This window comes from Paraclostridium sp. (assembly GCF_051656405.1).
GTDB lineage: Bacteria > Bacillota > Clostridia > Peptostreptococcales > Peptostreptococcaceae > Paraclostridium.
Genome location: NZ_JBOGBV010000069.1, coordinates 1 through 57,671 on the forward strand (window position 1 = coordinate 1; position 57,671 = coordinate 57,671).

Consider the following 57,671-nt stretch of genomic DNA (forward strand, 5'->3'; position numbering starts at 1 on the left):
CAATAAGGAAAATAATTAAATATAATACTGTTAAAATCTTGTATAGAGGAATATTATAAACAACTCTTGCTAATCCAAATGAAAGCATTATAGCTAATCCTATAGATACAGCTATAACAATAGTTGAACTAGATACCTGACCCGATGTGACTAAATCAACTTGATTTGAAAAAACTAATAAATCCGGCTCTGCAATACAGATAAAAAACCCAAGTATTAGTCCGGCGATAATTACTACCCATAATTTATTTACCTTTGCAATGCTTGATCCTATAAGATTTGATAAAGGAGTAATCCCTATTTCAACTCCAATTAAAAAAACTGCTAATCCTAAAATTATAAAGATTGATCCAATTCCAAACCTAAATAAAAGTGGAGTTTCCAAAGGAGTTAGGGTAAAATTTAATAACATTACTATAATGATAATTGGTGTAACTGAAAGTAAAACCTCTTTTAATTTTTCAGTGAATACATTCAAATACATCACTTCCTTTCGTTAAGTTTATTAAATTTAATGTACAAGATTATATATTCATAATAAGTAATTTTGTACGCTGCAATGTTAGGAATGAAACTTATTTTCATATAACCCTTATAAAAATATTAACACGAAAATTATTAAAATTCAATCAATTCAAACAATTTAACAATCACTTTACAAAGAAATATTATTCGAATTTTTTATTATGCAATGGTAAGTACACCTAAACTATATTGGTATTTTTTACAATATAAGTTGTTTTATTAACTAAATTTAAAGAAGCCCTTAGAATACAATTAATTGTATTCTAAGGGCTTCTTTAAATTTATGTTTAACCTAATTTTTCTATTTTCATCATCAAATATTAAGTTAGAACATTTAACAGTAAGATTGAAATAAGTTTAGACAGTATAATAATATCATTATATAAAACCTAAAACTTTTTAGCGTATTGATTTGCTAGAATTATTTCAAATATATATTTTAAAATAAAGATTGCTAGCAATGACATTGTTGTCCAAGATGGAGAGTTCATTACAATACATACATAAGCAATTATGATAACCATCCAATTGATTATTTCCCCTGATGTTGCTTTTGCTTTACATTTTATAAGCGTATTTCTTTCATCTTTTCTTTCAACTTGGAGTTGTTTAAATTTAACAGGATCTTTTCTCAATTTTCTAATACCGTATGATCCTCCTAATCCTCCACAAATTGCTCCAACCCCTAGGCCTATACATAAACTTGATGCTCTATCCCAAACATCACTAGATGGCCCTGCTACTAATATTATTAATCCAACTATTAATATAATTACCCCAAAGATAACCATAGCTTTATTTAATTTTTCATCTTGTTTAATCTTCATTCCCATTTTCCTCCTCATAAATAAAAATTTCTTCAATTGCCATATTAAAATATCTCGCAATTTTAAATGCTAAAATTATCGATGGATTATATCTTCCATTTTCTAAAGAACCTATAGTTTGTCTTGAAACTTCCAGTGCAGTTGCTAAGTCTTCTTGAGTTACTTTATTTTGCTTTCTTATTTCTTCCAATCTATTATTCAAAATATAAGCTCCTTCCTTCAGCTTAAAAGTAAAGCTCACTTTCCATAATTCATTATATTTCTCCAAATGGAAAGCTTACTTTACTTTTATTCTATATATATCAAACTCATATGTCAAGTTTACTTTCCATTATATTTTTTAATTTACTTAAATAGCTTTTAACCCTTTTTTTAAACCCCTTTTAACTTTATTATTAGAAAGTATGAAAAATTTTTTTATAAAAGTGCAAGGTTCTTATAATTTAAATTGTATATAAGAAGTGTAAAAGCTTTTACGGATGTATTGTAAGAAAAAAGGGGGTAAATAACTTGCAAGCTGAATTAATTATTAAATATATAAAAAAGAAAAAACAAAAGGGGTTAGAAATGCTCATAGATGAATATAGTGGCCTTGTTGCATCTGTTGTTAGAAGAAATCTAGGTAAATTAATAAACTATGAGGAAGAATGTATAAGTGATGTATTTCTAGCTATTTGGGATAACATAGATAGTTTTGATAAAGACAAAAACTCTTTTAAAAACTGGATCTGTGTAATATCAAAATATAAAGCAATTAACTATAAGAAAAAATATTTAGATAAAATAGAAACTTATGAGATTGATGACGGTATCTATTACATAGATAAAAACTTACTTGATATTGAGATTAAAGAGGGAATAGATGATATTGTTAAATACTTACCCTATAAGGATAGAGATATCTTTATAAGTTATTACTTAGATGGCGAGGATGCTCCTCAAATAGCCAAAGATAATAATTTAAGTATATCCAGTCTTTACAGTCGGTTATCCAGGGGAAGAAAAAAAATCAGAAAATCACTTACAAATAGGGAGGTTTAATGTTATGAATGAATATAAATCTTTTAATGATGTAGAGTTTGATATAGAAAATTATGAAGAAGTTAGTGTAAATAAAAAATTGATAAAATCCAGGGTAAAGTCTAAATTGAATAAAAGAAAAAATAAATCAAAGAAAATATTAGCTACTAGTGTTTCTGGATTAGTTTTAATTGGTGGGTTGTTTGTATTTCGTTATCCTGTTTATGCAAACATGTACAAAGTAATGTATGATATAAAAAATGCTTTAGGTTTAGAATCAAACTTAGAAGATTATAAAACTGTAGTTGGCCAATCTATAACGAAAAATGGGCTTACAATAACTTTAAATGAAGTTGTATTAGATAAAGACGTTTTAATTGTATCTACAACATACAAATATAAAAAGGAACTTGAAGATGGTAATATTATGGCATTTGAAAATATTTATATAAATGGTAAACCAATGAATTCAGGTGGTAGTGGTAGTGCTACTATAATTGACAAAAATACAGTTGAAGAAGTATTTATATATACATTAGACGAAGATGTAAAAAAAGATGATTTAGATATTAAAATAGCTTATTCTGATCCTGTTTACTTTGAAAATAAAAAAGAAAATACTATAAATGGAAAATGGGTATTTGAGTTTAAAACAAATAGAAAAGATCTTGAACTCGATACAAAATCAATTAAACTAAATCAATCTTTTGAGCTAGGAAAAGATGAAACAATTACATTAAAAGAATATAGAACTAACGCTTTAGGTCCTAATATAATCTATGATAGACATATTCATAATAAAGATTTGGTTTATTATGATATAAAGTTACTTGGAAAAGATAATTTAGGTAATGATGTTGAATTTTGCATAATAAGTGCCGATGAAAATAAAGGTAAACTGACATTATCTAATTTAGAAGAAAATCTAGATAAAAATGCAACAGAATTAAAACTTGTTCCTTATGCTGCAAAGCAATCTAATACAAGTGGTAAGATGAATGATGATTTTAAAAAGATCGGTGATGAATTTACAATAAATTTAAATGAATTAAAATAGATATGATTAAGTTAATACCCTTAGACTTCAACTTCGTTGATTCTAAGGGATATTTTTATTCTTTAATTTATAAACTAGTTTTTATAGAAGCAATTCCTCTCACTATCTTGCTTTACAACATAGTAAAAGAGTGCTATATTGTAAAGCAAGATAGATATATTAAAAGGTGAGTGATTATTTTGAACAATACAATATCCTCTCAAATGCTAAAAGGTATTCTAGAGGGGTGTATCTTAAAAATTATAAGTCAAAAAGAAATCTACGGATATGAGATGAATTTAAAATTAAAAGAATATGGAATTTCAACAGTTTCAGATGGAACAATATATCCACTATTACTAAAACTTCAAAAACAAGAATTAATAGTTGGAGAAATGAGAAGTTCAGGTGAGGGGCCTATGCGTAAATACTATAAACTTACTAATCAGGGTAAAGTCCAACTAGAGATATTTGAAGAACAATGGGGTATTCTATCAAATAGTGTAAATAAAATTTTAAAGATTAAGTAAAAAGGGAGGGGAATAATATGCAGAATGCTAAAAAACTTATAGAGTTAAATAATTCATACAGGGAGTTATTAAGTGAAGAAAACAAATTATTTTATGACGACATATTGGTTTATATCAGAGCAAAAAGTTTCTTAAAAGATGAAACTCAAATAGAAGAATCTTTACTTGAAATTTTAACAGATATTATAGAGGCCCAAAATCAAGAAATTAAAGCCGAAGATTATTTTGGAAGAAATACAAAAGAAATAAGTGACGAAATATTAAAAAATACAAATAAAAGTTCTTTTAAAGAGAGATTTACTTTGTTTTTGAGTTCTATGGGAATATACTCTTTAGTTACATTACTTCCAAAGTTAATAAATCCTAATGAAACCTTAGATGTGGGTAAATTCTTTGTATGCTTAGTATTTACACTATTATTTGTAAATCTTATTTTGAACATTTTAGGAAATGCAGTCTATTCAAATAAAGAAAAAAGGTTTACATTTATTGTATTTGTTTTATTCTGTACATATATAGGTTTAATGACCTTAATGGATCGAATTCTACCGACTACATTTGAATTTAAATTAACAGGGTATATTGGTATAACTATTATTTTAATGTTCGGAGGCCTAGGCGTAATATATAGCTTAAAAGAAAAATTATTTTATTCATTTTTGCCTATTATAGTAGTAGCTTGTACATTAGGAATATTAAGTAGATTAAAGTTTCTAAACTTTTCAATTATCGAAGGCCATGGTAAGACTATCTCTATGGTAGCTATGTTAATAGCTTTTATATTATTCTATTTAATATCTTATCTATATGTTAAGGAGTAGAGTTTTAAATTAACTATTAACTAATGTATTTAATTCAAAAAAATTTGATTTAGTACTTATTTTTTTAATAAATTAATTTTGATATAATATATATAAGTATAAATTACTGTATATATTATACAAATTTGAAAGGATGATAAAAAATGTTAGAATATAGATATGATACACAGTTGTTAATCGAAGGAACTAATCTTGATGAGGATGCAATAAATGAATACTTTAATACTAATTTTAAAGGTGATTGTTTACTTGCTGTAGGTGATGAAGAACTTATCAAGGTTCATTTCCACACAAATGAACCTTGGGAAGTATTAAAATACTGTTCAACTTTAGGAGAAATATACGATATTGTAATTGAAGACATGGAACGTCAATCAAGAGGATTACAAGGATAATGTTTTTCTAAATAAAAGGACTTAAACTCTAAATTAAAAGAGTTTAAGTCCTTTTGTGTTTATTGTATTAAATAGTTAAAAATATCATTTTTTACTTTTTTCTAATAAATTAAGTGATGCAAGTGAGGCTCCTGTTCCTTTTGCAACACATAACAAAGCATCTTCTGCTATGCTAACTTTTATATTAGTTTTCGCTTGTATTCTTTTATCTAAACCATTAAGAAGTGACCCTCCACCAGTCATGATTATTCCATTTTCATAAATATCTGATGATAATTCTGGTGGTGCTTTTTCTAATACTGAACATGCTGCTAATATTATTTGTTGTGTACATTTTTCAATTGCATCTTTTATTTCCGATGAATTAATTTGTATTTTGCCAGGAAGTCTTGTAACTAAATTTATTCCACTTATGTCCATATACTTTTCTTCATCAATACATGCTGTTCCAATTTTTATTTTTATCTTTTCAGCTGTTAGTTCCCCTACAAGAAAATTATGCTGCTTTTTAATATATTCTATTATAGAGTCATCAAACTTGTCTCCGCCTATCTTTATTGACTCACTAATTACAGTACCACCTAAAGATATAATAGCTATATCTGCAGTACCTCCTCCTATATCTATAACCATACTTCCATTTGGACTCGAAATATCTATGCCTGCTCCAATAGCAGCTGCTATTGGGCCTTCAATTGTATAAACCTCTTTTGCCCCAGTATGTCTAACAGCCTCTTCTACAGCTATTTTTTCAACTCCAGTCACTCCAGTTGGTACACATACCATTACTCTTGGCATAAACACCTTATTCATACCTTTTTTATTTAATACTTTACCTATGAAGTAATTTAGCATCTTTTCTGTAGTGTCATAATCAGATATTACACCATTTTGTAATGGTCTTATAGATACTATATTACTAGGAGTTTTTCCTATCATTTTATACGCTTCTGATCCCACTGCTAAAACAGATCCGGTATTTTTCTCTATAGCAACTACTGATGGTTCTGTTAATACTATTCCTTTGCCAGAAACGGATATCAATACATTCGCAGTTCCTAAATCTATGCCTATATCATTGCTAGCCATTTTACTCAACTCCTCTTAATACGTATATGTCTGGAATTTAATCTTATTTATTTAAATCTTTTATTGTTTTTGAATTTTTATTCCAAATTGTATTTTATTTTTATACATTTAATAAACATTTTGTTTTTTAAATGTATAAAAATAGTATATTATTAATCAATAAATATAACAATTATCAATATTTTCCAATTTTGATGATTACCTAAAGTAGTATAAATAATATCATGAAAATTTATGATGAGTAAGATAGTCTATATTTGTAAAAATGAAATTATAGACGAAAATACTTTGCCTAAACTTAGATAAAAGTATTAAATTTACATTAGCTATTTATAGAGCACATGGAATTACTATATTTTTAGATAATGCTATTAAGCTAGTTTTAGTATTTTCAAATGCTTATAAACAATAAAAATAGGAGCAATTGCTCCTATTTTTATTGTTTATAACAAATGTTATTAGGTACACCTATTATTTAAATAACCTATTATCCAAGGTTCATTTAAATAATAACGCCCATAAAACTAATTTTTGACTGAGATTAATATCCATCCCGTTTATACATTTTATATTTGTATTTTTACTATCTCACCATGATCTTCTATATCTACCAATCCCTTATGGTTTTTCTTTAAGTACTTTAATCCCTTTATTAAAACATCTATCATTTCTTTTATATCTTCACTGTCTTTTATGATTTCTTTACTATTAGTACCTTTGTTATATTTATTTATATGCTCTTTTTTTATAAATGGCTTTCCTAACCTTAACCCAGCAATAACTACAGCCATAGGTATATTTAAGTTTAAGTTGCTATTGCCCTCCTTACTTTTAACTATAATTTTCAATATGTTCACCTCTTAGCATATTTCAACTATTACTCGGTCATTACCATCTTCTACCTCAACGATTCTACCTACAAACCCTTTATCTATTGCATCCATTAATTTATCAAAGTCTATATTATGTTTTTCAAGCTCCCCAATATGCATTTTACCTATTCCACCCATTATTTTTATAAATTCTAATGGTATATTTACTTTTACTTTTGACCCATCTGAGCTTAACACCCTTACGTATAACATTTTTTCTCCATCTGGATTTGGAGTTATATTTAAAAACTCTTCAGCTGATATATCTTTTTTTTCATCCGCTTTTTCATTATTGCTATTTTCTAGTGCTTCTAATAATTTAATAGCCTCTTCTGAAGTTATTTTACCTTCTTCAACCATTTTTAATATTCTTTTCTTATCTTCCATTTTTACCACCCTTTACAATTTATGTGAATAACTTACTAACCCGAATCCTTGCTAGTACTATATATACGCTACAATTTGGTTTTTATAATTTTTTTAGAAGATTTATTGCTTCATCTGAACTTATTTCACCATTCTCTAACATATCCATAATATTTTGTTTTTCTTTAGATGTATCTTTTTTTACGGTTAAATTTAATGCATTATTTATTTCATCTAACTTACCTCTAACAGTTGGGTAAGATATTCCAAGGTGCTTTTCTACATCCTTTATATTTCCTCTACATGCTAGGAATACTTCTACAAAATTCAGTTGTTCTTTTGATAATTTATTGAATTTAGTAAACGAAAATTCATTTTCTATTATTGTGTTACAATGATTACATTTTAATTTCATTATTTTCATCTCTTTGTCACATACCGGACAATTCGTTATTACTTTATACACTTGATCACTTCCTTCTTGATATAAGTATATTCTATTTTTTTCAAAAAGTCAGCCTTAATATTCAATATTTCAATATATATTTTAATATATTTAATATTATAACTTTAATATATTAAATATATTAATTTAAACATTAATTTAATTTAATTCAATCTAATCTTTTATTTATAAAATTAACCCCTCTTAAAATCCACATTTCCTGATTTTAAGAGGGGTTAAACTAACTAAATTTTTCAATCAAATAATCCCTTTTGATTAGGATCTTTAGTAAGTTTTGATTTTATATAGTCTCTAAGTTTAAAAAACTTAAAGATTATAGGTAAAGATATAAATAAAATAATAAGTATCGATGAAATCTCTTTATATTTAAATTCTATAAATTCGAAAAATAAATTACTTATAATAAATGTAATTGTAAGAGATACCATCAAGCAAACCACCATAACTAGCATTAAAACAATATTATTTTTGTATCTAAAAAGATTGTCCCATCTTTGTTCATTCATATTAAAAACTACCTTCATAATAAGGAATATTCCCATTATAATAGCTAGCAAGATCAAAGTAAAAACTAAGCTCAGTATAGAATAAGAAATTAAAAATATAATTAGATTGAGAATTAAACTCATAAATCATCCCCCTTTCTTAGAACAATCTTACCTATTGTTGTTTTGAAAATCAATACTAGTAAAAAACATTCTTGATTTTCAAATCTTATTACTATTCGTCGTATTTTGTAGATTTAAGTATTCTTATTTTTGTTGTTATTCCAATATTTATACTGGTAATATATCTAGTAAAGAAAGGGGAGAGTTTAGTGAAAAATTATTCTTATAAGTCTCATATACTTTTATCAGTTATTTTTTCTTGCGTAATCGGAATTATATCATTTTTTATAATCGGGCCATCTCAAATGAGCACATCAATAGGCGTTATTCAATAAGTTGATGATCCTAGCCTAATTCATACTCAAATTTCTTATAGCTTTGATTCAATATTTAAAATAATTATCATCAGTTTAGTGCTTTTATTGGTTTTATATAAACCTATAAAGTCACTTGACTTACAAAAGTGAATTAGGAGGGTTTATTATGGATTTAGCTATGAATGGAATGATTGTTTTTAATTTATTTAATATGCTTCTAACGTTCATTATAAAAATTATTGCAATATACACAATGTACTTAGCTATAAAAGCTTTTAAAATATACATAAGTAAGAACTCTTAAAGCTTTTATTTAACAAGTACTTATGAATTTAAACAAATGAAAGCCTGTATATTAAAAATATATATTATACAGGCTTTTTTGTATTTAAATCTAAGTAATAATATTCTCCTTTGATATTTATCCTAAATCCAGCATTTTTATAAATATTAATGGCTTTACTATTCCAATTTGCAACTCTTAAGTAAATATCCTTAGATCCTTGTGAAATATAATAGTTTATTCCAAAGTTTAAAAGTTCCTTTCCATAACCTCTATTTTGATAATCCTTGTTTACAATAAGATCATCAATTTCATTATTTAAAAGTGTAACAGCTCCTATAATTTTATTTTTATCTAATAACATGAATATATAATCTTGATTTTTTATTAACTCATCTCTACTGGGATGTACTCTATGAGGTTGTATATTTAATGATTTTCGCATACCATAAAAACAATTTTCATATAACTCTTTATATTCATGATAGTATGTGTCTTTGTATCTAATTGGATTTAAATTTGAATCCTTCTTATCTCCTTTATAGTTCATATGACAGTATCCAAACCACCTGTTAAATCCCTTTTTTAAGAAAAAACTACTAGTATCATATTTCTCTATTCTAATCTCAATGTTAACTTTCTCAATTTCTTTAGACTTAATAAAATCTATAACGCTTGAGTATAGTTTATGACCTATTCCATTATTTCTATTTGATTCGGATACATACAACATCAATTTTGAATCTTTTTTTATATTATCAAAAGTTAAAATAGAAAAACCTAGAATAGAATTTCCTTCTGCATACACTTTACAATAGCTATTAGAGTTAATCATATTCTCTATTTCAATTTCGTTTATACTAGAAACTTCATTTTTTAAAAGTTCAATTATTTTTATATTATCTACTTTTTTTAAATCCCTTATCATTTAGATATCCCCCTTGAGTTAATACTAATTAATATATTACAATATATTTTATAAAATCATAATAATTAGATAAAAATTTTTATATATAGCCGTATATTTAGAATTAGAGCTTTTAAAAACTGTATTGATAGGTAATTACTCTAAATAATCTAAAAATCTCTTTAAAATCTATCTCATTAGCTTTTAGGGGTATCTTCTATCTTAATATAAACTAAAAATATACAATATTCTTAAATTTTATATGTTTAATCTATATATATTTCATTTAATCTACAAATTCATATACATTAAACTATTTTCAGTAAAAATATAATCTTTATATATTACAAATTTCCTAAGAGTTTTTATTTTTAATGTAAAGACTAGATCAGATTAGAACAAAAAATGACCTTTACTAGTCTTTACTTAGTATTTAAATAGTATTTATAGTATTTAATAGTATTTAGGCCTACCTGAAGATATTGGAATTACTAATAAAATTAAACCTAAATACGACACATGGGAACCCTAAGTGCGACAGGAGGGAACTCTAAATACGACACATGGGAACCCTAAGTGCGACAGGAGGGAACTCTAAATACGACACATGGGAACCTTAAGTGCGACAGGAGGGAACTCTAAATACGACATATGGGAACCTTAAATGTGACAGGAGAGAATTTTAAATATTATACTTTAAAAATTTAAATGCGACAGGAGGGAACTCTAAATACGACACATGGGAACCTTAAATGTGACGGGAGAAAAAGTTAATCAAATAATTGAAAATAGTCATGTTAGTATTTAATTTAGTTTAAATACGACATATGGAAAATATTAAAACGCATATTTTGAAAAATTGACGTAATTTATTTTTTGTATTAAATTATAAGAGGAATGATATGAATTATTGGGTGGAGGATAATGATGAATATAAATGAAAAAAATATAGTTATGAAAAATAACATAATTATAAAAGCTAAGTATAATATCTCTACGCTAGAGAATAGAATATTTTTAATGCTTTTATATAAATTACAAAGAAATAATGATGATGTAATTAAATGTGAAATATCTCATGAAGAATTTAAAACTATAATAAAGAAAAAACAGACTAGCTCTGTGGACTCAATTTCTAATTTGTTGGTTAACTTAAGAAAACAAAGTATTTATTTTAGAGATGAAGAGGGATGGGGGGAATATGGGTTTATAAATGGTTTTAAATATATAAAATCTAGAAAAACTTTTAAAATTGAAGCATCTAAAGAAATTCATAATTACATAAGAAACTATTTAGATACAGGATATACACCTATCAACTTAGCTATATTTTTTGGACTAATAAACCCAAATGCTCAAAGATTTTATGATTTATTAAGATTATGGAGTGGGACAAAATCAATTATAAATTATAAGGTGGACGAGCTTAAAGAGCTTTTAATGATTGAAGGAAAGTATGATAGATACAATGACTTTAAAAGAAGAATTATAGTTCCCGCTATAAAAGAGCTTAATAATACAGGGTGTTTTGAAATAGATTTTAAAGAAAATAAAGTAGGTAGAAGAGTTGATTCTATTGACTTTATAGTTAAAGATTTAGATAAAAGAAAGTATTTTGCTAAAGATATGATAAATGATGATAATCAAGAGCAAATTTTATTAGATGAATGTTCTGCTGATGTGGAAGTTTTAGATATGAAAGATTTAAAAGATATAGAAAAGAATACTAATAATGATGATTCAAAGGTGGTTGTAAGCAATACATATATCCCTGATGAAAGTTTATTTACAAAGGGAACTTTAAGAAGGGTTAAAATGGATTTTAAAGAGATTAACTTCAAAAATGAATATATGGAAAAGGCATTTGAGGATGCAGTTATGATAACTTTAGATAAAGATGATGTTGAAAAAATAAAAGCTGGATCTTATAAGTTTTTTAAAGGTACATTAGAAAATAAAATTACTGAATACAAGGTAGAAGAAGAAGGAGATATGATTCATCAGCAAGAAATGGATTTATTCTGGTAAAATGTAAAAACTAATAACTTTTAAATACGGCATATGGGAACTTTCTAAATTTAATTTATAAATTATATAAGTTAAAAAACTTTCAAATAGTTGGAAGTAAAAGATTATAAATTTTTTATTTAGTTATTATTAATTAAAATTTGAGTATTATGGAAAATGTATTGAGATTTAGCAATACAGCTAAAAAAAATAAATAAATAAGTTAAATATAGAAAACAACATAAAAATAACTGTATAAAAACCTAGTTTTTATACAGTTATTTTTATGTTGTTTTCTAGCGGAATATCTTATATTAAAATGAACAATTTAATATAAGACTTCTGATATAATAAATTGTATAAATAAAAAACGGAGGGATGTAAAATGCATCTGCAAGATTAAGCCCCTATTAGTTAAAATTTATATAACTAGGGGGCAATTCAATGAAACGAAATTTAAAATTAATGTATTTAATAGCATTCCTACAAGGACTAGTATTTTATGGTCCTGTAAGTTTAATATATAGAACACAAAGAGGCTTATCTATAAGTGAATTTTTCTTTTTAGAATTTATATTACTATTTATAATAGTGCTTACAGAAATCCCGTGGGGATATTTTGCAGATAAATATGGATATAAAAAGACATTAACAATATCATATATAGTATTCTTTTTAGCAAGATTTAGCTTATTATTTTGTAATACTTTTATTGGATTTTTATTACAGACAATATTAACTGCTATTGGAGTGTCAGGGACCTCTGGATGTGATATAGCATTTCTATACAGATCATGCAATTCAGATGAAAGTGAGAAGGTTTTTGGTAGATATAGAGCCTTTAATAGTCTAGCATTTTTTATTTCATCAACAACATCATTCTTTTTCATAAATATATCCATAGAATCAGCGATAATTGCAACAGTCGTTGCATGTGGTCTAAGTATTATTACTATTTGTTTTACAAAGGATGTAGAGATAGAGATTTCTAATCAAAAAAATGAATCCATAATTAAAGATAGTTTTAAAAATATAAAGAATGTAAAGCTAATGTTTATATTTGTTATATCTACAGCTATAATATCTGAAATATCCTATGGAATAAGTGTAAACTTAGGGCAATTACATTTTGAAAGTATAGGGGTGGATATAAGATTTCTGGGGTATATAACGGCACTTTCAGAACTTCTAGCAATGTTATCTTTTAAAACCCATGTAATTAGCAAAAAATTTGGGCAAGTGAAAACTTTAAAAACAATGGTAAGTATGATGCTTTTATGTGTGTTATTATTGGTATTTACCAAAAACATATTTATAAGTATTATTGCAGTATGCTCTTTAAGTGGATTAATATCAATGATTTCACCAATTGTATTAGATATTAAAAATAAATCTATAAGTAAGAATAGAGCTACTATTTTATCAGTTTACTCAATGATAGGCAGTTTATTTTCTGCTTTTATAAACATTGTTATAGGATTTTGTGCAGATATATATTTGAAATATGCATTTTTAGCGTGTTTTATAATAATGGCTATAGGAGTATTCGGAGTTTATTTATATATGAAGAAAGACAGAATCTATAAGAAAAACGTAGAGGATTTAGGAAAAATCTAAAATTGAAAAGATGTAAGGAGGGAACTAGTAGAACTAAATTTTCTACTAGTTTTTTCTTTTTAATAAAAGATTAGATATCTACAATAAAGTTAAGTTTAATTTTTAGACATAAAATGCAAGTTAAATTGATAGTAAAATTCAATTTGAAATACAACACATGGGAACCCTAAATACGACATGAGGGAACTTTAAGATATACAAAAACAACTATAAAAAAACTTAGTTTTAACATAGTTGTTTTTAGTTTTTAATTTAGAATAATTAAATTTGAACGATAAGATAAATAAGCAATAATATTTCAAATTTATTATTTTATTAAAAAATAATAAATAAATGGAACTATTTGGATAAAACACGAGTCTAATAATTGTGGCAAAACAAAGTAAAACTTAAGAAAGCGATATGTACGTACATAAGATTTTTAGGAGGAAGTAATGGAAAACTTAATAAAAAAAGCTAAAAAAGGTAATGAAGAATCCTTTTTTGAACTTATTGAAGCAAACAAAGTAGCTTTATATAAGGCTGCTAAATCTATTTTAAATAATGACGATGATGTAGCGGATGCAATGCAGGAAACAATGATAGCGGCATATAGAAATATAAAATCACTTAAAGATGATTCTTATTTTAAAACATGGTTAACTAAGATACTTATTAACAAATGTAAAGACATAATGGCTAAGAATAAAGAAGTATTAATTGTAGACAATTATAAAGAAGAAGGTTACACTCAAGAGTTCTTGAGTAAATTTGAAATAGAAGACATGTTAAACAGTTTATCAAAAGAGCAAAAATTAGTTATATCACTTTATTATATATCTCAATTTAATACAAGAGAAATAAGCGAAATATTAAAAGAATCAGAAGGAACTATTAAATCCAGGTTATCTAGAGCTAGAAATAAGTTAAGAAAGAATACTCAGATAATAAGGGAGGTATAAATAATGGATAAAATGAATAAAGTTGATAAAATAATAGGTGGTCGTGAAATTCCAAATTGTGTAGATGAAAGAATAGATGAAACAAAAGCATTTATAAAAAGAGAAAAACGAAGAAAAAAGATTATTAAAAATACAGTTGTATCATTTGGACTGGTTTGTGTTATTCTCTTAGGAATGAGTGTGACTCACCCAGCACTTGCAGAGAAAATACCTTTTTTAGGAAATGTAATGAACATATTAAAATCAGATAAAGCAGTATCTGAAAAAATGTCATTTGTCAAAGGTGTAAATAATAAAAATGTAAAACCAATAAATGAAAAATCAGTAAGTAATAATATAGGTATTACAGTACAAGAAGCATATTGTGACGGAAGTAATATCTTTATAAGTTATATAATAGAATCAGAAAATAGTAAGCTTAATAAATCAGATAGTGTATATTTGAACAAGTCTATTGGCGGTGGGGACATAAAAGCTAGTTTTAGCGATGAACAATTAAGTGAAGTTGATGCTGCGACTAAAAAGATTGATGAAAATACTTATGCAGTTTTACAGTATATTGATTTAGAACCACTTATACAGAAGGGAATAAATATAGAGGATACATTTGATTTAAAAATAAATATATCAGATCTTAGTATATGGGATGAAACGGGATTAAAATATATAAAAGGCCATTGGAAATATAAATTAGCTATGAAAAAAGATGATAGTAAAAATGTAAAATTTGAGCCTAATTTAGAAAACAACAAGGCTGTACTAAAAAAGGTTGTTTTAACTCCAGGAACTACTGAGGTAGAAGTAGATATCCCTAAGGAATTTGGAGAAAGTGCATACATACTAGCATATGATGATAAAGGCAATAAATTAGATGGACATACATTTAGTTATAATATAGAAAGTAAAATTGGTACATTAGAATATAAAAAATTTACTCCTATTTCTAAAGATGCAGACTATATTGTAGTAAAAGTTGTAGATAAAAATACTGATAACTTAGATGTATTCAGTGAATTTAAATTACCATTAAAATAATATGAAAATTAAGAATAATATTTTAATGGTAACTATTAACCGTATCACAAATGAGTGATACGGTTTTTTTATAAAAAATTATATGTAAGTAAAAAATTTAATATTAAATAAAGTTAAAAAAGCATTAAATGATATAATTAAGTATAGATATTATAAAGTGAATTCATATACAGGATTAAAAAAGAAGAACCTCTTGAAGTAAATACGTTTCTTCTTTTCCACGTAAAATATTTAATTTTATGCCTATTAAAGGTAGTAACTTTAAATATTTAATAGATGTATTTTTAGCTATTTAATAAAGGGGTACAGTATGAAAGAAATAGAATTTTTTAAACTTGGATTATATGAAGGTGAGATAGGAAGCGATGCTTTAGCTAGAAAAAAAGAGTTTGGACATATAATGACTCAAACAAGAAAAAGAGCTAAAGGAGATAGATGCTTACATTGCAATGAAAAGAAGTCTAGTTTCTGTAATTCACACTCAGTACCAGCATTTTGTTTAAGAAACATATCAACTAATGGATATTTGTACTATTCAAATACATTAATAAATATACCGTTATTAGATGAGGAGAAAGGTGTTAAAAATGCAGGAACATTTCAAATAATATGTAAAGAGTGTGATAGTACAATTTTTCAAGAGTATGAAAATCCAAATAACTATGAAAATGAGGCAACGCCTAAAATGTTAGCACAAATAGCTATGAAAAACTTTTTAAGGCATATAGGAAATAGAACTAATGATCATGCATTGTATGAAATAATAGGTGAGAAAAATCCTTTTGCATTAGATTTCATTAGAAATATGCACAGTATTCAGGATGTTGAAATAGATGAATACAAGCGAAATTATGATAAAGCAAAGAGGTTAAGTAAATTAAATTGTAAGCGAGAATACTATCAATTTTATCATCAGAAATTAGACTATGTTGTACCTCTGGCATTTCAAGGAAGCATAGCTATTGTAACAGACTTAGATGGAGAAATTGTAAATGATATATATTTTAAAGAACGAAAATATAGCATACAAAATTTACATATCTGTATTTTTCCACTAAAGGATACGAGTATAGTTATGATGTTCACAGATTCAAGTGATGATAGATATGAACATTTTTGTAGTAAATTTAATGAATTATCTAATGATGATAAGTTATCGTTAATCAATTATATAATTTTCTTATATTCGGAAGACGTATTTTTATCAAAGGAAATACCTGAAAATATATTAAAAGATAAAAAATTAGTTGAGGTTTCTCAGTTAAGTTCAATTGCATTTTTAAATTTCTCAAATTCAATTGAAGATGTAAAAAAAATATATGATTTAAGTAAGTATAGAGAAATACCGAATTTATTAAGTGAAAAACATAAGTTAAGATAAAATAAATTATATTTTTAATACTTATGATTAACCTAAGGTATTAACTTGAATTGAGCGTATTTTAAAGAGATGAGTAAATTAGATGTTAAAAAACTATATAAAAACTTAGTTTTTATATAGTTTTTTTATTGTTATAATAAAGTTTAAAATATAATGAAGTATATATAGATTTTATTTAGTTATACATATAAAATGTTATAATATAAAAAATTATAGTATTTATTCAGGAGGGGAAAATGGAGCTAAAAGAAATAATACATAGACAATATAATCAGAAATTGTATTACTGTAATGATGAAAAATTAGTACAAGAACAATTAAAATGCTTAGATTTACTATACGACTTTAATCAGACACGTCCAGTAGAACAAGAAAAGAGAAGTGAACTATTAAAAGAAATGTTTGCTGAAATAGGTGAAGATTGCTATATAGAACCTCCACTTAGAGCAAATTGGGGTGGTAAAAATGTTCACTTTGGGAATGGGGTTTATGCTAATTTTAATCTTACTTTAGTTGATGATGGAGACATATTTGTAGGGAACAATGTTATGTTTGCTCCTAATGTAGTTATCGCAAGTGCAACACATCCTATACATCCAGAGTTAAGAAGAAAACAAGCTCAATATAATTTACCTATACATATAGGAAATAATGTTTGGATTGGAGCAGGTGCAGTAGTGCTTCCAGGTGTAAAAATTGGAGATAATACAGTAATAGGTGCAGGTAGCGTAGTGACTAAGGATATTCCTTCAAATGTAGTGGCTATTGGTAATCCTTGCAGGGTTTTAAGAGAAATTAATGAAAATGATATGAAGTATTATTACAAAGATATGAAGATAGATATTGAGTAGTTTTATATGGTATGTATTCGTTAAATAGTATATAAAATCAAATAATCTTATAGATATTAGATAAGTATGTGTTTACGCAAACGTTGATACATACTTATCTAATAAAACAAAAGATTGACAATATATAGGAGCTAATTTACACTAAAAGGTAACTAGTTACTTATTTGAGGTGATAATAAAATGATGGAAAAAAAAGCATATATATTTGGATCAATATTTTTTCTTTCTAACAGAATTCAAAATGAAGGAGACAAGGTTTTTAGTGAAATTACAACTAAGCAATGGTTTTTATTAATATCCATAATAAGCAGTGGGGTCAATAGCCCTACTCTTACAGAAGTTTCAAAAATAATTGGTTATAGCAGACAAAATGTAAAAAAGCTTTCTGTTAATTTAGAAAAAGCTGGTCTTGTAGAGTTACAAAAAGACGTTAATGATAGCAGAGCTCTAAGAATATCGCTGACAGACAATTGCTATCAATATTTTAAAAATAGACAAGAGAAAGAAGAAGAATTTATAGAAAGGTTATATGATGGAATAACAGAAGAAGAATTGGATAGTATGTTGTTAGTTATGAAAAAGTTAGAAAAAAATATAGTAAGTTTGGATTAGGGAGATAAATTAATATGAAAAAGGGGAGAAAAATAGTGATTGGGGTAATTTTTAGTTTACTTGTATTTATTATTGTTTACTTAATGATTCCATATTCTCCGGTTAAAAAGGAATATAGAAGTATTGTCGGAGAACTTTCTGAGGAAAATAAAATGACTAAGAGTATAATCGTTGAGGGTGATTTAAAAACTCTTCCAGAAGTTATACAGAAATATTTTATTAAAAATGGATATGTAGGAATTGAAAGTGCGAGTATAATTAAATTTGATTTTAAGGATGTAGAATTTTCTATGGGGTTTAATAAGCCTAATGTAAAAATTGATTATACAGTATATGATTTTGTAAAAGAGCCTACGAGAGTAGCATTAATTGATTCAAAAATGTTTGGAATACCATTTCAAGGTATAGATATTTGCAAAGATGGAAAGGCAACAATGAAAGGTATACTTGCGAAGCACATAACACTTTTTAATACTAAGTTTGATATTATTGACTCTTCATATTTATCAGAATGTATGATGCATCCAAGTCTTGCTCTTCAAGAAAATATTACGTATAAACAAATTGATGATTATAGTGTTGAGGCAACAATAAGAAAAAATGGAAGAAAAACTACAGGGATTTTTTACTTCAATGAAAACTATGAAATGACTCACTTTATAGATGAGAAGAGGCTATCTTCAGATACTAACACTTATGAAAAATGGTCTGCTGTTACAAGTGATTATAAGGTAGTTAATGGAGTAAATAGGCCGACTAAATTTCAAGCTGTTTGGAACTTTAGTGAAGGAGATTTAGTTTACTTTGATAGTAAAAATATGAAAATTAGCTATGAGTAGTATAAGTATAAAATATAGATATTATGGGAATATAACGTAGAGCCGTGTTACAATAATGTGATGCGGTTTTTCTTATTAATAAGTGTGATAATATAATATGTACAAGATATATATTAACAAAAAATGGTAATGACCATAATAGATCATTTGGAGGGGGACATGAAAAAAAGTATCTTAATGATAACTCCTGAAAATAAGGAGATTAATAGATTTAGAAAAATGCAGATAAATAACTTTATACAAATAACAATGCCGTATTTAGCAGCATTTATTGATGAAAGTAAATATGAAATTACACTAATAGATGAGTACAATCAAAAGATACCTTTTGAAAAAAATTTTGATTTAGTTGTAATTACGGTTAATACTGCAAATGCACCTTATTGTTATAATATTTCAAAAAAGTTTAGAAACAAAGGGAGTGAGGTTGCTTTTGGAGGTCCTCATTCAACTTTATTACCAAATGAGGCAAAAGAACATTGTGATGTATTAATTATAGGGGAGGCTGAGGAAAGTTGGCCAGTATTTTTAGAAGAATTTTATAATGAAAATTACAAAAGTGAATATAAATGTTTAAATACTCCATCGTTAGAAGGAATTCCAATACCAAGAAGAGATTTAATAAAAAGAAGATGGGTTACTAAAGGTGCAGTTTTTGCAACAAGAGGATGTCCATATAGTTGTTCTTACTGTAATCTAAAACAAATATATAAAGATTCATTTAGAAAAAGGCCTATAAATGAGGTAATAGATGATATTAAAAATATAAAAAGTAAGTTTTTTGTTTTTTGGGATGATAATTTCTTTGGGAATGTTGAATATGCAAAAGGATTATTAAAAGAACTTAGTAAGTTAAATAAAAAGTGGGCAGCACAGGTTACATTAGAAAGATGCAATGATGAGGAGTTATTGAAGTTAGCTAAAAAAGCAGGATGTATTTACTTTTTTGTGGGATTAGAGTCTTTTTCAAAAGAAACTTTAAATAGTGTAAATAAAGGATTGAACAATGTAGATAAATATAAAGATTTAATAGACTCTGTTCATAGATATGGAATTTGTATACAAGCAGGAATAATATTTGGTTTTGATACTGATACAACTGAAGTATTTAAAACAACTTTAGATATGTGTAATTTTTTAGGTATTGACGGTGTTACAGTTAGTATATTAACACCACTTCAAAAGACTCCATTATATTATCGATTAAAAGAAGATGGCAGGTTGTTGACTGATGAGTGGTCATATTACAATGGAAAAACCAGAGTAGCATTTGAACCTAAGAATATGAGCAAAGAAGAATTGTTCGAGGGGTATATGTGGTTTAGAAGAAATTTCTATTCTTTAAAATCAATATCTATCAGATTAAGAAAATCAAAGGCTAATATTTTATACAACTTAATAGTCAACCTAGGATATAAGATTTCAATAAGAAAAACATCTTAATTAACAAAATTTGCGTAGGAGAACATAAATTATGAGCGAATTGAAAAAATACATAGTCAATAAATATGAAAATTTAAAATTATATCAGCCATTTTGTAGAGTCAATAAAAATGTGTTAGAATTAGATTTAAAAACTAAAATGGAAGAATCAATTTTTGAAGATAGTAAAGCCTTAGAAAGAGTATATATAAGAGCATTACATATTTTTAAGGATCTATTTAATGACAATGATGATATATTATTTATAATAAATAAGTATGATGAATATCAATGGGAGATTATACAAAATGAAGATGGTGAATATGAACGCAAAGACTTATACTCTGAACCTACATATACTCAATCAAATATAAGAATAAATTCATATATATTCAATAAAATTGTATTAAAAAATCTTAACTGCATAGTTACAGATTTAGGAGAATCAAATGAAGTAGGGATTCAAAAAGTGCACAATTTTTATACTAGTTGTAAGGTTAAAGATATAAGATACAAGAGATTAATAAGGGAGTTAATTGAGGAAGAAGTAGTTAATAGTTTAAAAGGAATGGCTGATTACTATATAGTACACAAGGAAAAAGGATATGTATACCATTTATGTAATGATGAGTGGGTGGATTTAGCATTTAAGAACGATGATGATTTTGAGTTTTTTAAAGAGAAGTACAGTAAGTATATGCTTAAAATAGAAAATTAGTTTAGTTTGAATAGTTAACTCTGAATCATAAAATAACAAACGGTAAAAATAATATATAATTGATAAATAAAATAAAAAATGCTAGTAAGCAATAAAATACAGAGAGCGAGGGAATATGAAAAAAACACTGTATGAATATGAAGAAGTTATAAAAAGACTTCCGATAAAAGATAAATATGGAAAATATGAATTATTGATAGATGATTTTCTTATAGAAAGAGAAGGTAATATAGAAATATATTATGCTCCACATAATGAGTATTTGAACCCAAAAGCCAGGGTATTTATTATTGGGATAACACCTGGATTTCAGCAAATGAGTACAGCTATTTCAACTGCTAGAAAAGAGTTAGAACTAGGAACAGATATTGAAGAAATACAATATAAATGTAAAGTGGCAGGTAGATTTAGTGGAGGATTGAGAAAAAATATAATTAGCATGTTAGATGATATAAAACTCAATGATGCGCTAAGCATAAAGAGTTGTTCAGCATTGTTTGAGGACAAAGATTATTTACTACACACTGTATCACTTATACCATATCCTGTGTTCGTAAAAAAACAGAATTACTCAGGTCATACACCTAAATTATTAAAAAGTGAGTTATTAATGAAATATGTGTATGATAATTTTATTAAAGAACTTAATAACATTGAAAATTTTAAAGATATATTGATAATACCTTTAGGAAGGGCAGTTGAAGAGGTACTGTATAAATTATTAGAAGAAGGAATTATTTGTGAAAAACAAATCCTTAAAGGATTTCCACATCCATCAGGAGCTAATGTAAATAGACTAGTTCAATTAGAAGAAAATAAGGGTAATTTAATAAGACAAATTAAAGAAAATACAACATTTATTGTTTAATATTATAAATAAATGTTGCCATATTAAGCAATAAACTAATAGAATTTAGTTATGGAAATCGTTCAAAAATAACTATTGAACTCATGAAGATTTGTCGTTCTTCAAAATAGGAAGAAAGATGAGTTAGTAGATATTATGAATGGTAGTAATATCGTCATTCTCATTATAAATTACTTCAGATGAAATATGTAATGTATCTCCATCAGTTGTTTCCTTTTTAAATAGGACTTTAATATTAAATAATTTATATTCATTTAAAATAGATCTTGGTAAAGTATCTATTGCCATTTCCACATACTTCACATTATTAACATGACCATTAGAATCTATATCACTATATCTAACTGGATAGTCTTTTATATAGTCCTCTTTTTGAATTTTAGGAATATCATCTAAAGTAGGTACTTCATCTAATTCTCCATTAAGTCCATATATTTCGCTTTGAGTAGATGATATCCTCATAGGACGTCTTTTTTCAAAATCTATTAATATAGCTGTTGAAAAAACTTTGCCTATAACTTTACCCTCAGAGTTTTTTATAGTATTTTGTCTATATCCATAGAATTTTTTGAACCTAACACTTTGGTATCAACAGTTATTGTATCTCTAAATTTAGGGTATTCATATATAGTTATATCATACTTTAAAAGTACCCAAATATATTGATTATGGACAAATCCTTCTTTAGTTTCCCCTAAATAATCAGACTGAGATATAATTACATCCCAAAAGAAATCTACTAAAGATGAAAATTTACATTTATAGAGGATATAATATTTATGCCAAAATGAATCAAGTTTTATTAATCAATAGAAAAACTAGCTTATTTAGAGATGTAATAGAAAATCGTATTACAAGTAAGTGGTACGGTTATTTACAATGATGAGATGTATATTCAATTATGCGCTGAGTGGTCCAATACATTCAATCCTTATAGTAATATTATATTATAATATTACTATAAGGATTGAGGAAATGAATATACTTAAAGATACGAGAAATGTTCGAAAGAATGAAAGCGCAAGGAATAGTTGATGAATTAGAGAAAATAGTTGGATGTAAAATCAATAATAAATCATGATGTATAAATACGAATTTTACAAGTTAAAAAAATGGAGGGGATACATATGTCTCAAATGACTAAAAAATCATTTGCTTCATCGCTTAAAAAAATGCTATCACAAAAACCATTGGAAAAAATAAAAGTCATAGATATAACAGAAGATTGCGAAGTAAATAGGCAGACATTCTACTATCATTTCAAGGACATTTATGATTTACTAGAGTGGATTTATACAAATGAAGCAACACGAGCTTTAGACGGAAAAAAGACATATAATACTTGGCAACAAGGATTTGCACAGATATTTGACTACATATTAGAGAATAAATCTTTTGTATTAAATACATTTAACTCTGTAAGTAGAGAATATCTAGAACGTTATTTATACAATGAAACACAATTACTTCTTATGGGAGTAGTAGAAGAAAAGGCAAAAGGCATGTCAGTTAGGGAAAAAGATAAGGAATTTATTGCAGATTTTTATAAGTATGCATTTATAGGTCTTCTGCTTGACTGGATTAAAAAGGGAATGAAAGAAAATCCTGTAGATATTATTAATAGATTGAATAAATTGGTTTGTGGTAATATTGAAGAGGCTTTAGAGCGATATAGGACAGATAAATAAGCAGTATAAAAGTAAATAGAAAATATAAACTAGACAAATATTATTATTTGTCTAGTTTTTTTACAAATTTATAGTTATGCTTAAAATCTTTACATAAATTCAATCTTGTATATATAAGAAAATCTTAAATCGGAATATGATATAATAAAGCTTTTAAAATAGCTAAGATTTAAAGTATAGGGGGATGATTTTATATGTATTATAGTAATGGGAATTATGAAGCATTTGCACATCCACAGAAACCTGAAGGTGTAGATAGAAAATCAGCATATATAGTTGGAGCTGGTTTAGCATCTTTAGCTGCTGCATGTTTTTTAGTTCGTGATGGACAAATGAAAGGTGAACATATTCATATCTTAGAAGAAATGGATATAGCAGGTGGCGCTTGTGATGGAATTAATGATCCTCAAAAGGGATTTATCATACGTGGTGGGCGTGAAATGGAAAATCATTTCGAATGCTTATGGGATTTATTTAGATCAATACCTTCAATAGAGACTGAAGGAGTTTCTGTATTAGATGAATATTATTGGTTAAATAAAAAAGATCCAAACTATTCTTTAATGAGGGCTACAGTTAACCGAGGAGAAGATGCTCATACAGATGGCAAGTTTGCATTAACAGATAAAGCATCTATGGAAATAATACGATTATTTATGTCAAAAGAAGAAGATTTATATGATAAAAAAATTGAAGATGTATTTACAGAAGAATTTTATGAATCAAACTTTTGGTTATATTGGAGAACTATGTTTGCTTTTGAAGAGTGGCATAGTGCCCTTGAGATGAAGCGTTATATTCAAAGATTTATTCATCATATTGGCGGACTTCCTGATTTTTCAACTTTAAAATTTACAAAATATAATCAATATGACTCATTAATTTTACCAATGATTAAATATCTAGAGTCTAATGGAGTTCATTTTCAATATAATACAACTGTTACCAATGTGATTTTTGAAATAACAGAAGATAAAAAAATAGCAAAACAAATTGTTTGTATTAAAGATGGAAAAGAAGAAAATATTGATTTAGTAGAAGAAGATTTAGTGTTTGTTACAAATGGTAGCTGCACAGAAAATGCAAGCTTAGGTGATGACGATAATGCACCAGTTTTAAGTACAACTGAAGGAGGTTGTTGGAGACTTTGGAGAAACATAGCAGTGCAAGATCCTTCTTTTGGTAGACCTGATAAATTCTGTACTAATATAGATAAAACTAATTGGGAATCTGCTACTATAACTACTTTAGATAACAAAATACCACCGTATATAGAAAAAGTATGTAAACGTAATCCATTTAGTGGGAAAGTTGTTACAGGTGGTATAATTACAGTTAAAGACTCACCTTGGCTAATGAGTTATACTTTAAATAGACAGCCACATTTTAAAGATCAACCAGATGATCAACTTGTTGTATGGGTTTATGGATTATTTACAAATGTAGATGGAGCTTTTATAAAAAAACCAATGAGAGAGTGCACAGGTTACGAGATTACTCAAGAATGGCTATATCATTTAGGAGTTCCAGTAGATCAAATTCCTGATATGGCAAAGAATTCTGCTCATTGTATTCCTTGCATGATGCCATATGTTACTTCATTCTTTATGCCAAGAACATCTGGAGATAGACCGAAAGTGGTACCAGAAAAATGTGTTAACTTTGCATTTATTGGTCAATTTGCAGATACTGTTCGTGATACTGTATTTACAACAGAGTATTCTGTAAGAACTGCTATGGAGGCTGTATATACATTACTTGATGTTGATCGTGGAGTTCCTGAGGTATTTGGTTCTTGTTATGATGTTAGAGTGTTGCTTGATTCAACTTCTAAGATGATGGATGGAAAAAAACTAACAGATATTAAATTACCATTAACATCTAGAGCTAAATTAAAACCAGTCATGAAAGAAATTTCAGGAACTATAATTGAGGAATTATTACAAAGATATAATTTAATATAATTTAAATAAAATTAAAAACAATAAAATAACTGTATAAAAACTAAGTTTTTATACAGTTATTTTATTGTTTTTATAAAGTTTTCTTATTGAGAAGTTATATTGAAATTTTAACTAACCATATTTAGAATATGTGGATTTTTACGTCTAATGAAATTACTAAGTAGTCTAAGCTAATATAGTTAGATTTGAATATTAATATTAGTTAAATTAACTTTAATTAGTATCTAGAGTTTTGTTCAGCTAATTCTGCATCTGATTTAGTTTGGTGAACTGTACCACTTGCATGTTCAGGAGGTGCATAGATAGCATATAATTTAAGCGGTTTATTTCCTGTGTTAATTATATTGTGCCATTTACCAGCAGGTACCATGATAGCATAATCTTCATAAATCATTTTTTGAAAATCTAATTTATCTTTGCTATCCCCCATTTTAACAAGGCCTTGACCTTCTTCAATACGTATGAATTGATCACCGGTTTCATGAACCTCTAACCCTATGTCATCTCCGATATCTATATTCATTAACGTAACTTGCAAATCAGTTCCTGTCCATAAAGCAGTACGGAAAGTATTGTTTTGCTCAGTTGCCTCATCAATATTAATTACAAATGGGTTAGGACCATAATCCTTCAATTGAGGAAGTGGTCTTTGAAATCCTTGGTTGTACATTGATGAATTTGCCCAAAAACTATAGGGGTTCATATTTTGCATTTGAGGGTAACCCCAGAAGGGATATGGGCACATGTTAAACATTTGCATATTAGGCCAGTAAGGCCATGGATATTGACCATTATACATAGATATCACTCCTTTTATAGATTTAATAACAGTATATGAGGAGTGTTTGTGTAAGGTGCATTTACAAAGATTAAGTAATAGTAGTTTAAATTTAAAATTGATATAATAATTGTTTTAATATAGTACTAATATAAAGAAATAAAGGATAAAAATTTGAATTTAAATAAAAAATTAAAAAAAGTGTCATAAAAAATGTGGATGTGGTTTCTATATATATGTAAGACTAAAAATAATAGTAGTAAAATTTTTCTATAGAAAATAGATTTAAAATATTGATATATATCAGCAACACTAGGAGGTGGTTACAGTAATTATGACATTTGAGGAAATTTTTAAATCTCAATATACATATGTAGTTAAATACGTTATGAAGATTGTTAAAAATCAAGAAGTTGCAGAATATATTGCTCAAGATGTATTTATACAACTATATAAAACGAACTGGAAAGAAATTGAAAATATTAAAGCGTGGCTTATTAAGACATCTATATACAGCTCATATAATCACATTAGGTCAGAAAAAAGGCACGAGTTAAGAATAGAGAAAGCAAGTTTAAATTTAGAAACTATAGATGTACAGACATTAGATGATAGATACATTAAAAAAGAAGAAATAGAGGATGTGCGAAGTACAATGAATGAGTTACGGGAACAAGATAAGAAAATTTTAATTTTAAGATACTCAGGCTTTAAATATAAAGAAATAGCTGAAATATTAGGAGTAGAAAAGTCTTCTATTGGAACAATGCTTGTACGGGCTCAAAATAAATTTAAGAAAGTACACACAGAAAGAAAAGGGAGGTAACTATATGAAATGTTATGAAAGCGGAGAATTGCAGACTTATATAGATGGAGAACTGTCTTTAGATATGATGGAAAAAGTTTCAAAGCATTTAGATGAATGTGAAGTTTGTCAACATAAATTTAATGAATTAGTAGAAGTTAATGACTATAGAACTAGCTTAGAAAATCAGAGTGATTTACAAAATAAAATAGATGTTGAAGTAGCGTGGTATACATTTAATTCAAAATTAGATAGAAAAAGTAAATCAAACGTAATAAAAGGGAGATTCAATAATATGAATAAAATGAAAAAGTTTAGTACAGTAGCAGCGGCATCATTATTGCTATTTATAGGATGTTCAGGAGTTGCAATAGCTACATATAATTTATTTTCACAGCATGTACTAGAAGATGATGTTGTTAATAAAGGATTAGTACGTGAAGATGGATCTGTAGTAGACTCTACAAAAGAAGGCAAATTTAAACCTTTAGATATTAAAATTAAAGACAAAGATATTATCGTACATTTAACAGGGCTATACACTGCTGAAAGTCGTGTATCTGTAAATTATAAAATAGAAACTGTAAATGGAAACTTAGCCCCTATCGAATATGATACAGAAGGATTAAAGTTAAAATCTGATGGTATAGTTGATGGAAAACAAGTAGAGGCTCCTGAAGTATATTTAGGAAAAGAAGTTGATAAAGCATCACAACTGCAGTTTTTAGAATCTACAGATGGATTACCTTTTGAATTGAAGAAAGGAAACAAATCTTTAGATATTGGGATAAGACAAGTTGGGGCTGAGAATGAAGGTACTATTACATTTGCAGGATTTAATCCTATAGATTATCCTGTGAATTTGGATATTAATATTAGTAAGATTGGGAAAATATCAGGATCTTGGACAGGACAAGTAGAAGTTAAATCGGAGTAAAAGACGATTATTAGGTTAAAAGTGGAATGTGGTGAACTTTATATAAAAATAGCTCTAGGTATTAATTTTATTTACCTAGAGCTATTTTTGTAATAACGAAGATTTATTTATTTTACATTAGAGCAAATAACATAACTGTACCTAATCCAAATGTTGTAAAGTCAAATACAACATGGACAATCCATGGAACAATAATACTATTTGACTTTAGTGCTGACAAGTTGAAAAATATCCTAGCTAAGCCTTGAACAAAAAGAATATGAATAAGTGTATGCATTACATTACCATTAAAGTAAGTAGAATAGTGCAATAATCCAAAGAATATAGAACTTAATACAATTCCAATTGTATTAGCTAACTTTAAGTTATCAGTTTTTTTATAAGTAAAATTTGAAATAACTAAAAGAACAAATATACTTATTACTTCTTCAAATAATAATACAAAAGGTAAAGATATAAGTGTTTGAACAACATGTTCAGACCCTGGATTTCCGTGTAAATTAAGTTTGAAAACTACTGTTAGTAAAATACCAGAAATCAAGCTAGCTATTAAAGACACTACATACCATACCGCTATATTCTTAAAAGGCTTTATAGGCTTTGAAAATACATCATTTAGTCCACTTTTTCCAAAAGCAATAACTAAACTAATAATAGATAATAAAGGAACTGATACAATTTTAAACATATATAGTCCCATAGTATCTGATTTAATTAAATCAATTTTAAATGTAACTAATAATAATAGCATTGATACTATAACTGGAAAAAGCTTAAGTTGATATTTTGTTATAATTTGATTCATAATATACACCTCTTTTTTTATTTGTTTAATAAAACAATATTTTAGTTAAGAGAGTTAAAATTTAATATATTCCATACATTCTTATTTTTTGATAATAATTAAAAAAGCAAAAAATAAATTGCATTGGATTTAACAGGTTAAATTATTTTTATATTTGTGTATCCAGTGAGTTTATTCTAAGCTTTTAATCTTTCCAAAACCTTTCTAAAGCATTTCCTAATTATTATTTTTCTATGATATAAAAAAATCGCATCATTTACTCAGATGCGACCTCAACTTCTTCAATCCTATCAATATATAAATTATAAGCAAGTCCTATAATAACTAAAATACCTCCAACAACTTGCAAAACAGATATTTTTCCAGACAATATGAAATCTAAAATTATACCAGTAAATAATTGACCCACAAATAATAATAAAGTTAAATAAAATGATGAAACTTTTGATGATAAAAATACCTGTAAAGATACTATTGCCACACCAACAAGCCCGCCGGTATAAGCAAACCAATTAGCCTCATAAGACGTAGATGCAAATAATTTAGAAGTTTCCCCGCTTATAAATAATATTAATATTGATCCAGCAAGACCAAATATGTAGTTAAATAGTGTGCTTTGATAAACTCCTAATTTTTCAGATAGAACAAAATTTACAGATCTTGAAATTACATTTGCAATTCCAGATAGTATAGCTATTAGTATATAAAACATAAATAATACCCCTCTTCCTACAATGTCATAATAAAAATACCTAATATTATTATTCCGAACCCTATTGTTTTTTTCTTTTCAAATTTATTAACTTCCAAACCAAAGTATCCAAAGTGATCGATAACAATAGATGTAACTAATTGACCTAATAAAGCTAATGAAACAGTAAGTGATACTCCGAGATTTGTAAAACTAATATTAGTAAACAGTACAGTTAATATACCTATAAGCCCTCCTGAGAACATGTAAAAAGGTATTCCCTTAAGAGTTTTTATCTTAGACTTAGTTACTACAAGTAATATTATAATCCCAATAAGACCTACAAAGTGTATGATGACGCTAGAAATATAGTTTCCAGTTGCATTACCAAGGTCCCCATTTAAGACAACCATTATAGATAAAACTACACCTGTTAAAATTGAAATTAAATAATTCATATATTTTACCTCCATGCTAGATTAATAAATAATATAACATAGAAAGAAAGTATTAATAATGACATATGTCATATATAGAGATATAATTTTTTATGTATATTTATGAAAGGGGGTGTTTATATGAAAAAAATAGATGACAAGTTTATTATAAAAACATTTTATAATAAATTGAAAATAAATGAATTGTTTGAAAAAGATATGAGTGATGATATGAAACTTCTTAGGTTTGAAAAAAACGAGTATTTATGTAGAGAAGGTGAGGAGCTAGAATATTTTCTTTTTTTAGTTGAAGGAAAAGCTAAAGTATTTAAAACATTGCCAAATGGAAAGTCTTCCCTTCTTAGTTTTTATAATTCACTTGGAGTTATAGGAGACTTGGAATTTATAAATGAAGAAGTAGCTTCAGGTACATTGCAAGCACTAAGTACATGTAATTGTTTAGCCATACCTATGGATACAGCGAGAGTTAAGCTTATAAATGACTGTAAGTTTTTAAGATTTTCTTGTTTACGCTTAGCAGGAAAGTTAGCGGATATAAGTACGAGTAGTTCTATAAACTTGCTGTATCCACTTGAAAACAGATTAGCAAGCTACATAAATGAGTTAATGATAGAACCTAATTCTGAAATAGAATATGTAGATTTTGATGAAAGTTTATCAGGTGTAGCAGAAAATCTAGGAAGTAGTTATAGGCATTTATTAAGAACTTTAAATTCATTGATTGGAAAGAATATTTTAGATAAAGATAAATTAGGATATAAAGTTATAGATAAAAATAAGCTAGCAGATTTAGCTGGAGATTTGTATAAGGATGTATATTTTGAGTAGGCTAAAAACTAGTTTTTACATATATTAATATATATTTTACAAAAATAATGATTGACATTTTAAAATAAAAGGCATACTATAATGTAAAATAATATTAAAAATTCAGTGAAGGGAAGAGTAAATATTTACTAAGTATCCAAAGCGAGTGGAGGGCGGTGAAAGCTCCATGAGAAAAGAAATATTGAAAGACATCCCAGAGAAACTTATCTGAAATAAAGTAGGATGAGTCGGGTTACACCGTTATATGTAATAAGAGATGACTTAGAGTTACTTAACTTTAGTCAAGTAGAATGGCACCGTGAATATAGCTTTCACTTCTATCATAGAAGTGAAAGCTTTTTTTATTATTATAGAATAGGGCCCATTCTATGGAACTATTTTGCTTGATAAAGTTATAATATAAGTCAAAAAGGGTGGTACCGCGAACCTTCGCCCCTTGAGATTAATATCTCAAGGGGCTTTTTTATACACAATTAAATTATAAGGAGGATTAATAATATGAAAAGAATTTTGATAAATAAATTAAATAACTATATAAATAATGAAGTTAAAATTGAAGGGTGGATACACCGTGTAAGAGTTTTGAAATCGATAACGTTTTTAATATTAAGAGATAGAACTGGATTAGTTCAATGCGTTATTGATAATAACTTAGTTAAGTTAGAAGATATTAAGTTAGAATCGGTTGTATCGATAACTGGTAGGGTAAAAGAGAGCAACAATAAACTAAATAACTTTGAAATTGAAGTTAGTAGATTTGATATAACAAGTAAATGTAAAAATGAACTTCCTATTGAAATAAATAAAGAAGATTTAAATATAAATCTAGTTACCATGCTAAATAACAGAGTTTTGAGCGTAAGGCATGAAAAAATAAATGCTATTTTTAAAGTACAAAATGTAATTGTTAATGGGTTTAGAGAATACTTGATTAGTGAAGGTTTTACTGAAATATTCACACCAAAACTTGTTTCAGAAGGAGCAGAAGGTGGAACTGAAGTTTTTGAAGTTAAGTACTTTGAGAATAAAGCATATCTAGCTCAAAGTCCACAATTTTATAAACAGATGATGGTTGCAGCTGGATTTGAAAAAGTATTTGAAATTGGGCATGTTTATAGAGCTGAACAACATGATACAAACAGACATTTAAATGAATATGTAAGTATGGATTTAGAGTTTGGATTTATTGAAAATGAAGAAGATATTATGAATTTAGAAGAAGAGTTATTAAAATTTATCATAAATAAATTAGAAAAAGAAACTAAACAATATTTAAATTTACTAAATGTAGAACTTCCTAATATAAATGTAAGTATTCCAAGGATAAAATTTAGTAAGGCTATAGAGATTTTAAAAGAAGAACACAATAAAACAAATTTAGAAAATGATTTAGACCCAGAGGCAGAAAAATTGCTATGTGAATATGCTAAAGAAAAATTAGGTAGTGATTTTATATTTGTAACTCACTATCCAAGGGTAAAAAGACCAATGTATACTATGCCATGTGGAGAAAATGAAACACATAGCTTTGACTTACTATTTAGAGGAATTGAGATTACTACGGGAGGTCAAAGAATTCATGATTATGATATGTTAATAAATAATATAAAATATAAAGATTTAAATCCTGAAAATTATTTAAGTTATACTGAGGTATTTAAATATGGAGTTCCTAAACATGGTGGATTAGCAATAGGGTTAGAACGAATCGTTAGTAAAATATTAGGACTTGAAAATGTAAGAGAAGCAACTCTTATAACAAGAGATAGACATAGACTTATACCATAGATTAAGTTTATAAAGGCGTTATCTATAAATAAGATAACGCCTTTCATTAAATACTTTATATTAAATACGACATGAGGGAACTCTTCTATATTATTTAATTTGATACTAGGTACTTCTTATTTTTAATAATAAATTTAATAAAGATTACTAGACCTATTAGAGTAACTAATCCACCAGATATTAAATAAAATGCAATCTCCAAGTTAGTAATATTAGTTACCTTTATGTTTAATGTACCAGTAAAATAACTTATAGCTGTAAAAATACCTGCGAATAAGTTATTTAGTGAATGTACTGAGATGGATACCACTAAATTAGTATACTTTTTATATAGAACACAGCATGCAATACCGAAAGCTATGGCGCCTAATATCCCTAAAGTTTCGTGACCAATACCAAATATTAAAGAAGATACAATTGATGAAAAAACAAAACTAAATCTCATGTTGAGCCTTTTAAAAAGAACTCTTCTAAAAACTATTTCTTCTAAAATTGGAGCTAATATTACTAATACAATAAGAAGAAGTATCAAATCCATAAAATTAGTTGGATTTCCCCAAGAATCATTTAGAAGTTCTAAAGCTTTATTTTGATTAGCAATTGCTAAAATTCCAATACTTAAATTAGCTAGACCAAAAGATAAAAATATCTGAGTACATACCACTTTTAATATTTCTTTTGTATTAGAGACTTTTTTGAAGTTATAAAATCGTTCTTTTACTAAGTTTGGATTTACCTTTCCTGATATTAATGTTATGACTAGTATTGATAAAAACATAATAAAAGCAAATTGTATATTACTTAAGGCCATGCCAAAACTTGATAACGAATATAGTATTTCTCCCAAAGAGACTAAAAAGGTTGTTCCAAACCATATTAAAGCCATTTTCCAAATTTTAATTTCTTTCATTATTTCCCCCTTAAAACTTTTACTATTTGATAATTACTTAATTACAAAAACTGGATATATTTAATTATACTATTATTTAATATGTAAGGTAGATTTTAAAAATAACTAATACAACTTTATATAAATACGACATGAGGGAACTTTTTTAAATTTAAAATATTATCTTTTTTATTAAATTTTTGGTAAAATATAACATCGAGGGAGGTATAAAATGAAAAAGATAATTAATAATTTATTTATTGCGGGGTTTGTATTTTATGTTTTAGTTGTAGTAGGGGAGATTTTATTTAAATATTCATCTCCATTACAGTTATTTGGAAATAGGGAATATTTTAGATCAGTTAATCTAATTCCATTTAATGATATAATTAATGGTAATTTTAATAAACTAGATATTATAGGAAATGTGATATTATTTATTCCACTAGGTATTTATTTAAATATAATTAATCCAACATCTAAAATATCTAATAATATTTGCATCATAATTGGGACAAGTTTAGGCTTTGAATGCATTCAGTATATATTAGGGCTAGGGGCTACGGATACAACTGATATAATTACAAATACTGTTGGAGGACTTATTGGAATAGGTATTTATAAAGTAATTGAAAAATTATTTAAAAACAAAGTTAAAGTTAAAAACTTCGTAACGATTTGCAGCACAGTTGTTATGGTTTTTGTTGGAGTTTTACTAACTGGAATAGTAATGTATAATTAGAATTCTTATATACAAATTTAAAAATCGAAGTGTTAAAATATATATTTTAACACTTCGATTTTTATTATAGAAAATTATAAATATTTTTCACTATTAAGTAGATACCACTTAGGTACAATTTCTTTGAAGTTACTGTAGTCATCAAAAGTATTAAAGCAGCGTTTTTTCATTCCATTGATATCATTCTGTCCAAATTTTTCAGCCCATATTATTGAACCTAATGAGTTATAAGCTACATATACAGCTAGAATGTTCCAAAAATCTATAGGCGGATTTCCATCAAAATATCCATGGATTTGGCCAATTGAAAATGGAATGCTAGCCTCAACATTAAAACTTTGTACTCTTTGAAATTCCTCATACCTATCTCCATATCCACACCTATTAAAATCAATAACTCCAATTGTATCTAATGGAGTTAAAACCAAATTCCCAACATGATAATCACCATGCTTACACACTGTATGTAATGAATTAATTTTTTCAATATTATTTTTAACAAAATTTATTGCAAATTGATCTCCTTTTACACGATTTATGCTATTTTCATATTTAATAAGATTATCTAAAATCTGATCTTTTTTACTATGAGAAATTAAATTATCTGACGGATTAAGTTCTAGCGAATGTATTTTATTTAGTATTTTGCCTGCCTGCAAGCCAAGTTTATATTGTTCATTTTTATTAAAATTACTAATTACATTATTTAGAGGAAATCCTTCTACCCATGTTAATATCATATATACATTGCTATTATTATTGCAAATACCAATTTCTAGAGCTTGTGACATTGAAAATTCTAATACATTACACTTTTTTATAAATTTAAACTCTTTTAGTTTGTTATCATAATTAGATATATCATTAACACGTAATAGTAGCTTATTTCCTTCATAATCTTCTATATAAAACTTTAAATCAGATGACCATCCTTCATTTACTTTTTTAATTACTCTCCAATTCTTGAAACTTGGAATATCATATAACTCTTTGTACATTAAATATCCACTCCTTTAAAAAATACAATTAATGAACTTGTAAATTGCTACTTATTTATAGTATATAAGAAATAATCTTGATAGAACTATTTATATGTGAATTAAACATATTTAAATTATAAAGAGATAGATAAATAATAATCCATTAATATTGTTATAGATATATTTTGAGTAATAAAAAGAGCAATTTAAATATTGCTCTTTTTACTTATAAACTTATATAATTAAAAAACTATTTTTTTAACACAGGAACATAAATATCCATAACTGTATCTTTTCTAAAGTGACATCTTTCATCGTAAAGTTCAAAATCTATCTTATCTTCATCAAATACATAATCACTTTCATTAAACCAATCTTCAAATATATATTTCCAAGTAGCTTTTATTGTTTTTGCAAAATCATTTTGAGATGAATCGTTACTTGTATCCACTGGTGGAGTTGTAAAAACTGCATATGTTGCTTCTGGAATTTCTATTGTAATCATATCTTCTGAAACAGATTCAAAGTCATTAACTATTATACCCATAAGGTATATGGCATCTCCATTTCTATCATTAGATGGTATAAACACACCAACCTCACCATGTTTATCTGGTTTTAAAATTTCATACATTTTGCTTTCTAAATTTTCACCACTGTAATTGCTCCAAAATGAAGCAATATCTTTAGTAAAATTGCAATTCGAAATATTTGTTTGTATACCATACCCTGCAACTTTAAATGCAGGTTTACTTACAATGACAGGATTCATAATATAACCTCCAATTTTATATACTGATTCTTTGTTAAAATAATAGTCCTCCATACGTTTTACATACTGTGTAGGAGTAAATCCATATTCTTTTTTGAATGCTTTTGAAAATCCATTATGTGTATCAAATCCATATTCTAACGCTACATCTATAATTCTATTTCCATCAAATAACTTTGTAGCTGCCAATGATAATCTTCTTTTTTTCACATAGTCCATCAAAGTAATACCTTGGCAAATATTAAATATTCTACAAAAATGAAAAGTTGAATATCCACATTGACTTGCAATTAAATCTGGTGTTAGTTCGCTATTTATATTTTCTTCTATGAATTCAATACACTGTGACATAACATCACTATAGTTCAATGCTAGCACCTACCTTCATCACGTGATAATTAAATTATATTAACTAAACTAATTGTATGTTGTTCCTAATTTGCTATATTCTAAACTTTTTAATTTTATTATAAAGCGTAAATAACTATATAACTGAAAATTGATTAAATATAAATACGAAATTAGGTATACTTTATATATTTAAAACAGTATGTAAACTTATAAAGGAAAAAACGCTTAAAATACTTTAAAGTATTTTAAGCGTTACTAACAAATTAATATCTAAATAATACTAATCTTATTTTATATCCAAATAATGTTCCTGCAAAATATATTTCTTTGCTATTAACATCTAAACCAAGTTCACCCTCTAGGAAATCTTTAAATCCTACATCTATTTTAGGGTTTTGTGGGCTTAACTCTACATTAACAATAGTTATACCCCATAAAGCTAAAGTTACTTTAAATCTTAACTCAGCTATGTTTACGTCTATATCCCAAGACAAAACACCCCATGATCCTTTATAAATCCCAACCATAGGTAATGCCATAAGTTCAGTACATGTTGGTGCAGTTAAAAATGTTTGTTGATCACAAGTTGTTTCTAATTTTATTTCCATAATAAAACACCTCATATTAAAATTTGCTTTAAATTTAAAGCTAATATATGATATGACAAATTACGACAATTTGTGACAAAAATAAAAAATATTTTAAATTGTAATTATAAAAAATATTAAATCATTATTAAAAATGAGAACTAGGATATTAATAAAAACTTAAATATTAAGTATACATATTCAGCTTAAGAACTACAGCTAAGATCACTATATAAATTTATAATTGGTAATATAATGAAATATATAATATAATCAAAGTTGTTAATTACTAAATAATGATAATTAGCCTCACTTAAAATATATATAAGTGAGAACTTTAGGAGGAAAAATTTATTATGGATTATGGGTTATTAAATAGGGGGAGTTTACTGTTTGGATTAATTGCATGTATACTTCCAATGTGTAATATCATAATGCAAAATAAGGTTGGAAATAGATATTGGGGGATTATATCTATAGCCAGTTTTAGTGCGTGTGGCATATCGCTATGTTTACAAATTTTTTATATTAATCATTTAGTAAATATAGAGGATTGGACAGCTATGATGGATACTTTAAGTATGGTGTCACTTGGATCTTTATTACTTCTTATAACTACAATCATACTAAATATTATTGTCAGCAATATATATTTCAATAAAAAATATTAACCTTAATAAACGTATGAATATTACACTCTTTAAATATTGAATAAGGCTGTAGAAAATAAAATATCAGATATATGTAGATACATTTTGCTAGAAATATAAATAGAAAAGACTAAAAATTTTGAAATTAAAACCGATATGGAAAATAGAGCGTGAGTTGTTATGTAGCTATATAACAACTCACTTAACACAGTAGACTAAAAATAGAAATTAATATAAATTGACTAATAAGAAATGTGTAAATACACTTAAAATTAAATATAAATGAAATTCAGAAATAAAAACTTAATTTAAGATCTGTACTGTATGAAGTTAGTTGTATACAACAGGCGTTTAAGAAATGGGATGAAAAAATAAGTATGGATTGACTTTTAATAAGGAGGTTTTTATGAGTTTAGAAATAATTATTTGTGATGATGATTTTGTACATCGATCTATTTTAAGGGATTTTCTATGTAAGGTTTTAGAGGAAGAGTTTTTAGAGTACAATTTGTTAGAGTTTTCATCAGGAGAAGAGTTATTAGAATCTTATCCTAAGAAAGCAGATATTTTGTTTTTAGATATCCAAATGAATGATTTATCAGGAATGGATACAGCTAGAAAAATTAGAGAGTTTGATAGCAATGTAGAAATAATTTTTACAACAGCTATAGCTCAGTATGTGTTTGAAGCATATGAGGTTAAGGCTTATAGATATTTACTTAAGCCACTTGAATATGAAGAAATTAAAAGACAATTAAAGCTTTGTATATCGGAATATTTAAACAGACACAGTATAGTATCTATAGAGTCTAGAAAAGAAACTATAGTTCTTCAAGTAGACGAGATTTTATATGCTGAGGTTCAAAGAAAAGAAGTTACTATATACACAAAGGACAAGACTTATACAATTGAAGTTAGTATGAAAAAAGTTGAAAGAAAACTTTTAAATTATAACTTTTTTAGGTGTCATCACAGCTATTTGGTAAACTTAAAGAAGGTAAATGAATTAAGAAATGATTCTATAATAATCAATGATATTGAAATTCCTGTAAGCAGAGGTAAATATAAAGAGTTTAAAGTTAGGCTTACTAGCTTATTAGGGAGCTCGTTATGTTAAAGAGCCGTTTATTTTGGGAAAGTGTTATCACAATTTCATCAATAATAGAATTATGGGGATGTAAAAAAATTTTTGATTATACAAGTGAAAAAAAGATTAGCAAAATTAAAATAAACATAATTATGCTATTTATTATAGTTTTTATGCTGTTCTTATTACATACAGAAGTATATCCGAATAGTAGAATAACAATATCTATAGTATTAACTTTTGTTTTTTACATTACAACTTACGATATAGATTTTTACACAGGTATAGTAAACATATTGATGTATTGGATGGTTTTATTAGGGATAGATGCATTAAGTATGAGTCTTATAATAAGGGCTAACTCTATTCATGATATGAGCAATCTGCTTTCAAATAATGTTTATAGGCTGGAATCTATTATATTAGGAAAAATTATATTAATTTTTTATATAGTTATATACAAGATAATTAAAAGTGAAATTGAAATAAATAAGAAAGATATTTTTTGTCTAGGTATTCCGATAATTGGTAACATTACATCATTTTTCATTGTGTTTAAATATTTATTTAAGTTTTCTCAACAAGGTTTAATAAGTGAAATACATATATTAAACTTTTCTATATTGTTATTTTTATCAAACATTTCAATTATTTTAGTTATAAGAAAAATTAGAAGAGACAATAAGTTATTGGCAGAATATAAAGTAATGAAAAAAAGTGTAGATATGCAGTATAAGTACTATATGAAAGTTAAAGACAATCAATTAAAAACAAGGCAGTTATATCACGATATGAAAAATCATATTATATGCATAAAAAAACTCAATGAAAATGGATATAGTTCAAATAACTATATAAGTAATTTAGAAAATCAGCTAAAAAGCTATGATAACACATTTGATAGTGGAAACATGTTACTTGATATAATTTTAAGTGATAAGAAAGAAATTTGTGATAAAAACAATATAAATTTCAATTGTAATATAAACTTTACTAAATGTAACTTTATAGAATTAGAAGATATATGTAGTATTTTTTCAAATGTGCTAGATAACTCTATTGAAGCATGTGAAAAGATAAACGATTGTAATAAGTATATATTTTTGGAAGGTAAGATAATAGAAAGTTTCTTTGTATTAAAAGCAGAAAATTCTAAGGCTAATAAGATAAATATTAAAGATAGAAAAGTTATTACAGATAAAAAAGATAAGTTTTTACATGGATTAGGAATAAAAAGTATCAAGCAATCAGTAAAAAAATATAATGGAGAAGTTGTAATAGATTACACAGAGGATAAGTTTATTTTGAATATTTTAATACCAATTGTACTGTATAATGACAAGTTATACTAAAATTAAGACTTTTAGATTTTTATGTGTTATAAAATAATTAAAGTATTTCAAGGGAGTCAATATGATAAAGCTTTTGTCAGATAAGATAGCATATTTTTTAGAGGATAGAAATTTGATAGAAAGTGAAGATACTGAGGTATGTTCCTATGGACTTGAAGTATTAATTTCTTCACTAATAAATTCAATTTTAGTACTAGCTCTAGGAATTATTCTAAATAAGTTTTTACAAACATTAGTCTTTGTAGGATGTTATTGCTACATTAGACAATATTCAGGTGGATATCATGCAAGTAGTCATACAAAGTGTATTTTGACATTTCTGTGTATGTACCTAGCGACTATTCTAATTGCCGATAGCATACACAACATACACTTAAAAGTGATGATAATAGCTATAAGCACAATTAATTGGACTAGTATATATTTATTATCACCTGCGGAGCATGCTAACAATCCTTTAAGCAATGATGAATTAATTAGAAATCAAAAAAAAGCAAGAATTAGAGTTACAGTATTCTTATTATTTACAATTATAGGTTCACAAGTCCAACAAGTATATGAGTATACGGTGTATAGCGCATTAGCACTGTGTTGGATAAACTTTATGCTTTTTTTACAAGTAATTAAAAATAAGGGGGACACCAAATATGAAAAAACTGTTAGATAAAAGCATGAAATGTGTTGGAGGTATGGCTATGTCTGTAGCGAATTTATCTGCTAATAAAACTTGCCTATGGTATAATCACCAACCAGAAGTACCAAAAAAATTAAAAAGCCCTAAATAAGTTTCTTTATTTACCCTAAATAAGTTTCTTAATTAAATAAAAGAACTAACTCGATTTTTATTAATAAAAGCCAAGTTAGTTCTTTTTTACGCATGAAACAATTGAAATAAAGAACCAATTTATAACTATATTTGATTGATTTAAGCTGAATTTTATTAAAGGGATAATAAACTTTTTATATAGCATGTATTCACATTTTTATGAATTTTGAAGCAAGTTATACTATATACTTGCAAGTTATGTATATTTATTGATGATTAAAATTTACAGTGATATTTTATAACTGTGAAAGGGAAAACAACTTATAAGACATTTACAATAAAGAAAAATTTATTAAATTGTTTTTTATAAATCTCTTTTATCAAACTTATAAAAACTTAAATTTTTAGACTTAGGCTTTATTTTTTAAATTAAATTACCTGAGGTAAAGATTTAAACTTAAAAGTTAAATTAAAGGGAGGAACGTTATGGTCAATAAATATTTATATTGGAATAAGGATTTAGAAATAAGAAAATATGAGACTGGGAGATCATTATTAGCCATAAAAAATAATTATAAAAATGAAAGATTAACTAGAGATGACATTCAGACTTACAAACTAAATAACAACACTATAGAAATAATAGGGTTAATCGATGGAACAAAAACATATGAAGAAATTATATACTTACTATCAACAAAGCATAATGAAAGTAGTAAAAAGACTAGAGATAAATTATCTATGTTTTTAAATAAGATAACAAATTTGTATGGAATTAAAATCAATGAACAAGAGTCTACACAAAAAATTAATATGAATATAATAGAAAAGTACATATACCCACATGTTGCATCAGTTGAAATAACAAATAGATGCAATATAAAGTGTATGCATTGTTTTGGGAATTTTAGCTGTATAGATACAAATTGTATAACACTGGAACATATAAAAGGAGTGTTGCATGATTTAAAAAATATAGGTGTTAAAAAAATAGAGTTTACAGGTGGAGAATCTACAGTTTATACAAATATTAAAGAAATATTATTACACGCAATTAAATTAGACTTTGATAATATATCACTATTGGTAAATGGAGTAGGAATATCAGATGAAGTTGTAGATATAATTATTAAAAATAGTTCGAAAATATATACAAAAGTTGATTTACATAGTTTAAATAATGATTATTTTACATGGTTTTCTAAAATTCCAAATATTTTAGATACAGTAAAAAGTAATATAATAAAACTTGCTAAGAATAACGTAAAAATGAAGGTAGAAACAATAGTTACAAGAAAAAATATCCATGAAATTGAAGATATTGCAGAGTGGGTACATAATTTAGGGGTTAGAGATTATGCAATCACTTCTGCCATTTTTAGAGGAAGGGCAGAAACCGCTGATAGTGAACTATATTTAAGCGTACATGATTTTAAGTGTGTAAATGACATATTAGGAAAAATAAACAAAAAATATAAAAGTAATGTATCTTTGACAGAAGGAAGAAGGTTTAGAAGTAAAGGTTTTGGATTTTTAACTCCTCATGTAGCAATTTCTTATAATGGGGATATAAATATTTGTACAATGGATAAAATAGATTACTTTAATAGTAGGATAGGAAACCTATTTGAAAAGAGTATAAAAGACATTTACCATGAAAAATCTGAATATATAAAGGACTTCTTAAATTTAGGAGACCCTATATTTAAATCATTAGAGACTAAAGATTGTGAGCAGAGAAGTTTTTATAGTAATTAAAAGAGTGAACATGGAATTAAATTTTTAAAGGTGAATAAAATGAAAAATATTTTAGTAGTTGAAGGACTTAAAAAAGATTTTGGAGATTTTGCTTTAGAAAATGTAAGTTTTACATTAGAGGAAAATTGTGTAACGGGATTTATCGGAGTCAATGGATCTGGAAAAACAACAACAATTAAGACTATTTTAGGACAAATACTTAAGGATTGTGGAGCAATAAGTTTTTTTGAAAAAGATATAAACATGAATGAAAATGAAATTAAGAATATCATAGGGGTTGTATTAGATGAAGGATATTTTTACAATCATATATCTTTAAACGAAATGAAAAATATAATTTCTTCTGCATATGAAAATTGGGATGAAGAAATTTTTAAGAATTATGTAAAAAGATTTAATTTAAAATTAAATCAAAGGATAGAGACTCTTTCAAAAGGTATGAGAATGAAATATTCAATTGCAGTAGCACTTTCTCATAAAGCAAAATTTTTAATAATTGATGAGCCCACCAGTGGAATTGATACATTATTAAGAAAAGAGTTGATGAATATCCTAATAGAGTTTATGGAAAAAGGTGGCAAAGGGGTATTTTACGCCACTCATACAACATTAGATTTAGAAAAAGTAGCTGATAAGTTAATATTAATAAATAAGGGTCAAATTGTTTTTAACGAAAGGAAAGATAAATTGATAGATTCGCATAAAATTATTAAAGGAAAACAAAGTATACTAAATGAAGAAGTAAAGAAATCATTTATAAGTTTAAATTATTACGGAGAGTACTTTGAAGGCATTACACATGATATATCAAATTTTAATGATAAAAAGTATGATATAACAATGATACAGCCAACTATAGATGATATAATGTTAGCATATATAGAAGGGAGAGACTATGAATGTTTAACCTTCTAAAAAAAGATTTTATAATAATTAAAAACTTTTGGTCATTTTTAATAATATTTTCAATTTTAGGGCCGATTTTTATTAACTATCAAACAAGAGGGTTTGATAGTAGTTTTATAAGTTTCATTATTACTATACTGTTTTTAGAGTTTATATTATATGGATCGGTATCTAGACTAGAAGAAAAAAATAAAGGCTGCATATTACTAACAACAATGCCATATTCTCGCTCAGATATAGTTAAATCCAAATATCTCTTCATAGGATCCATATTTATCATCACATATATACTATACATATTAGCAGCCTTAATAACACCTATAGAAATGAATTTTTTAAGTATAAATTCTATATTAATATCGTTCTTAGTTATATCAATCTTCTTTGGAGTTTATATTCCTATACAGTATAAATATGGAACAGAAAAAACAAAGTATATATCTTCTTGCTTTGTTTTAATTTCGCCACTTTCACTTCCAGCAATCGTAAAATGGATTCAAAGTAAAAACATACATTTAAATATAATAAATAGGGTTCCTAATTTGGTAAAATACATAATTATAATACTAATGTCTTTAGCTATTTTAATAATATCTATAAAAGTATCCATAAATATTTACGCCAAAAAAGATTTAGTATAGTTATGTACATAGCATTAAAAGTGTATACACTACTACTATTCACTTTTATAATTCAATAAATTTATCTGAATAAATGAAAAATATCTTAATGAATTGGGTTTAAGGTTGGCCTGATGTAACAAATATTTGTATAAATTACTTGGAAAATCAATATTAATATATTTTTAAATATAAATTTGTATGATAGTTAATATTTTATAGTTAATTAAGCTATGATAAAATTTAATTGTAATCATTAAAAATTTCTTATCATAATATAAAAATTGAAGGGAGTTGGTCATTATGACATACAATGCATTAGAACTAAGTTATTTAAAAAATAGGGGGATAGAAAACTAGGAGTTCCACCATAAATCGATGGAGGAAATTTATGAATAAAGAATTAAAATTGAAAATGATTGATGAAAGCAATTTTGTTGAGTGTTTTAATTTAAAGCTTGGAAAAGACCAAGAGAAGTTTGTATCACATCCTATTCGTAGTTTGGCGCAAGCATATGTATATTATAATCAATGTACTCCTTTTGGAATTCACATTTATAATAAATTAGGGTTTAAAGAAATAGGTAATTTTGAAGATGATGAGATAATGATGAAATTAATAATTTAAGTTTAAATATATATTTAATAAAACAATTAAAAGGGAGGTACATTGTTATCTCCCTTTTTTAGTATAAAGAATATTAGTTAGTAAAATTTGATAAAATTAGATTACTATTTATGATGCTCTGTACTATAAAAAGTATAGAGGCTAAAATAGAAAATATTAAAGAGATTGTAGATTTTTCATGGGAGACTGCATGTTGTAATGCTAAATGTGGCTTTAAATACAGGGTTTAAGCAAATAGATACATATCGCTCTTATAAGATAAACTTATAACATTAAGTTAAGAAAGATTAAAAATAATGGAGGATAATTATGTTTGATACTATAGAAGTAGGTGATAGTGAACTTAAATCCAACATTACGGACTTCATATTAAGACAACTACCTGATTGGTTTGGAATTGAGGAATCAATAGTAGAATATGTTGAGGGAGTAAAAAGATACTAATTTTTATGTAGCATATGATTTAAAAGCTCCTATTGGATTTATAAGTGTAAAAGACAATAATGATTATACATCCGAAATATACGTTATAGGAGTATTAAAGGAGTATCATAAAAAATATACAGGGAAATCTTTAGTGGATATTGTTCAGAAGAATTTATTCAATCGTGGGGTTAAATTTTTTATGGTCAAGACAATAGGAGATTCAAGTTCAAATAAATACTATGCAAATACACGAAAGTTTTATGAAGGGGTAGGGTTTTATCCTCTAGAGGAAATAAAAGAAATTTGGGATGAGAAAAATCCATGTTTAATAATGATAAAAAGTATTTAAAATTATAGTTATTTAATAAATAAAATTTTAAAAAAACTAAGTTATAATTATGTTTTATTTATAAAGAAATAATGTTAAATGAAAGTTATAACAAATATATTAATTTTATTTAATATTATTTGAATTTGAAAGAGAGTAATAGAAAAGCTTACAGGAAGTAATAATATTGTAAGTACAATTCTTACAATATTATTACTTAACAAAACTTATTGGTGAGGCTACTATAAATTTATAATCTATATAGAATTAAAAATGGGGCCAACTAAGGAAAATTAATATGATAAGAATTAGAAAATACGGATATGTTTTTATGGTGACTATATTCATAATAATAGGTTTATTTATATTGTTTCTATTCAAACAAATGGATTCAGCGTTGACACCTATAGAATTTAAAAATAATGAGATTAAAATAACCCATAAGACATATAAAATAAACAATATAATGGATGTAGAACTATTAGATAAAGTAATTTTATCTGGAGGATCAGGGAGTAATACTCCAAATACAAATAATGGAGATAAGTTTGAGTCTGAAGTATATACACATAAAAATGTAAATCCATTTATAAGAATCAAAACCAAAGATTCAGTAATTGTGTTTAATGAAAATAAAGCAGATGAGACGGTAAATACTTATAATAGACTGATTTATTTAATAAAAAATAGTAATTAGATATACACTAGAAATTACAATTAATAATATAAAATGTTCATAAAATTAAATAACCATTTGCAACTTATATAGTTTATAAAAAAATAATTAAAAGAGGTATTACTTTTATCTTTAGATAAATAGCAATACCTCTTTTGTATGTTAAAAAATATAAGCAAAGGATAAAAATATATAATAAAAAATATTAAAAATACTACAAATTTTATAATTTTTCTGCAATTTATACTATATAACAACAACATATACTTAAATATTGAATTCAATAAGATTTTGGAATAAAGTAACCTTATACAAGGAATTAGATTGATTTAATTTTTAAAAATATACAGATTAAAATTTCATATTTCCTTGAATTTAGCTAAATATAGGGCTATTTTAAGTGAAAATGAATTTTAATAAATTAATCAAATGAAAAAGGAGGGGAATGTTAATGAAATTTATAAAAAAACCAGCAAGAAAATTTGAAGAAGGATTCTGTTTTGGATGGGAATGTAGCCAAGAATGTTTTGGGAATTGTCCAAGTAACTGTATGGGCACTTATGGTACTTGTACAACTAACAATAATGGATGCATAGTTAATAATGGAAATTAAATTTAAAATGAATTTTAATAATTAATCAAATGAAAAAGGAGGGGGAATATTAATGAAATTTATAAAAAAACCAGCAAGAAAATTTGAAGAAGGATTCTGTTTTGGCATGGAATGTAAAGATCAATGTTTTGGGAATTGTCCAAGTAACTGTATGGGTACTTATGGTACTTGTACAACTAATAATAATGGATGCATAGTTAATAATGGAAACTAAATTTATATTCCTGGCATCTTATTAAAGGGATGGATAAATGATTTACACTATAGAGTTAAATTTATAATAAATTGTTAAGGTGGAAAAGAAAAAAGTAATTAATTAGATTATATTGCATGAAGTTTATACTTTTATGTTAAATTTCTTTTCCACTTTTTATACTGTAAATGCTAAATAATTAGAAAATTATAATAAAGATTTATGCAAATGATTTTAAATAATTAAAAAAATTTGATATAGAATTTACAACTATATTTCAAAAGGGGATACAAATGAAATTTATAAAAAAACCAGTAAAAAAATTTGAAGAGGGATATTGCTATACTAGCTGTACATCATATTGTGGAACAAACTCTGGATGTGTTGACTACAGAGATGGAAACTATATGTTTTATTAAATGAAAATAGGAGGATTAGAAAATGAAATTTATAAAAAAACCAGCAAGAAGATTTGAAGAAGGATATTGTTTTTTAAGTTGTAGTCAAGACTGTGGTTCTGCATGCGGAATGAACTGTGGATCTTATTCAGGATGTGGAACAAACTCTGGATGTATAAGTTATCACCCAGCATAGGGAGCACATAAATTTTGCTAATAAAAATAGGTGGAGTAAAAATATGAAATTTATAAGAAAACCAGCAAAAAAGTTTGAAGAAGGATATTGTTTTTTAAGTTGTGATATTGACTGTAATAATTACTGTTCATTTAATTGTGGTGTATACAGTTGTAATATATTTATGTATTAATTTTAGTTTAATTAAAAAGAAGGGGAATACAAATGAAATTTATAAAAAAACCAGCAAGAAAATTCGAAGAAGGATATTGTTTTTTAAGTTGTAATCAAGATTGTGGTTCTTTATGTGGAATGAACTGTGGAACTTACTCAGGATGTGGAACAAACTCTGGATGTATAAGTTACCATACATCATAGTGAATTATAAATTTTACTAAGTGAAATTAGGAGGAACAAAATATGAAATTTATAAAAAAACCATCAAAAAGATTTGAAAGAGGGTACTGCTATTTTAGCTGTATGGGATACTGTGAATCTAATAGTAGCTGCATGCCCTATAATTGTGAGTCTCTATCATGTACAGGTTTTTTTTAGAGAAAGGAGAAGGCTAAATGAAATATATCGTTAAACCAACAGGTTATAGACATGGGTTTTGTCTATGTACAGAAGACTGTGCCTTCACTATGTGCATATATTACTGTTCTTCTAACACTAGTCCAGAATGTCCATCGATGTGCCAGCTAGACATATGTTATTACTATTAAAAGTAAGTAGATATACTATAAGGCTTAAATATGAAATTAAAAAATCGAATAATGTTATTCATTACAGAGTAATATGAATTTTAGGTAAAGGGAGAGTATGAAATGAGATATATTATTAAATCAATAAACTTTAGAGATGGATTTTGCTTTGACATTGGAAGCATATGTACAAAATATACATGTACTAATGTTTGCAGTAGCAATTGTGGGATGGTTTGTAACACTAATTGCGACAGTTTTAATAACTAATACAGTTAGGCGTAAATTTAATTAACATTTTATGATTAAAATTTAGGTTTAAAGCACGAAGTCATTTAAAAAAGTATAAATACAATATTGGGGAGATGAAAGGATCAACTATGAAAAAATCTAAATACAACAAAATAATAGAATTAGAAAATGGAAAAACAATAGCATTTAATAGCTTAACTTGTGCGTTAGCGGAAGTAGATGAAGAATTTCTAAATGTATTAGAAAACATAGAAAATATAGATACAGATAAAATCAGTGGAAACATGAAAGAGTTAGTTGGAAATATGTCAGATGGAAACTTTATAATTCAAAATGAAATAGATGAATTAAAACTAATAAAGTATAGAAATTATAGTGGGAAATTCTCAAAAGGTGGTCTAGGATTAGTAATTGCTCCAACATTAGCGTGTAACTTCGCTTGTCCTTATTGCTATGAAACTCCAAAACCAGGAATGATTAGTAAGGAAGTTCAAGATTCTTTAATAAAATTGGTAGAAGAAAATGCTAAACGTAAAAAAAATATTAGTATTACTTGGTATGGAGGAGAGCCTCTATTAGCTAAAGACATAATAGCGGACTTTTCTAAGCAAGTTATAGAGATAACTGAAAGAGAAGGAGTTCATTACTCATCATTTATTGTAACAAATGGATACTTAATCGATGATGAAACTGTTCAAATGTTTAAAGATTACAGAATTAATGGAGCTCAAATTACAATAGACGGTCCTCCGAGTATTCATAATCAAAGAAGAATACTAAAAAATTCAAAGGATGAGACATTTGATAAAATAGTAGACAATGTAAAAAAACTTATCGATGGTGGAATTACAAATGTAGCTATAAGAATAAATATCGATAAAACAAATATAGATCATATTGAGGAACTTTTACAAATTTTAGAGAAAAAAGGATTAAAAGGTGCAAATATTAGTTTAGGTCATGTTAGTGCATATACAGATGCTTGTAGCTCTATAGCAAGCAGTTGCTTAAGTATAAAAGAATATGCAGAAGAAGATAGTAAATACCAAAAGGTACTTTTTGAAAGAGGATACAAAGTAGCAGGGGTATATCCATATTACCCAAGTATAAAAGCAAATTACTGTTGTGCTGATAATACAGGTGCTTATGTAATTGATCCTGAAGGATACATGTATAAATGTTGGAATGATATAGGAAATATAGATAGAGCAGTTGGAAATGTTGCTAAACTCAATGAGAAAACAGAAGAAAAGATGCATGCAATGAATATGGATTATATTATGTGGTCGCCTTTTGAAAATGAAAAATGTATAGAATGTGAAATATTACCGATATGCATGGGTGGATGTCCATATAATGGATTAATAAATAATGATCCAAAGTGTGAAAAATGGAAATTTAGTCTTGAGCAAACAATAATTTCTACATATGAACAAAATGGAGATATGGAATGTGAAAAAGGATGTTGTAGCTGTGGATAAAATTAACTTTTACGCTAGAGATTTAAGAGTATTAAAAGGTATTAGAGACTATTCAGATTTTTATAATAGAGTAAATAAAATAAGAAAAATATTCGATTTTGATAAAAAAGTTATAATAGATGTATTTGATGATTTACAAGAGTTAGAGAATTTGCTTGAAAAAAAGGTTCCTAAATGGGTAATAGGGACAAGTTTCAATAATATTATTTTAATTTTAGATTATGATAAGTGGAACACATCAAATAATGAGACTGTTGAAAACTTAATACTACATGAATTTATTCATGTAGTATTAAGTTTAAAATCAAAAACAAATTTACCTGCTTGGCTAAATGAAGGACTAGCTATATACTTTTCAAATCAACATCATTCTTTTAAAAATCAAAATTTTGATAATAGCATCAACATTAATTTTTATGAGGTTGATTATAGTCATGGAAATATATACTTTATATCTATGTGTGTACTTATTAAATTAATTGATAAGTATGGTATAGAAAAAGTTATTCATGAGGCTTTAAATACTAAGGACTTTGAAAAAAATGTAATTTTTAATAATGAAAACTTACTAAAAGTTATCAATAGTAAGGAACTATAATTTTAAAAATACGTTAGGGAGAAGATATGAAAAAATTTATAAAAGACTTATGGAAAATAGCAAAAATATATAAATGGTATGAGCTTAAAGGGCTAGTATATACTATTTTATATACAATTGCCGTATTTGAGGTCCCATTAATTTTTAAAGATTTAGTGGATAACGTAATTCCAAGTAATTCTTTAAAGAATTTAATTATAGGTATTATGATGTTTTTTTGTGTTTGTATATCCCAACCGATATTTGGATATTTAAAAAATATAGTATTTATGAGTGTTAGTGAAAAGATGACTATATTATTTAGAGAAAAAATGTTCAATAAAATTATAAATGCACCTATAGATTTTTTTGATAATAGTAATAATGGAGCTATTGTTTCTAGGATAAGTAATGATGGGAAAAGTATTAGTGAATTTATTGCTAATTTTTTTATTGTTATTTTAAAAAATATAATTTTAATAGCTATGGTAATAACTCAAATGTTATTTTTATGTAAGGAAGTAACAATAATAGTTATTTTTTTATATTCGATTTATTTCTTCTTTAATTGGAAAATATCAAAAAAATTTACTCCGATGTCGAGAGAAATTCAAAAGAGTTATGATCAAATATGCATAAAAATTAATAGAAGTGTGGGATCTATAAACACTATAAAAGCTTTTAATAGAGAAGATCAAGTAAAAAAAGAATTTAAAGAAATAATAGAGCAAAACTATTTAAATAATATTAAGTTTAAAAAATTAAATATGCTAATGGGAAGCATTAGCAATGCAATAATGATAACATCACTATCTATTATATATGGTATGGGAAGTTTTTTTGCTATGAATGGAACAATTACTATAGGAACAGTAATTGCACTAGGTACCTACTTCCAAATTTTAGTACAACCAGTGTATGAAATATTAAATAGCAATATAGACATACGAAGTATAATGCCTATATTTGATAGAATTAATGAATATATTGACTTAGAAACTGAAAAATCTAGTGATGGAAATAGCGATATTGTATCTATTGAAGAAATAGAAATGAAAAATGTTAGCTTTAAATATAAAAATGGAAGTCATGCTTTAAATAATATTAATTTAAAGTTACCATCAAAAGGAATATTTGCAATTGTAGGAGATTCTGGAGCAGGAAAAAGCTCTTTAATAAAATTATTAAGTGCATTTTATAATTCATATGATGGAGAAATAAGCATAAATAAAAAAGAACTAAAATCGTATGGGGTAAGTGATATCAGAAGCGTTATAAGTTTAGTTTCTCAAGATATAGAATTACTAAACAAATCTATTAAAGATAACATAAAAATGGGAAGAAACATAGAAGAAATACAAATAAAAGAAGTTATTGAAAAACTTAATTTAGAAGAAACAATAAATAAATTAGAGTCGAGATATGAGACTATAATAAATGAAAGAATTAATTTATCAGGTGGAGAAAAGCAAAGGATATCTATTGCTAGAGCTTTAGTTGAGGATTCTTTAGTCTATATTTTTGATGAGCCTACAGCAGCGCTTGATACCATTAATGAAAAAAGAGTGAAAGATATCTTAGAAGAATTGTCAAAGAAACGACTTGTGATAATAGTAACTCATAATTTAAGTTTATTGAATAAAGCAGATTGCATCTATACCATGAAAAATGGAGAAATAGTAGAAAAAGGAAGTTATGAAACTTTAATAAAAGGAGATACATATTTTTCTAAACTTATGAATGAACTTTCTAAAAAATAATATTGTACAGTTAATATAAAGGGAGAAAATAATGAAAAAAACTTTTATAAAAGGCGGAATAGGATTTTCTAAAGAACATGGGAATGAATATAGTAAAGAAGAAGTGTCAGAATACAGCTTTAAAGTTGAAGGATGTAAGCTAGTTATAAAGAATAATTGTAGTTTATTAAAAATAAAAAAACATAGTTCCTCACAGGTTATAATAACTATGAATAAAAAACTTAGTGGAACAAATGAAAAAGAATTAAAGGACACATTAGATAGTATTTACTGTGAAGTTCAAGATGGAGATATATATTTAAATCCATTATTCAAAAGTAAGGAAAGTATAACTGCTACAAATATTGAAAGTATAATTATGATTCCTGAAAATATTAATTTTCTTGATGTTAGAAGTAAAATTGGAGATATTATATTAGACGATGATTATGATAGATTAGATGTGGATATAAATATTGGGGATTTAGTTTATACTGGAGAGATAAAACAGTGCTATATAAATTCTAAAATAGGAGACATTAGATTAAATCTGAAAAATATTAAAGATGGGTATGAATATCATATTAATAAAGATATTGGGGACATAAAAGTTACTATTCCAAAAGGAAGTAAAATTAATATTGATGGAATTGATGAAAAATATATAAATGGAAAACCTGAGATTCAAATTGATAATAACGGAGCTATATTTGAGATAAAGAAAAAAGTATCAAATGTAACTATAGAGAATTAGAAATAATGAAACAAACATATTATAATACAATATTTAAATTACAAAAAGGCTTTTATTCTAACTATATAATAACTTAGTTATTATATAGTTAGAACTAAAATATAAATTAATTAAATTAAAACATATATATTATCAAAAAAATGTATATTTAAAGTTAAAAATCAGTTAAACACAAGCTTACAAATAGTAATAATATTGTAAGTAAATTGATTACAATGAATAATATTAAAGGAGTTATAAATTTATTAACTCCTTTTTTTGTTGCAATTAAAGATTCTATATACAAAGAGTAGTTTCTTAAAAGCTTAATTTTGAAAGCCATATATGAAGAAGTTTAAACTGTATAAAAAGATAAATTATTAAACAAATAACTTTATAAAAGGTTGCATCTGTACGCAATGTTTAGTTATTAATATCGAGGGTAATAATTGAGGAATAGGTAAATATTAGTTGGAAATATATAAATATAACTTTATAATACAATTCTTTTTATGAAGCGGTATTTTATTACAAAGAAATAAACTTTCACAATTAATTCATAAAAATATGATATAATTTCAAAATACTTTTAAATGGAGGTGACAAACATGGCATTATTAGAGCTAAAGGATATTTACAAAAAGTATAAGTTAGCAGGAAATGAAGAGTTTACCGCTTTGAAAAATATCAATGTATCTTTTGATAAAGGTGAACTAGTTTCAATCATTGGGGAATCGGGAAGTGGAAAGTCTACATTGATGAATTTAATCGGAGGTTTAGATTCAAATTTCGAAGGAGAACTCTTATATAAAGGAAGAAACATAGGTACATTCAAAGAATCGGAGTTAGTAAATTATCACAAAGAAAATATAGGATTTGTTTTTCAGAGTTTTAATTTAATTCCACATTTAAATTTATTAGATAATGTAGCAATGGCTATGACTTTATCTAATGTAGATTCAGAAACTAGAAAGAAAAGGGCGTTAGAAGTATTAAGTGATATGGGGTTAAAAGATCATGTTTATAAAAAGCCTAACCAAATATCGGGAGGACAAAAACAACGTGTTGCTATAGCAAGGGCATTAGTAAATGATCCAGATATTATTATTGCAGATGAACCTACCGGAGCCCTTGATGTAGAGACTACAAATCAAGTATTAGATATAATTACAGAAATAGCACAGCGTGGTAAGTTGGTAATTATGGTAACTCACTCTGAAAAAGTGGCTGCATACTCTAGCCGTGTTGTAAAAATTGACAATGGTGAGATTGTAGGAGATGAGGAAGGAAGAACACTTAATCATATAGAAGAAAGACAAGTTTGTAAAAAGAATGCTAAAAATAAAAATTTAGGATTTTTCTCCGCAATGAGACTATCATTACTAAACATGAAAGAGAAATTTTCTCGAAATTTACTAGTTGCTGTAGGGTCAAGTATAGGGATTATGAGTGTAATTTTAATGATGTCCATCGGTAATGGGGTTACAGGATATGTTACAGATAAAATGAATAGCTTTGTAAATCCTGAAGTAATACAGGTAAATAAACCTGCTGAAAGTAAAAATAAGTCAACAGAAAATATGTCTATAAAAGAACAACAAGAGGCTCAATCAGAACAAATGATGAATGGGTTAAGATCTAATCCTATTACAGAGAGTGATATAAAAAAACTAGACGAAATTAATCATGTAGATTCTGTAGAGAAGGGATATAATCTAACAGCAATGGGATCTAATTCTGTAACTTATGATGGGAAAAAGTCAATGATTATGGAATTTATGTCAACTTCATCAAACTTACTAGAATCTAATTTATCTAAAGGTAAGATGCCTAAAGATGGAGAAATATTAATTTCAGACATGATTGCTAGTGAACTAGGTGATGATATAGTAGGAAAAACAGTAGAGGTTAAGATATTAGTTGATGAAAAGCTAATAAAAGGAAGTTTTAAGGTAAGTGGAGTGTATGAAGGCACAGGAAACATGGCATACATGCCTTATAATTCGATAAGTTCATGGTTTAGCAAAGAAGGAATTAACTTAGAGCCAAATACAGTGTACTTGCATGCAGATGACAAATCTAACACCGATTCAATTAAAAACTCAGTGAAAGATTTAGGATACACAGGATCAATGCAAGAGTCTATGATTGAAATGTTTACAGATATGATAGATATGTTATCTTATGTATTAACAGGAGTAGCTGGAATATCACTATTTGTTTCAGCAATTATGATTCTTGTGGTACTAAATATAAGTGTTGTTGAAAGAACTAAAGAAATCGGAGTACTAAAGGCTTTAGGAGCAAGATTGAAAGACATACGTCGTATATTTGTAACAGAAGCATTTTTACTTGGTGTATTTGGTGGTTTAATAGGTATTGGAGCAAGTTATGGGATAGGGGCAATAGCAAATCACTTTACTAGAACTGCTTTTGATTTTAATGTTGTTAGAATTACGCCTACATATGCACTATCAGGTATATTAATTAGTGTAGTGATAAGTATGCTAGCTAGTTTCTTACCAGCTAATAAAGCGGCAAGATTGGATCCAGTTGAATCTTTACGTAGAGATTAATTCAATGTTGAATGAATGGAAATTAATCAAATGAAATAAATTAATATAAATAGCTGAAGTCATTACTATAGGACTTCAGCTATTTTTTATTTTATAAATTAAAAGGTCTAAATATATTACTTAAAACTTAGCAGCTCTTAAGTTTTTAAGTATAAACTAATAATTAACTTAGTTTTAATATAGTTTTAATTTTTATTTATTTATATTAAATTAAAGTTTTATAATAAACTTAATATTGATTTTATATAGTTGTATATAGGATTGAGTAAAATCAAAGCTTACAGCTAGTAATTATTTAGTAATGAAATAGTAAGTATATTGCTTACAAAATAATAATTAATAATATACTAAGGCTTTTATTTTTATATATTTTATTAATTATTTCAATGTTAACCTCAAAATATACAATCTTAGTCCATATCTATTGATTAAAAATCTTTTAAATGTATTAATGGTAATATATTCATCTTTAAGTAGGATGAAAAAGTTTTAAATTTAAAGGAGAAATATTTATGGAAAGAATTTCAAGGACCTTAGGCCTATTATTTGGATTATTAATAACTAAATTTATTAGTTCAGTTGTTATTATGGTATTTGCAAATATTTTATTTAAAGATTTTAATCAATATAACTTTACCATAGTTTTTTTTGCAGACCTACTTACGTTAATTATTGTATATAAGTTTTATGGAACAAGAATAAATATGATTATATATCGATATAAAATTAAAAGAATAGGTTTAAAAGACATAATGTATATTATCTTGTTTGGTATTGCATTGAGTATCGTTACGTCAATATTAATAAACTTTTTAGCTCAATTATTCCCGAGTTATGAAGAAGTAAGTAATAACATAACATCGCAAACAAATTCGATTTTAAATATAATTTGTATGATAGTTCTGATCCCTATATATGAAGAAATAATATTTAGAGGGATTATATTCAATCACTTAAAAGAAAATTATAAAATAGGAACTGCTATAGTGGTACAGTCATTATTATTTGGAATAGCACATGGAAATATCGTTCAAGGTATATATGCTTTTATATTAGGTATAGTACTTGTTTTAATGTATATGTATTTTAACTCTATCTATGCAAATATAATTCTACATATGATCTTTAATCTATTTGGAGGAGTGATAGACTTAAAGTTATACAATCTAAATGAATTTATGTACTATATACTGGCTACAATTTGTTTTGTATTTTTAATAACTGCATCTTATAAAATGGTTTTAGATTACAGAAGAAATCACAGAAAGTGGAGTTTATTTGGAGTAAAATAATAGTTAGTATAAACTTAATAAAAATATAGTTATAACATAGTTAATATTAATATAAAACTAATGAAAAAATATTATTTATTTAATATAAAATTAATATTTTTGTTGTATATTTACTTAGTTCAATCTAGAGATAAGCAAAATCAAGGCTTACAGTTAGTAATTAAAGAGTAATAAACTTGTAAGCTCAATGATTACAATTAACAAATTCAAATGAACTCTTTTAGAGTTCTTTTTTTACGCTTAAGGAAATTATACTTAATTAACTTTTGAGGATAACTTATGTAACATAGTGATACAAATTTTTTGGTGCAAGTAAAAAATGACA

At 26.1% G+C, this 57,671-nt stretch carries 69 protein-coding genes, 2 pseudogenes and 1 other annotated feature; of the genes and pseudogenes, 52 read left to right on the forward strand and 19 right to left on the reverse strand.

Annotated elements, in window-relative coordinates; translation table 11 throughout:
- From ACRDDE_RS10595 to ACRDDE_RS10605, 3 genes are all read right to left on the reverse strand, one after another.
- The coding region (locus ACRDDE_RS10595; RefSeq protein WP_438627190.1) for a DUF1538 family protein at positions 1-478 on the reverse strand (478 nt) is incomplete at its 3' end.
- Positions 479-914: 436 nt separating this feature from the next.
- The gene (locus tag ACRDDE_RS10600) at positions 915-1,352 is read right to left on the reverse strand and encodes a hypothetical protein (protein ID WP_438627191.1); all 438 of its coding nucleotides are present in this window, start codon (positions 1,350-1,352) and stop codon (positions 915-917) included.
- Positions 1,342-1,554, reverse strand: a complete 213-nt coding sequence (locus ACRDDE_RS10605; RefSeq protein WP_438627192.1) for a helix-turn-helix transcriptional regulator — start codon at positions 1,552-1,554, stop codon at positions 1,342-1,344. The genes ACRDDE_RS10600 and ACRDDE_RS10605 overlap by 11 nt, the downstream gene beginning before the upstream one ends.
- Positions 1,555-1,862: 308 nt before the next feature.
- On the opposite strand from ACRDDE_RS10605, the gene ACRDDE_RS10610 reads away from it, so the two are divergent.
- The 5 genes from ACRDDE_RS10610 to ACRDDE_RS10630 all read left to right on the forward strand — a co-directional run bounded on the left by ACRDDE_RS10610 (position 1,863) and on the right by ACRDDE_RS10630 (position 5,154).
- A complete protein-coding gene (locus ACRDDE_RS10610; protein ID WP_438627193.1) occupies positions 1,863-2,393 on the forward strand; it encodes a sigma-70 family RNA polymerase sigma factor in 531 nt (176 codons plus the stop codon).
- Between the two features lie 4 nt (positions 2,394-2,397).
- Positions 2,398-3,429 carry a DUF4179 domain-containing protein gene (locus ACRDDE_RS10615; RefSeq protein ID WP_438627194.1) on the forward strand — a complete coding sequence of 344 codons (1,032 nt, stop codon included), beginning with the start codon at positions 2,398-2,400 and terminating at the stop codon, positions 3,427-3,429.
- Between the two features lie 179 nt (positions 3,430-3,608).
- Positions 3,609-3,938 (forward strand): PadR family transcriptional regulator, encoded by a 330-nt coding sequence (locus ACRDDE_RS10620; protein WP_438627195.1) that lies wholly within the window; start codon positions 3,609-3,611, stop codon positions 3,936-3,938.
- Between the two features lie 17 nt (positions 3,939-3,955).
- Positions 3,956-4,759 carry a hypothetical protein gene (locus ACRDDE_RS10625; RefSeq protein WP_438627196.1) on the forward strand — a complete coding sequence of 268 codons (804 nt, stop codon included), beginning with the start codon at positions 3,956-3,958 and terminating at the stop codon, positions 4,757-4,759.
- A gap of 143 nt (positions 4,760-4,902) precedes the next feature.
- Entirely contained in the window at positions 4,903-5,154 is a 252-nt protein-coding gene (locus ACRDDE_RS10630; protein ID WP_438627197.1) for a kinase to dihydroxyacetone kinase, read from the forward strand.
- 84 nt (positions 5,155-5,238) lie between these two features.
- On the opposite strand, the gene ACRDDE_RS10635 is transcribed toward ACRDDE_RS10630, so the two are convergent.
- The 5 genes from ACRDDE_RS10635 to ACRDDE_RS10655 form a co-directional block, all read right to left on the reverse strand.
- Positions 5,239-6,243 carry a rod shape-determining protein gene (locus ACRDDE_RS10635; RefSeq protein ID WP_438627198.1) on the reverse strand — a complete coding sequence of 335 codons (1,005 nt, stop codon included), beginning with the start codon at positions 6,241-6,243 and terminating at the stop codon, positions 5,239-5,241.
- A gap of 566 nt (positions 6,244-6,809) precedes the next feature.
- Complete coding sequence (locus ACRDDE_RS10640; protein ID WP_438627199.1) at positions 6,810-7,091, reverse strand: hypothetical protein; 282 nt, start codon at positions 7,089-7,091, stop codon at positions 6,810-6,812.
- Between the two features lie 12 nt (positions 7,092-7,103).
- Positions 7,104-7,502, reverse strand: coding sequence for an SHOCT-like domain-containing protein (locus ACRDDE_RS10645; RefSeq protein WP_247013821.1), 399 nt, complete (start codon positions 7,500-7,502; stop codon positions 7,104-7,106).
- Positions 7,503-7,584: 82 nt separating this feature from the next.
- The gene (locus tag ACRDDE_RS10650; protein WP_438627200.1) at positions 7,585-7,947 is read right to left on the reverse strand and encodes a DUF2089 domain-containing protein; all 363 of its coding nucleotides are present in this window, start codon (positions 7,945-7,947) and stop codon (positions 7,585-7,587) included.
- A 233-nt stretch (positions 7,948-8,180) separates the two neighbouring features.
- Positions 8,181-8,576, reverse strand: a complete 396-nt coding sequence (locus tag ACRDDE_RS10655; RefSeq protein ID WP_438627201.1) for a hypothetical protein — start codon at positions 8,574-8,576, stop codon at positions 8,181-8,183.
- 188 nt (positions 8,577-8,764) lie between these two features.
- Between ACRDDE_RS10655 and ACRDDE_RS10660 the strand changes: the two genes are divergently transcribed.
- Both ACRDDE_RS10660 and ACRDDE_RS10665 read left to right on the forward strand, forming a co-directional pair.
- Positions 8,765-8,890: a hypothetical protein gene (locus ACRDDE_RS10660; RefSeq protein WP_438627202.1), complete on the forward strand. Its 126-nt coding sequence runs from the start codon at positions 8,765-8,767 to the stop codon at positions 8,888-8,890.
- Between the two features lie 148 nt (positions 8,891-9,038).
- A complete protein-coding gene (locus ACRDDE_RS10665; RefSeq protein WP_168932441.1) occupies positions 9,039-9,176 on the forward strand; it encodes a hypothetical protein in 138 nt (45 codons plus the stop codon).
- Positions 9,177-9,240: 64 nt separating this feature from the next.
- On the opposite strand, the gene ACRDDE_RS10670 is transcribed toward ACRDDE_RS10665, so the two are convergent.
- Positions 9,241-10,083 (reverse strand): GNAT family N-acetyltransferase, encoded by an 843-nt coding sequence (locus tag ACRDDE_RS10670; protein WP_438627203.1) that lies wholly within the window; start codon positions 10,081-10,083, stop codon positions 9,241-9,243.
- Positions 10,084-10,989: 906 nt separating this feature from the next.
- On the opposite strand from ACRDDE_RS10670, the gene ACRDDE_RS10675 reads away from it, so the two are divergent.
- From ACRDDE_RS10675 to ACRDDE_RS10725, 11 genes are all read left to right on the forward strand, one after another.
- A complete protein-coding gene (locus tag ACRDDE_RS10675) occupies positions 10,990-12,090 on the forward strand; it encodes a replication initiation protein (RefSeq protein WP_438627204.1) in 1,101 nt (366 codons plus the stop codon).
- 423 nt (positions 12,091-12,513) lie between these two features.
- Positions 12,514-13,686, forward strand: a complete 1,173-nt coding sequence (locus ACRDDE_RS10680) for an MFS transporter (RefSeq protein WP_438627205.1) — start codon at positions 12,514-12,516, stop codon at positions 13,684-13,686.
- Between the two features lie 434 nt (positions 13,687-14,120).
- Positions 14,121-14,627: an RNA polymerase sigma factor gene (locus tag ACRDDE_RS10685; RefSeq protein WP_220796980.1), complete on the forward strand. Its 507-nt coding sequence runs from the start codon at positions 14,121-14,123 to the stop codon at positions 14,625-14,627.
- Between the two features lie 3 nt (positions 14,628-14,630).
- The gene (locus tag ACRDDE_RS10690) at positions 14,631-15,662 is read left to right on the forward strand and encodes a DUF4179 domain-containing protein (protein ID WP_220796981.1); all 1,032 of its coding nucleotides are present in this window, start codon (positions 14,631-14,633) and stop codon (positions 15,660-15,662) included.
- Positions 15,663-15,972: 310 nt separating this feature from the next.
- Positions 15,973-17,043 carry a hypothetical protein gene (locus tag ACRDDE_RS10695; RefSeq protein WP_220796982.1) on the forward strand — a complete coding sequence of 357 codons (1,071 nt, stop codon included), beginning with the start codon at positions 15,973-15,975 and terminating at the stop codon, positions 17,041-17,043.
- A gap of 236 nt (positions 17,044-17,279) precedes the next feature.
- Entirely contained in the window at positions 17,280-17,894 is a 615-nt protein-coding gene (locus tag ACRDDE_RS10700; protein WP_438627206.1) for a sugar O-acetyltransferase, read from the forward strand.
- Between the two features lie 180 nt (positions 17,895-18,074).
- Entirely contained in the window at positions 18,075-18,506 is a 432-nt protein-coding gene (locus ACRDDE_RS10705) for a MarR family winged helix-turn-helix transcriptional regulator (RefSeq protein WP_438627207.1), read from the forward strand.
- A 14-nt stretch (positions 18,507-18,520) separates the two neighbouring features.
- Entirely contained in the window at positions 18,521-19,345 is an 825-nt protein-coding gene (locus tag ACRDDE_RS10710) for a DUF6544 family protein (RefSeq protein ID WP_438627208.1), read from the forward strand.
- 159 nt (positions 19,346-19,504) lie between these two features.
- Positions 19,505-20,788: a radical SAM protein gene (locus ACRDDE_RS10715; protein ID WP_438627209.1), complete on the forward strand. Its 1,284-nt coding sequence runs from the start codon at positions 19,505-19,507 to the stop codon at positions 20,786-20,788.
- Positions 20,789-20,819: 31 nt separating this feature from the next.
- Positions 20,820-21,485, forward strand: coding sequence for a DUF3885 domain-containing protein (locus tag ACRDDE_RS10720; protein WP_438627210.1), 666 nt, complete (start codon positions 20,820-20,822; stop codon positions 21,483-21,485).
- A 115-nt stretch (positions 21,486-21,600) separates the two neighbouring features.
- Positions 21,601-22,353: a hypothetical protein gene (locus tag ACRDDE_RS10725; protein WP_438627211.1), complete on the forward strand. Its 753-nt coding sequence runs from the start codon at positions 21,601-21,603 to the stop codon at positions 22,351-22,353.
- Positions 22,354-22,476: 123 nt separating this feature from the next.
- Here the strand turns inward: ACRDDE_RS10725 and ACRDDE_RS10730 are convergent, their stop codons facing one another.
- Both ACRDDE_RS10730 and ACRDDE_RS10735 read right to left on the reverse strand, forming a co-directional pair.
- Complete coding sequence (locus ACRDDE_RS10730) at positions 22,477-22,815, reverse strand: hypothetical protein (RefSeq protein WP_438627399.1); 339 nt, start codon at positions 22,813-22,815, stop codon at positions 22,477-22,479.
- Between the two features lie 45 nt (positions 22,816-22,860).
- Positions 22,861-23,156, reverse strand: a pseudogene (locus ACRDDE_RS10735) (acyl-ACP thioesterase domain-containing protein); the annotation flags it as partial.
- A 324-nt stretch (positions 23,157-23,480) separates the two neighbouring features.
- Here ACRDDE_RS10735 and ACRDDE_RS10740 point away from each other — a divergent pair.
- The gene (locus tag ACRDDE_RS10740; RefSeq protein WP_438627212.1) at positions 23,481-24,041 is read left to right on the forward strand and encodes a TetR-like C-terminal domain-containing protein; all 561 of its coding nucleotides are present in this window, start codon (positions 23,481-23,483) and stop codon (positions 24,039-24,041) included.
- A gap of 194 nt (positions 24,042-24,235) precedes the next feature.
- Complete coding sequence (locus tag ACRDDE_RS10745; RefSeq protein WP_438627213.1) at positions 24,236-26,005, forward strand: oleate hydratase; 1,770 nt, start codon at positions 24,236-24,238, stop codon at positions 26,003-26,005.
- Between the two features lie 217 nt (positions 26,006-26,222).
- Here ACRDDE_RS10745 and ACRDDE_RS10750 read toward each other — a convergent pair whose 3' ends face one another.
- Positions 26,223-26,750: a cupin domain-containing protein gene (locus ACRDDE_RS10750; RefSeq protein ID WP_438627214.1), complete on the reverse strand. Its 528-nt coding sequence runs from the start codon at positions 26,748-26,750 to the stop codon at positions 26,223-26,225.
- A gap of 367 nt (positions 26,751-27,117) precedes the next feature.
- Between ACRDDE_RS10750 and ACRDDE_RS10755 the strand changes: the two genes are divergently transcribed.
- Together ACRDDE_RS10755 and ACRDDE_RS10760 are read left to right on the forward strand one after the other, a co-directional pair.
- Positions 27,118-27,609, forward strand: a complete 492-nt coding sequence (locus ACRDDE_RS10755; RefSeq protein ID WP_438627215.1) for a sigma-70 family RNA polymerase sigma factor — start codon at positions 27,118-27,120, stop codon at positions 27,607-27,609.
- Positions 27,610-27,613: 4 nt separating this feature from the next.
- Entirely contained in the window at positions 27,614-28,525 is a 912-nt protein-coding gene (locus tag ACRDDE_RS10760) for an anti-sigma factor family protein (RefSeq protein ID WP_438627216.1), read from the forward strand.
- 112 nt (positions 28,526-28,637) lie between these two features.
- Here ACRDDE_RS10760 and ACRDDE_RS10765 read toward each other — a convergent pair whose 3' ends face one another.
- The 3 genes from ACRDDE_RS10765 to ACRDDE_RS10775 form a co-directional block, all read right to left on the reverse strand.
- Entirely contained in the window at positions 28,638-29,330 is a 693-nt protein-coding gene (locus tag ACRDDE_RS10765) for a CPBP family glutamic-type intramembrane protease (RefSeq protein WP_438627217.1), read from the reverse strand.
- 256 nt (positions 29,331-29,586) lie between these two features.
- Positions 29,587-30,042, reverse strand: a complete 456-nt coding sequence (locus ACRDDE_RS10770; RefSeq protein ID WP_438627218.1) for a DMT family transporter — start codon at positions 30,040-30,042, stop codon at positions 29,587-29,589.
- A gap of 17 nt (positions 30,043-30,059) precedes the next feature.
- Complete coding sequence (locus ACRDDE_RS10775; RefSeq protein ID WP_438627219.1) at positions 30,060-30,479, reverse strand: DMT family transporter; 420 nt, start codon at positions 30,477-30,479, stop codon at positions 30,060-30,062.
- Between the two features lie 120 nt (positions 30,480-30,599).
- Between ACRDDE_RS10775 and ACRDDE_RS10780 the strand changes: the two genes are divergently transcribed.
- On the forward strand, positions 30,600-31,307 hold the full coding sequence (locus ACRDDE_RS10780) for a cyclic nucleotide-binding domain-containing protein (RefSeq protein WP_438627220.1): 708 nt from the start codon (positions 30,600-30,602) through the stop codon (positions 31,305-31,307).
- 96 nt (positions 31,308-31,403) lie between these two features.
- Positions 31,404-31,629 (forward strand) — a binding site (T-box leader).
- Positions 31,630-31,805: 176 nt separating this feature from the next.
- The gene (gene aspS / locus ACRDDE_RS10785) at positions 31,806-33,095 is read left to right on the forward strand and encodes an aspartate--tRNA(Asn) ligase (protein WP_438627221.1); all 1,290 of its coding nucleotides are present in this window, start codon (positions 31,806-31,808) and stop codon (positions 33,093-33,095) included.
- A gap of 94 nt (positions 33,096-33,189) precedes the next feature.
- On the opposite strand, the gene ACRDDE_RS10790 is transcribed toward aspS, so the two are convergent.
- The gene (locus ACRDDE_RS10790) at positions 33,190-34,005 is read right to left on the reverse strand and encodes a lysostaphin resistance A-like protein (RefSeq protein ID WP_438627222.1); all 816 of its coding nucleotides are present in this window, start codon (positions 34,003-34,005) and stop codon (positions 33,190-33,192) included.
- Positions 34,006-34,216: 211 nt separating this feature from the next.
- On the opposite strand from ACRDDE_RS10790, the gene ACRDDE_RS10795 reads away from it, so the two are divergent.
- The gene (locus ACRDDE_RS10795) at positions 34,217-34,726 is read left to right on the forward strand and encodes a VanZ family protein (RefSeq protein WP_438627223.1); all 510 of its coding nucleotides are present in this window, start codon (positions 34,217-34,219) and stop codon (positions 34,724-34,726) included.
- 74 nt (positions 34,727-34,800) lie between these two features.
- On the opposite strand, the gene ACRDDE_RS10800 is transcribed toward ACRDDE_RS10795, so the two are convergent.
- The 3 genes from ACRDDE_RS10800 to ACRDDE_RS10810 all read right to left on the reverse strand — a co-directional run bounded on the left by ACRDDE_RS10800 (position 34,801) and on the right by ACRDDE_RS10810 (position 37,437).
- Entirely contained in the window at positions 34,801-35,724 is a 924-nt protein-coding gene (locus ACRDDE_RS10800; RefSeq protein WP_438627224.1) for an aminoglycoside phosphotransferase family protein, read from the reverse strand.
- 232 nt (positions 35,725-35,956) lie between these two features.
- On the reverse strand, positions 35,957-36,847 hold the full coding sequence (locus ACRDDE_RS10805; RefSeq protein WP_438627225.1) for an effector binding domain-containing protein: 891 nt from the start codon (positions 36,845-36,847) through the stop codon (positions 35,957-35,959).
- 245 nt (positions 36,848-37,092) lie between these two features.
- Positions 37,093-37,437: a hypothetical protein gene (locus tag ACRDDE_RS10810; protein WP_438627226.1), complete on the reverse strand. Its 345-nt coding sequence runs from the start codon at positions 37,435-37,437 to the stop codon at positions 37,093-37,095.
- A 335-nt stretch (positions 37,438-37,772) separates the two neighbouring features.
- On the opposite strand from ACRDDE_RS10810, the gene ACRDDE_RS10815 reads away from it, so the two are divergent.
- From ACRDDE_RS10815 to ACRDDE_RS10945, 27 genes and pseudogenes are all read left to right on the forward strand, one after another.
- Positions 37,773-38,087: a hypothetical protein gene (locus ACRDDE_RS10815; RefSeq protein ID WP_438627227.1), complete on the forward strand. Its 315-nt coding sequence runs from the start codon at positions 37,773-37,775 to the stop codon at positions 38,085-38,087.
- Positions 38,088-38,472: 385 nt separating this feature from the next.
- Positions 38,473-39,183 carry a LytR/AlgR family response regulator transcription factor gene (locus tag ACRDDE_RS10820; protein ID WP_438627228.1) on the forward strand — a complete coding sequence of 237 codons (711 nt, stop codon included), beginning with the start codon at positions 38,473-38,475 and terminating at the stop codon, positions 39,181-39,183.
- Positions 39,177-40,505, forward strand: coding sequence for a GHKL domain-containing protein (locus ACRDDE_RS10825; protein ID WP_438627229.1), 1,329 nt, complete (start codon positions 39,177-39,179; stop codon positions 40,503-40,505). Before ACRDDE_RS10820 ends, ACRDDE_RS10825 begins: the two co-directional genes overlap by 7 nt.
- Before the next feature lie 61 nt (positions 40,506-40,566).
- Positions 40,567-41,172 (forward strand): accessory gene regulator ArgB-like protein, encoded by a 606-nt coding sequence (locus ACRDDE_RS10830; RefSeq protein ID WP_438627230.1) that lies wholly within the window; start codon positions 40,567-40,569, stop codon positions 41,170-41,172.
- Positions 41,153-41,290, forward strand: coding sequence for a cyclic lactone autoinducer peptide (locus ACRDDE_RS10835; protein WP_323729574.1), 138 nt, complete (start codon positions 41,153-41,155; stop codon positions 41,288-41,290). The genes ACRDDE_RS10830 and ACRDDE_RS10835 overlap by 20 nt, the downstream gene beginning before the upstream one ends.
- Positions 41,291-41,757: 467 nt before the next feature.
- Positions 41,758-43,029: a radical SAM protein gene (locus ACRDDE_RS10840; RefSeq protein ID WP_438627231.1), complete on the forward strand. Its 1,272-nt coding sequence runs from the start codon at positions 41,758-41,760 to the stop codon at positions 43,027-43,029.
- Positions 43,030-43,068: 39 nt separating this feature from the next.
- On the forward strand, positions 43,069-43,944 hold the full coding sequence (locus ACRDDE_RS10845) for an ABC transporter ATP-binding protein (RefSeq protein ID WP_438627232.1): 876 nt from the start codon (positions 43,069-43,071) through the stop codon (positions 43,942-43,944).
- On the forward strand, positions 43,929-44,576 hold the full coding sequence (locus ACRDDE_RS10850; protein ID WP_438627233.1) for an ABC-2 transporter permease: 648 nt from the start codon (positions 43,929-43,931) through the stop codon (positions 44,574-44,576). Before ACRDDE_RS10845 ends, ACRDDE_RS10850 begins: the two co-directional genes overlap by 16 nt.
- A gap of 370 nt (positions 44,577-44,946) precedes the next feature.
- A complete protein-coding gene (locus tag ACRDDE_RS10855; RefSeq protein ID WP_438627234.1) occupies positions 44,947-45,183 on the forward strand; it encodes a hypothetical protein in 237 nt (78 codons plus the stop codon).
- Positions 45,184-45,492: 309 nt separating this feature from the next.
- The gene (locus ACRDDE_RS10860; protein WP_438627235.1) at positions 45,493-45,627 is read left to right on the forward strand and encodes a hypothetical protein; all 135 of its coding nucleotides are present in this window, start codon (positions 45,493-45,495) and stop codon (positions 45,625-45,627) included.
- A 10-nt stretch (positions 45,628-45,637) separates the two neighbouring features.
- Positions 45,638-45,958: pseudogene (locus ACRDDE_RS10865) on the forward strand (GNAT family N-acetyltransferase); the annotation flags it as partial.
- Between the two features lie 277 nt (positions 45,959-46,235).
- Positions 46,236-46,634, forward strand: a complete 399-nt coding sequence (locus tag ACRDDE_RS10870) for a hypothetical protein (RefSeq protein WP_438627236.1) — start codon at positions 46,236-46,238, stop codon at positions 46,632-46,634.
- A 430-nt stretch (positions 46,635-47,064) separates the two neighbouring features.
- Positions 47,065-47,226 carry a Clo7bot family Cys-rich peptide gene (locus ACRDDE_RS10875; protein ID WP_021428894.1) on the forward strand — a complete coding sequence of 54 codons (162 nt, stop codon included), beginning with the start codon at positions 47,065-47,067 and terminating at the stop codon, positions 47,224-47,226.
- A 52-nt stretch (positions 47,227-47,278) separates the two neighbouring features.
- The gene (locus ACRDDE_RS10880) at positions 47,279-47,440 is read left to right on the forward strand and encodes a Clo7bot family Cys-rich peptide (protein ID WP_021428754.1); all 162 of its coding nucleotides are present in this window, start codon (positions 47,279-47,281) and stop codon (positions 47,438-47,440) included.
- A 272-nt stretch (positions 47,441-47,712) separates the two neighbouring features.
- Complete coding sequence (locus tag ACRDDE_RS10885) at positions 47,713-47,838, forward strand: Clo7bot family Cys-rich peptide (RefSeq protein ID WP_323729567.1); 126 nt, start codon at positions 47,713-47,715, stop codon at positions 47,836-47,838.
- 22 nt (positions 47,839-47,860) lie between these two features.
- A complete protein-coding gene (locus tag ACRDDE_RS10890) occupies positions 47,861-48,013 on the forward strand; it encodes a Clo7bot family Cys-rich peptide (RefSeq protein ID WP_438627237.1) in 153 nt (50 codons plus the stop codon).
- A 43-nt stretch (positions 48,014-48,056) separates the two neighbouring features.
- Positions 48,057-48,185 (forward strand): Clo7bot family Cys-rich peptide, encoded by a 129-nt coding sequence (locus ACRDDE_RS10895; protein WP_077175909.1) that lies wholly within the window; start codon positions 48,057-48,059, stop codon positions 48,183-48,185.
- 32 nt (positions 48,186-48,217) lie between these two features.
- Positions 48,218-48,370, forward strand: coding sequence for a Clo7bot family Cys-rich peptide (locus ACRDDE_RS10900; protein ID WP_021431926.1), 153 nt, complete (start codon positions 48,218-48,220; stop codon positions 48,368-48,370).
- A 42-nt stretch (positions 48,371-48,412) separates the two neighbouring features.
- Positions 48,413-48,547 (forward strand): Clo7bot family Cys-rich peptide, encoded by a 135-nt coding sequence (locus ACRDDE_RS10905; RefSeq protein ID WP_119472432.1) that lies wholly within the window; start codon positions 48,413-48,415, stop codon positions 48,545-48,547.
- Positions 48,548-48,564: 17 nt separating this feature from the next.
- Positions 48,565-48,717, forward strand: a complete 153-nt coding sequence (locus tag ACRDDE_RS10910; RefSeq protein WP_156317215.1) for a hypothetical protein — start codon at positions 48,565-48,567, stop codon at positions 48,715-48,717.
- A 102-nt stretch (positions 48,718-48,819) separates the two neighbouring features.
- Entirely contained in the window at positions 48,820-48,966 is a 147-nt protein-coding gene (locus ACRDDE_RS10915; protein WP_114543294.1) for a Clo7bot family Cys-rich peptide, read from the forward strand.
- A gap of 110 nt (positions 48,967-49,076) precedes the next feature.
- The gene (gene ctpM / locus ACRDDE_RS10920; RefSeq protein WP_438627238.1) at positions 49,077-50,429 is read left to right on the forward strand and encodes a radical SAM/SPASM domain Clo7bot peptide maturase; all 1,353 of its coding nucleotides are present in this window, start codon (positions 49,077-49,079) and stop codon (positions 50,427-50,429) included.
- Entirely contained in the window at positions 50,401-51,027 is a 627-nt protein-coding gene (locus ACRDDE_RS10925; RefSeq protein WP_438627239.1) for a hypothetical protein, read from the forward strand. The genes ctpM and ACRDDE_RS10925 overlap by 29 nt, the downstream gene beginning before the upstream one ends.
- A 26-nt stretch (positions 51,028-51,053) precedes the next feature.
- On the forward strand, positions 51,054-52,766 hold the full coding sequence (locus ACRDDE_RS10930) for an ABC transporter ATP-binding protein (RefSeq protein WP_438627240.1): 1,713 nt from the start codon (positions 51,054-51,056) through the stop codon (positions 52,764-52,766).
- A gap of 31 nt (positions 52,767-52,797) precedes the next feature.
- Positions 52,798-53,499: a DUF4097 family beta strand repeat-containing protein gene (locus tag ACRDDE_RS10935; RefSeq protein WP_438627241.1), complete on the forward strand. Its 702-nt coding sequence runs from the start codon at positions 52,798-52,800 to the stop codon at positions 53,497-53,499.
- A gap of 587 nt (positions 53,500-54,086) precedes the next feature.
- The gene (locus ACRDDE_RS10940) at positions 54,087-56,054 is read left to right on the forward strand and encodes an ATP-binding cassette domain-containing protein (RefSeq protein WP_438627242.1); all 1,968 of its coding nucleotides are present in this window, start codon (positions 54,087-54,089) and stop codon (positions 56,052-56,054) included.
- 512 nt (positions 56,055-56,566) lie between these two features.
- A complete protein-coding gene (locus ACRDDE_RS10945; RefSeq protein ID WP_438627243.1) occupies positions 56,567-57,346 on the forward strand; it encodes a lysostaphin resistance A-like protein in 780 nt (259 codons plus the stop codon).
- Positions 57,347-57,671: the final 325 nt, after the last annotated feature.

Bases quoted from the DNA above. Each gene is read 5' to 3' on its own strand.
- ACRDDE_RS10800 (WP_438627224.1), bottom strand. From the start codon at position 35,724: ATGTACAAAGAGTTATATGATATTCCAAGTTTCAAGAATTGGAGAGTA.
- ACRDDE_RS10930 (WP_438627240.1), top strand. From the start codon at position 51,054: ATGAAAAAATTTATAAAAGACTTATGGAAAATAGCAAAAATATATAAA.
- aspS (WP_438627221.1), top strand. From the start codon at position 31,806: ATGAAAAGAATTTTGATAAATAAATTAAATAACTATATAAATAATGAA.
- ACRDDE_RS10715 (WP_438627209.1), top strand. From the start codon at position 19,505: ATGAAAAAAAGTATCTTAATGATAACTCCTGAAAATAAGGAGATTAAT.
- ACRDDE_RS10875 (WP_021428894.1), top strand. From the start codon at position 47,065: ATGAAATTTATAAAAAAACCAGCAAGAAAATTTGAAGAAGGATTCTGT.
- ACRDDE_RS10770 (WP_438627218.1), bottom strand. From the start codon at position 30,042: ATGTTTTATATACTAATAGCTATACTATCTGGAATTGCAAATGTAATT.
- ACRDDE_RS10680 (WP_438627205.1), top strand. From the start codon at position 12,514: ATGAAACGAAATTTAAAATTAATGTATTTAATAGCATTCCTACAAGGA.
- ACRDDE_RS10940 (WP_438627242.1), top strand. From the start codon at position 54,087: ATGGCATTATTAGAGCTAAAGGATATTTACAAAAAGTATAAGTTAGCA.
- ACRDDE_RS10840 (WP_438627231.1), top strand. From the start codon at position 41,758: ATGGTCAATAAATATTTATATTGGAATAAGGATTTAGAAATAAGAAAA.
- ACRDDE_RS10790 (WP_438627222.1), bottom strand. From the start codon at position 34,005: ATGAAAGAAATTAAAATTTGGAAAATGGCTTTAATATGGTTTGGAACA.
- ACRDDE_RS10630 (WP_438627197.1), top strand. From the start codon at position 4,903: ATGTTAGAATATAGATATGATACACAGTTGTTAATCGAAGGAACTAAT.
- ACRDDE_RS10710 (WP_438627208.1), top strand. From the start codon at position 18,521: ATGAAAAAGGGGAGAAAAATAGTGATTGGGGTAATTTTTAGTTTACTT.
- ACRDDE_RS10830 (WP_438627230.1), top strand. From the start codon at position 40,567: ATGATAAAGCTTTTGTCAGATAAGATAGCATATTTTTTAGAGGATAGA.
- ACRDDE_RS10600 (WP_438627191.1), bottom strand. From the start codon at position 1,352: ATGAAGATTAAACAAGATGAAAAATTAAATAAAGCTATGGTTATCTTT.
- ACRDDE_RS10765 (WP_438627217.1), bottom strand. From the start codon at position 29,330: ATGAATCAAATTATAACAAAATATCAACTTAAGCTTTTTCCAGTTATA.
- ACRDDE_RS10910 (WP_156317215.1), top strand. From the start codon at position 48,565: ATGAAATATATCGTTAAACCAACAGGTTATAGACATGGGTTTTGTCTA.
- ACRDDE_RS10695 (WP_220796982.1), top strand. From the start codon at position 15,973: ATGAAAGAAATAGAATTTTTTAAACTTGGATTATATGAAGGTGAGATA.
- ACRDDE_RS10615 (WP_438627194.1), top strand. From the start codon at position 2,398: ATGAATGAATATAAATCTTTTAATGATGTAGAGTTTGATATAGAAAAT.
- ACRDDE_RS10670 (WP_438627203.1), bottom strand. From the start codon at position 10,083: ATGATAAGGGATTTAAAAAAAGTAGATAATATAAAAATAATTGAACTT.
- ACRDDE_RS10915 (WP_114543294.1), top strand. From the start codon at position 48,820: ATGAGATATATTATTAAATCAATAAACTTTAGAGATGGATTTTGCTTT.
- ACRDDE_RS10870 (WP_438627236.1), top strand. From the start codon at position 46,236: ATGATAAGAATTAGAAAATACGGATATGTTTTTATGGTGACTATATTC.
- ACRDDE_RS10835 (WP_323729574.1), top strand. From the start codon at position 41,153: ATGAAAAAACTGTTAGATAAAAGCATGAAATGTGTTGGAGGTATGGCT.
- ACRDDE_RS10810 (WP_438627226.1), bottom strand. From the start codon at position 37,437: ATGGAAATAAAATTAGAAACAACTTGTGATCAACAAACATTTTTAACT.
- ACRDDE_RS10635 (WP_438627198.1), bottom strand. From the start codon at position 6,243: ATGGCTAGCAATGATATAGGCATAGATTTAGGAACTGCGAATGTATTG.
- ACRDDE_RS10850 (WP_438627233.1), top strand. From the start codon at position 43,929: ATGTTTAACCTTCTAAAAAAAGATTTTATAATAATTAAAAACTTTTGG.
- ACRDDE_RS10905 (WP_119472432.1), top strand. From the start codon at position 48,413: ATGAAATTTATAAAAAAACCATCAAAAAGATTTGAAAGAGGGTACTGC.
- ACRDDE_RS10815 (WP_438627227.1), top strand. From the start codon at position 37,773: ATGGATTATGGGTTATTAAATAGGGGGAGTTTACTGTTTGGATTAATT.
- ACRDDE_RS10820 (WP_438627228.1), top strand. From the start codon at position 38,473: ATGAGTTTAGAAATAATTATTTGTGATGATGATTTTGTACATCGATCT.
- ACRDDE_RS10945 (WP_438627243.1), top strand. From the start codon at position 56,567: ATGGAAAGAATTTCAAGGACCTTAGGCCTATTATTTGGATTATTAATA.
- ACRDDE_RS10775 (WP_438627219.1), bottom strand. From the start codon at position 30,479: ATGAATTATTTAATTTCAATTTTAACAGGTGTAGTTTTATCTATAATG.
- ACRDDE_RS10645 (WP_247013821.1), bottom strand. From the start codon at position 7,502: ATGGAAGATAAGAAAAGAATATTAAAAATGGTTGAAGAAGGTAAAATA.
- ACRDDE_RS10655 (WP_438627201.1), bottom strand. From the start codon at position 8,576: ATGAGTTTAATTCTCAATCTAATTATATTTTTAATTTCTTATTCTATA.
- ACRDDE_RS10855 (WP_438627234.1), top strand. From the start codon at position 44,947: ATGAATAAAGAATTAAAATTGAAAATGATTGATGAAAGCAATTTTGTT.
- ACRDDE_RS10690 (WP_220796981.1), top strand. From the start codon at position 14,631: ATGGATAAAATGAATAAAGTTGATAAAATAATAGGTGGTCGTGAAATT.
- ACRDDE_RS10825 (WP_438627229.1), top strand. From the start codon at position 39,177: ATGTTAAAGAGCCGTTTATTTTGGGAAAGTGTTATCACAATTTCATCA.
- ACRDDE_RS10755 (WP_438627215.1), top strand. From the start codon at position 27,118: ATGACATTTGAGGAAATTTTTAAATCTCAATATACATATGTAGTTAAA.
- ACRDDE_RS10705 (WP_438627207.1), top strand. From the start codon at position 18,075: ATGATGGAAAAAAAAGCATATATATTTGGATCAATATTTTTTCTTTCT.
- ACRDDE_RS10740 (WP_438627212.1), top strand. From the start codon at position 23,481: ATGTCTCAAATGACTAAAAAATCATTTGCTTCATCGCTTAAAAAAATG.
- ACRDDE_RS10860 (WP_438627235.1), top strand. From the start codon at position 45,493: ATGTTTGATACTATAGAAGTAGGTGATAGTGAACTTAAATCCAACATT.
- ACRDDE_RS10675 (WP_438627204.1), top strand. From the start codon at position 10,990: ATGAATATAAATGAAAAAAATATAGTTATGAAAAATAACATAATTATA.
- ACRDDE_RS10760 (WP_438627216.1), top strand. From the start codon at position 27,614: ATGAAATGTTATGAAAGCGGAGAATTGCAGACTTATATAGATGGAGAA.
- ACRDDE_RS10725 (WP_438627211.1), top strand. From the start codon at position 21,601: ATGAAAAAAACACTGTATGAATATGAAGAAGTTATAAAAAGACTTCCG.
- ACRDDE_RS10845 (WP_438627232.1), top strand. From the start codon at position 43,069: ATGAAAAATATTTTAGTAGTTGAAGGACTTAAAAAAGATTTTGGAGAT.
- ACRDDE_RS10750 (WP_438627214.1), bottom strand. From the start codon at position 26,750: ATGTGCCCATATCCCTTCTGGGGTTACCCTCAAATGCAAAATATGAAC.
- ACRDDE_RS10685 (WP_220796980.1), top strand. From the start codon at position 14,121: ATGGAAAACTTAATAAAAAAAGCTAAAAAAGGTAATGAAGAATCCTTT.
- ACRDDE_RS10895 (WP_077175909.1), top strand. From the start codon at position 48,057: ATGAAATTTATAAGAAAACCAGCAAAAAAGTTTGAAGAAGGATATTGT.
- ACRDDE_RS10890 (WP_438627237.1), top strand. From the start codon at position 47,861: ATGAAATTTATAAAAAAACCAGCAAGAAGATTTGAAGAAGGATATTGT.
- ACRDDE_RS10665 (WP_168932441.1), top strand. From the start codon at position 9,039: ATGGATTTAGCTATGAATGGAATGATTGTTTTTAATTTATTTAATATG.
- ctpM (WP_438627238.1), top strand. From the start codon at position 49,077: ATGAAAAAATCTAAATACAACAAAATAATAGAATTAGAAAATGGAAAA.
- ACRDDE_RS10625 (WP_438627196.1), top strand. From the start codon at position 3,956: ATGCAGAATGCTAAAAAACTTATAGAGTTAAATAATTCATACAGGGAG.
- ACRDDE_RS10880 (WP_021428754.1), top strand. From the start codon at position 47,279: ATGAAATTTATAAAAAAACCAGCAAGAAAATTTGAAGAAGGATTCTGT.
- ACRDDE_RS10745 (WP_438627213.1), top strand. From the start codon at position 24,236: ATGTATTATAGTAATGGGAATTATGAAGCATTTGCACATCCACAGAAA.
- ACRDDE_RS10795 (WP_438627223.1), top strand. From the start codon at position 34,217: ATGAAAAAGATAATTAATAATTTATTTATTGCGGGGTTTGTATTTTAT.
- ACRDDE_RS10730 (WP_438627399.1), bottom strand. From the start codon at position 22,815: ATGAGGATATCATCTACTCAAAGCGAAATATATGGACTTAATGGAGAA.
- ACRDDE_RS10720 (WP_438627210.1), top strand. From the start codon at position 20,820: ATGAGCGAATTGAAAAAATACATAGTCAATAAATATGAAAATTTAAAA.
- ACRDDE_RS10885 (WP_323729567.1), top strand. From the start codon at position 47,713: ATGAAATTTATAAAAAAACCAGTAAAAAAATTTGAAGAGGGATATTGC.
- ACRDDE_RS10780 (WP_438627220.1), top strand. From the start codon at position 30,600: ATGAAAAAAATAGATGACAAGTTTATTATAAAAACATTTTATAATAAA.
- ACRDDE_RS10900 (WP_021431926.1), top strand. From the start codon at position 48,218: ATGAAATTTATAAAAAAACCAGCAAGAAAATTCGAAGAAGGATATTGT.
- ACRDDE_RS10935 (WP_438627241.1), top strand. From the start codon at position 52,798: ATGAAAAAAACTTTTATAAAAGGCGGAATAGGATTTTCTAAAGAACAT.
- ACRDDE_RS10700 (WP_438627206.1), top strand. From the start codon at position 17,280: ATGGAGCTAAAAGAAATAATACATAGACAATATAATCAGAAATTGTAT.